This window comes from Microcoleus sp. Pol12B4, from assembly GCF_036701385.1.
Taxonomy (GTDB): domain Bacteria; phylum Cyanobacteriota; class Cyanobacteriia; order Cyanobacteriales; family Microcoleaceae; genus Microcoleus.
The window spans coordinates 1-50,510 of record NZ_JAUBQR010000015.1; the positions used below are offsets into that span (position 1 = coordinate 1).

Sequence of the window (50,510 nt, forward strand, 5' to 3'; positions counted from 1 at the left end):
CTGCTTTCTTTTGCTCCTGACTGGCGTTGGCTGCTGGATCGTGAAGACAATCCTTGGTATCCAACTGCGAGGCTTTTTCGCCAAAGTCAGCCGGAAAGTTGGCAAGAATTGTTTGACGAAGTACAGGCAGCTTTGAACTCTTTTACGCTCGCCAATACTGTTAGTTATTCAGAAGATTCAGCCAAAAAATCGCTTGACTTCGTTTCACTAGCCATGACTGCTAATAATACGCCCGGCCTCGATTCTGTGGCTCTCAAAAAGACAGGTGCAAGCTTGGTAGATGAGAGCAAACACAAAATTGTTGCTGCGAGCGAAGCATTAGGTAAGGACTCCGCAGTCCACCCATTATTGGGGAGTGAGACATCGGGGGCGATCGCAACAGGTGGGGATAACCCTGTTGTTTTAGAGGATTTATTGCGACAAGCAGAACATTTAATGGAAACAGGTGATCGGGAAGAGGCGATCGCCCTTTACGAGCAGATTATATCTATTGAGCCAAATTGCGTTCAAGCGCGGATTAATTTTGGTTTTCTCAAGCAAGAAAAGGGCGAATTAGAGGCTGCTATCCCGCATTACCAAGAAGCTTTAGCCATCGATCCAAACATTCCTCAAACAGCTTACAACTTGGCAAAAATTTTTGAGGAACAAGGTCAAGTGTCCGAGGCGATCGCACATTACGAACAAGCTCTTGTAGCTCAACCCGATTTCGTACCCGCCCTAATTAATTTAGCGGTGGCGCTGCAAGAAAAAGGCGAACTTGTAAGGGCGATCGAGCTGTACCGGCGAGCGCTGGAAATTCATCCGCATAGCTGGGAAGCTTACAACAATCTGGCAACAGTGTTGCAAGAACAGGGCAATTTAGAAGATGCGCTGGAGTATTATCACAAAGCTCTAGAATTGCTGCCGGATTTTGTGGAAGCTATCAACAATTTAGGCAGGACATTTCTGGAAAAAGGCGCGGTAGAAGATGCGATAGCCTGCTACAGACGAGCGATTCATTTAAGTCCAAATCACGCTAGCGCTCACCTGAATTTATCCTTGGCTTTGTTGTTGGTGGGAGATTTGGAAAATGGTCTGGCAGAATACGAGTGGCGCTGGCAAATTAAAGAATTTCACACTGGTCATTCCTGTTTTTTGGCGGGAGCGGATAATACTGTTTCGGCGAGAGAATATCGGCCGCTATGGGACGGTTCTGATTTGGTGGGAAAGACTATTTTGCTGCACGCCGAACAAGGTTTAGGCGATTCGCTTCAGTTTATTCGCTACGCTGCGATCGTCAAAAATAAAGGCGCTAGGGTAATTGTTGGCTGTTACCCGCAATTGCACCGTTTGTTTGCAACGGTTGACGGCATTGATTTGCTAATAGTTAAAGGCGAGCCACTGCCGGAATTTGACGTGCAAGCGCCGATGTTGAGTTTGCCCTATATTATCGGTACAAAGCTGGAAACAATACCAGCAAATACTGCTTATTTATCTCCGCCTGCGGGTGCTGAATTTACGCTTCTGCCCGATCGCACTTTGAAAGTTGGCATTGTCTGGGCGGGGAATCCAAAACACCGCAAAAACCAGCAGCGTTCTTGCAGTTTGAGTCAGTTTCTGCCGCTTTTGGACGTTTCGGGGGTAAGTTTTTACAGCTTGCAGAAAGAGGTTTCCGAGGCCGAGCGCGCGCTGTTGAATCAAACGTCGATCGTAGATTTGAGCCCGCATTTTGGCGATTTGGCCGATACTGCTGCTGCGATCGCCAAACTGGATTTAGTGATTAGTGTTGATACCGCTGTCGCCCATTTGGCGGGGGCTTTGGGCAAACCGGTGTGGATTTTGCTGGCGTTTTCGCCGGATTGGCGGTGGATGTTGCAACGCGATGATAGTCCTTGGTATCGGACGGCGCGGCTGTTCCGGCAGCATCAACGGGGCGGCTGGGAGGACGTTTTTGAGCGGGTTGCGGAAGCTCTAGGCGCGGTTGCTGCAGCATTTGTGCCGGCGGATGTGGCGGATGAAGAGTTTCGGTTGGGCGTGGATTTGCAGCAGCAAGCCGATTTTGGCGGTGCGATCGAATGTTATGAGCGAGCGATCGCAAGCGATCCTAATTACGCAGCCGCGCACAGCAATTTAGGCGTGCTTAAACAGCAAGCTGGCAGGCTAACAGAGGCGATCGCCCACTACCGACAAGCCCTCTTCATCGACGGGAATTTGGGGGAAACTGCGAGCAATTTGGGCAGCGCGCTCGCGGAAGCAGGGGAGACTGAAGAGGCGATTGCACAATATGAGCGGGCGCTTTCTTTGAACCCGAATTGCGCGGAAGCGCTGATCAATTTGGGTCTGTTGCGAGAAGAGCAAGGGGATGTGGCGGAGGCTATAAGCTGCTACGAGCAAGCAATTCAAATCAATCCTAATTGCGCGGTGGCTTATTTAAATTTGGGAATTGCTTTGGAGACACAAGGGGAGGAAGGGAAAGCGATCGCGAATTACGAACGGGCGATCGCGATCGAGCCAAATTATGTGGACGCCCTGAACCGTTTAGCATACGCCTCGATCCGACAAGGCAAAATTCCAGATGCGATCGCCTACCACGATCGAGCTTTGGCGCTGCAACCAAATTTGGCAGAAACCGAACTCGCTTTCGCGACTTCGCTGTCGAGCCCAGATAAGTTGGATGAGGATCTAGCTATTTGCCAGCAAGCGATTCAGGAATTGCCAGCCAGTGCACAGGCTTACTGCAATCTGGGAATTGTTCTGCACAAACAGGGCAAAATTGAAGATGCGATCGCCTGCTATCAGCAAGCTTTGAGCCTGAAACCCGACTTTCCAGAAGCTTTGAACAATCTCGGCAAAGCTTTTGAGGAAGCGGGAAAAATGGCAGAGGCGATCGATTGTTACCGTCGGGCGATCGAACTCAAACCCGGTTATATCCATCCCCTCACCAGTTTGGCAAGTGCTTTGCACGATCGCGGTCAACTTGCAGATGCTGTCACCTGCTACAGCCAAGCAGTAAAATTCAATGTCGCTAACCCCGAAGCTCACCTAAATTTAGGTTTAGCTTTACTGTTGTCGGGAGACTTTCAGCGCGGTTTTTCCGAGTACGAATGGCGACTCCTAGTTAAAGAAAAACAGTTCCGGCGACACAACTTTATTCAGCCACTTTGGGATGGTAAAGATTTAGATGGAAAAACTATTTTACTTTGCCCGGAACAGGGTTTAGGCGATGCAATTCAGTTTATCCGCTATGCAGATTTAGTCAAACAAAAAGGTGGTAGGGTAATTGTTTGGTGTTTGCCGGACTTGCAGCGCTTGTTTGCACAACTTTCAGGAATCGATGCGCTAATAGTAAATCCAGAGGATGCGCCAGATTTTCAAGTGCGCGCGCAGCTAATGAGTTTGCCTCACCTTCTAGGAACAACTTTAGAAACTATACCTGCCAAAGTTCCTTATTTAGCTCCGCCGCCCCATGGGGAATTCACTCTCAGTCCAACTCCTAATTTAAAAGTAGGGATTGTGTGGTCTGGAAATCCTAAAAATTCCCAAAATAAGGTGCGATCGTTACCTCTAACATTGTTGACAAAACTGTTAGATATTCCCGGAGCAGATTTTTACAGTTTGCAACAGGAAATGACAGCAGACGATCGCGCTTTCTTAGAGCCAATGCCCGTAACGGATTTAAGCTTTTATTTGCACGACTTGGCGGATACTGCTGCAGCAATCTCCGCTCTGGATTTAGTGATTTCTGTAGATACTTGTGTGGCACACTTGGCTGGTGCTTTGGGCAAACCCGTGTGGATTTTGCTCTGTTTTATTCCGGATTGGCGGTGGATGTTGCAACGCGATGATAGTCCTTGGTATCCGACGGCGCGGCTGTTTCGCCAGTCAACAGCGGGAGATTGGGAAGGAGTTTTAGAAGAAGCTGCTTTGGCGCTGAGAGAAAGAATTTGTGGGCATCAAAAATCTCGAAAACCAATAGAAACTGATACCAATATTGAACTATCTCAAAAACAGTTCACTCAGGGCAATATTCTCAAGTTGCAAGGAAGATTTTCCGAGGCAATCGCTTATTTTAAAAATGCTTTACTTTTGCAGCCAAATTCGATAGAGGTCACCACTAATTTGGCAGTGACTCTGCACCAAATAGGCAATTTAGCCGAAGCTGCCACCTATTATCACCGCGCGATCGAAATCGCCCCTAACTGCGCTCAAGCGCAGAATAACTTGGGTATTTTGCTGCAAGAGCAAGGCAATATAATGGCTGCTATATCTTGCTTTCAAAAGGCGATCGCCCTGAATCCGGTTTACGTCAAAGCTCTCAACAATCTTGGCGCGATACTCCAGCAGCAGGGCGAGTTGCCGAGTGCGATCGCGTGTTTTCATCAAGCACTTTCCGTCAATTCTAATTACGTGCCCGCGCTGGTAAATTTGGGTGTGGCGATGCAAGCAAAATCTGAGCTACCCGATGCCGAAAGCCTTTACCAGCGTGCAATTGCCGCAGAACCAAACAATCCTATAAGCCACTATCACCTGGGAACGTTATGCTTGGGTGCGGGCAAAATCGAACAGGCAATTTCTAGCTTGGAACGAGCAATATCTTTGAACCATAATTATCTAGAAGCTCTCACTAATTTAGGCAGTGCTGTAGAACAATCAGGAGACGTAAATAGAGCCATTTGGTGTTACACTAAAGCCCTCGAAATTGATTCAAATTGTGTTAAAGCTCACTTCAATTTAAGCTTAGTCTTGCTGTTGAGTGGGGACTTGCCCCGCGGTTTAGCTGAATACGAGTGGCGCTGGCAAACCGAACAGGCAAAAAAATTACCACGCTTTAATTTTGACCAACCAGTTTGGGATGGTTCAGATTTGAACGGGCAAACTATTTTACTTCGATCCGAACAAGGTTTGGGCGATGCGATTCAATTTGTGCGATACGCGGCAATTGTGCAGCAAAAAGGCGGCAAAGTAATCATTTCTTGCTATCAAGAACTGAAGCGTTTATTTAAGCAAATTCCTGGGATTGAACAAGTGGTGGTTCGGATGGAGGAATTACCCGACTTCCAAGTGCAAGCACCACTGATGAGTTTGCCGTATATTCTGGGAACAAATTTAGAAAATATACCGGCTAATGTTCCTTATTTAGCTGCGCCGCCGAATTGGCAATTTTCCCTAAACTTTGATGGCAATTTCAAAGTTGGGATTGCCTGGGCGGGAAGTTCAGAACATTTGAAGGATTTTCAGAGATCGAGCGATTTAAACTATTTCCTGACATTGTTAGATATTTCCGGTGTAAGTTTGTACAGTCTTCAGAAAGAAATATCGGTTGACAATTGTAGTTTGTTAACTCAAATTCCCGTGATAGATTTGAGCGACAATTTGAACGATTTTGCCGATACTGCGGCGGTGATATCGCAACTAGATTTAGTAATTTGCGTGGATACTGCTGTCGCGCACTTAGCTGGTGCTTTGGGTAAGCCCGTATGGATTTTGCTGTGTTTTATGCCGGATTGGCGGTGGATGTTGCAACGCGAAGATAGCCCTTGGTATCCGACGGCGCGACTGTTTCGGCAGCAAACACCGGGTGATTGGGAGGAAGTATTCGATCGCATAAAAACAGCGTTAAAATACCTAACTTCTACTCGTTCCCAAGCTGTGGCTGGTAAGGAAGATACTGAAGCCTCGCCTCGATTTTCTTTATCGCCCGCACAGGTACAATTTCACATAGCAAATGCCTTAGAAAAACAAGGTAAAAAAGCAGAGGCAGTCGCTCGTTACGAACAAGTAATTGCCGCCTCACCCAGCCACGCCGAAGCCCACAGTTATTTAGGTTATCTCAAACAGGAAAACGGGCAAATAGCCGAGGCTATTGCTCATTACCAAAAATCGCTAAAAATCAATTCTAACCATGCTGAAACTAACTTATATTTGGGTTCTGCCCTCGAAGAACAGGGACAAGTCGCAGAAGCGATCGACTTCTACAATAAAGCAATTCAACTACGTCCCAACTCACCAAATTGGCGCTTGAGACTAGCATTAGCTTTGCTTTTAACTGGGAATTTTGATGCTGGTTTTGCAGAGTACGAATCCCGTTGGCAAACTCAACAATTGGATCGGCGATCTTTTGAGCAACCACTTTGGGACGGCTCGGATTTGCAGGGAAAGACAATTTTATTGCACCCCGAACAAGGTTTTGGCGATACGATACAGTTTATCCGCTACGCTCCTTTAGTTAAGCAAAAAGGTGGCAAAGTTATTGTTGCTTGTCATGTCTTGCTGAAGCGTTTGTTTGAAGGAATTGCAGGAGTTGAGCGAGTAGGAGTCAGGCCGAGCGATTTGATAGATTTTCAAGTGCAAGCCCCGCTGCTAAGTTTGCCGCGAATTCTGGGAACGACTTTGGAAAATATACCGGCGAATATTCCTTATTTAGCCCCGCCACAGGATTTTAAATTTTCCCTACCGCCGAACAATAAACTAAAAGTAGGTATTGTGTGGGCGGGCGGCCCGCTGCACCGCAACAATCATCGGCGATCGTGTAAATTGAGCGATTTTGTGAAATTTGTAGATGTTCCGGGAGTGAGTTTTTACAGTCTTCAGAAAGATTTGTCAGGGGGCGATTCCCTACAGGATAGCTGCGCTTCACGCACTTTATTAAAGCAACACAAAATTGAAGATTTGAGCGAACATTGCGTCGATTTTGCCGACACGGCAGCAATTATTTCGCAACTCGATTTAGTAATTTCCGTAGATACTTCTGTCGCGCATTTGGCCGGTGCTTTGGGCAAACCAGTCTGGATTTTGCTGTCTTTTGTTCCCGATTGGCGCTGGATGCTGGAACGCGAAGATAGCCCTTGGTATCCGACTGCGCGGTTGTTTAGGCAGCAAAAAGCTGGTGATTGGGATGGAGTTTGCGATCGTATAAAAGCAGCCTTAGAACACTTAATCTCTACTCATACCCAGGCTCAGCCTGCTAAGGCAGATTCTTATGCTCCGCCTCAAATCCAACCCCCAGAAACTCCCCCACAAATTACAGGAATCGGCATCACTTGGCCGATCAGCATCACCAGCGGTTGGGGAATTTACGGCGTGAATTTAACTCTACAACTGCTGCAAAATCCAGCCTGGCAAGTTGCACTTTTAGCACCGCCATCCATCACCTCAGAAGCGATGAATCCGCTGCATAAATCCCTGTTATTACCTGTAATTGAAAAGCAAAAAAGTTTTCAGGAATTAGTAGCAGCAAATTCCGACAAACAAATCAGTTGTAATTTTCCCGTACTTTACGCTTTGGGGAATAATTTAGCATCCTCTGGAGTTGACAATCAAATTACCAGCGCTTGTCAAATAGGAGTCATATTTTTTGAAGACACGCGAATCACAGCAGAAGCACTAGAAACAGCCAAAAAATATAGCGCGATTGTCGCAGGTTCCAACTGGAATGCGGATGTTTTGAGAAGCTACGGCTTGACTAATGTGGCGATGGTACATCAAGGAATTGACCCAACAATTTTCCATCCTGCACCCAAATCTAATCTATTTGGCGATCGCTTCGTCATTTTCTCCGGCGGCAAACTGGAATATCGCAAAGGTCAAGATATTGTAATTGCAGCTTTCAAACTATTTCGCGCCCAACATCCAGAGGCTTTGTTACTAACAACATGGCACAACTTCTGGCCTCAGTATATGCTAGGAATCGAACAAACCGGAAACGTTGCCGGACTTCCCAATATCAACCGCGACGGAAGTTTAGGAATTTCCCAATGGTTAGTGGCTAACGGTTTGCCAGTTGACTCTTTTATCGACATCGGCTTAATTCCCAATCACCTCACCGGACAAATTATGCGAGAAGCAGACTGCGCTGTTTTCACTAACCGCTGTGAAGGCGGCACTAATTTAGTCGCAATGGAAAGTATGGCCTGCGGGATTCCGACTATTTTATCAGCAAATACTGGTCATTTAGACTTAATTTACAGCCACATTTGCTATCCTTTATGGAGCCAAGGACGAGTTAAACCGACTGCTCCTTTTTGCGGTGTTGAAGGTTGGGGAGAGTGTGAGGTTGCAGAAGTTGTCGAGGCTTTGGAACAAATTTATACTAATCGCGAAGAATCAAAAAATCGGGGTTTTGCTGCGGCTAACTTTATGCTCGATTGGACTTGGGAAAAACAAGTTAAGCGCTTTATTGATGTTATATCAAATTCGCTTTAAAAATCATCTTTTTCCGGTGAATAGAATTAGCTACTACACAAAGTTTAGTTAGCCTAAGCGTTGGCGCGCTAACTTCGCCCAGGCGAACTAAAGAATAAAGAATCCAGATTAACTTGCGATTTGTTCCAATAGCTTTTCAGCACTATTCACGCTTTCCATATCGTAAATTTCCCGGTTGTAACAAACAATTTGTGCTACCAACTTATGATGATATTGCTGAGCTTTTGCCAACATAGAACCCTGATAACGCCTATAGTTGACAACTACTTCTCTCGTTCCCAAAAAGGGAATGTTGTGTTTGTGGCAGTTAACCCAAAACTCCCAATCTTCGTAACCTTCCTTCATCTCAACTTTGTAGCCGCTGACCAAATCCAAAATAGATTTGTGATAGAGTGAAGACGGGTGAATCATGTTAGATTGCTTGATATTTTCGGGAGAATACAACTCGTAACTGGGTACGGTGCGATTTTCAGTGCCAAACATTTGATAAGAACCAAATGCTACGCAAGGTACATTTGATTTTAAACATATTTCTAAAAGGTCAGTCAAGGCGTTTTTAGCTAGGATATCATCGGCATCTAAAGGCATAATGTATTCACCATTGGCTGCTGCTATGCCCGCATTTCTAGCACTTGAAAGCCCTTGATTTGTTCGTTCTACAAGTCTAATTTGATATTGGGAATTTGCTCGTATTAAATTTTGGGCAACTATGCTAGTAGTATCTAAGCTGCCGTCATTGACAATGATAATTTCCCAATTTTTGTAAGTTTGGTTAATCACGCTAGTTACTGCTTCCACCAAAAAATGAGATTGATTGTAGCAGGGAATAATCACAGAGACCAAAGGTCGATCTGCGAATTGTGGCGATGCTGTAACTTGTTTGACACTTTCTGATTGTAAATTATGTGCCGAATTTCTCGCAGTTTGCAAGCTGTAAAAATAAATCTTGGGATGGACGATGGCTAATTGATTCAGATCGGTATTTTGATATTCATTTACTAACCTAGGATATCCCGACAAGTATTCTTGGTTAACAAAAATCAAGATATTCTGAGCGTACCAAGGCTCTACTTTGTTATTGTTCCATATTTTTTTTCTCAAACAGTCAATAACTACATAACCCTTTTTCTGAAAGTAATAAACCCAATATTGTGGCCACTGTTCGTTAACGTGTTCGACGCCTCCTTGAAATGGTATTGCAGCCGAAAACAGAATCACTGGTGCTAGTTGAGTGAGAGAATTAACAAAGTTTTCGGCACAGGTAGCCGGCAAATGTTCGGCAACTTCCAGAGAAATTGCTAAGTCAAATTTTTTGTTTATTTGCAGCGGTTGCTTTAAATCGGCGGATTGGAACTGATTTAAAGGAATTTGTAAAATAGTGCGATCGACATAATCACCATCTATTCCCAAACACTCAGCAATTCCCAACTTGTGGAACGCAGCTAACCAACTTCCCGTACCGCAGCCCACATCTACCACACTTTTAGGTAAGATGGGTTGCAGCAAGTCTAACAGCAGGGGAATAATTTCTCTAGCAGAACTGCGAGTTCCTTCTCCGATTAATTGGTAAAAATCTCTTGTATAAGATGACTTTTGGTTTTGATTAATTGGGCTGGCTGTTTGAGAAATTGTCTCTAAACTGCTAATATTGTAACCGTGCAAATGTCCGGGCAACTGCCAGGAAATATTGGGGTCTGGTTGATGTTTTACTGGCTCGACATTGCCCCGCCAAGCAGCCCCCATAATTTGCATTGTTTGATATACTACCGTTTGCCACCCCCTTTGCTTCAAGTAATCTAAACCTTTACCAACATCTGGAGCGGTTAAATCGTGAAATAAAATTATTGCATCTTCCTCCGCCAATTTTTCACACGCAATGGCATCATTTAACGGCCCATCACCTCCGTGTTCTCCGTCAATAAAAATTAACGACCATTTGCGGTTGAATTGAGCGGAAAATTCTTCTACTCTTTGGGGGCTATAGCCGGGTATTAGCTCGACTGATGTTTGAACGCCCGACGCATTTAGAGCACCTTGAATTGAATCGATTACACTTTGTCTGATATCTTCTCTTTCTAACAGCGGATCGACGACATCTAACTCAACTCCTGCGAGGACTAAGTGACAGGCAGACCAACCCAGCCAGCAACCTATTTCTAATGCTTTTTTACCTTTGAATTGCAGGGCTGTATTGTAAAGGATGTGGGCTTCGTCGCGATTCAAAAACCCGATGAATGGATAGCGCTTGTCTGCATACCAATTATGCGGAACTTCCCGGCGCAAATAAGGCCAGTTACTCGTATTTTGGTCGGCAATAATCATATGGGGGAAATAGGAGTCAGGTATAATTATTTGGAACCCTGGCGAGACATAATCCCCTGGATGTAATAAATTATTTTTGCTAATTTCAGGTTGTTGGTAAGTCATTTTCGGTTCTTGAATTATTTGTATTGCTTCCTGTTTTTTAGGTTGATAACGGACGCTAATTTCCAGTAGGTCGCCGTCAGTTGCCATCAATTGTACTCGGTCAAACTGCTGGCGTCCAGCTAAATGCAAAATGCCGATCGCCTCCTGCGGCAAGTACGGCTCCACAAAACAGCCTCGCTGCTTGTCCCAAACCGGAAAACCGTTGAATATCCAATTGCACCAAGCTGGGAGCAGTTCAGTCAGATTGAACAATTCGCCACTGTAAACAGCCAGGTTGAGGGCAAATTGGTCTGTCATGACACAGCCTGATCTCTGCAATCCTTGATGGAGTTTTTCAGCCCATATGTCCCAGTGCAAAGCATCTTTTCGGAGGGCAAAAACTCCGGCATTTAAGATCGGATAACTGTAGAATTTATTAGCAATTTCTTCACCAAAGTTAGCTTCGTATTGTTGATAAACCCACTGCCAAAACTGAGGAAGTTGCCCGTACTGCTGCAAGCTCGCCCTGTGAACTTCGGGAACAATTGCCAGCCCTCGGCGCGATGCTCCTTGAACCAACAAATTAATTGCTCTCCAGTCTTGAACCCAAGCATCCGCATCTATCCAAAGGTATATATCAAAATTGGGAAAGTATTTTCGTAAACAAGGTCTAACTAATAGTCCTTTTAAATGTTCGGGAGCTTCATTTCGGCCAGGAAAGTCAAATTCCCAATCGGGCTTTTTAATGATATTAACTTGTGTTTTTAGCCACTGCAACTGTTCGAGAGTACAGCCGAGATCGAAAAAGCCGATCGCCACATTTTCGCCCTCGGGTTTTTCCCGCACCGATAAAATAGTACCTCGCACCAATTCAAAGTAATTTGCATTGGCGGCTGTGATGATGATAATCTGCATAAATAGCGGGTGGAGGCGGGTTTATTTAACCTGTTTGCACCGTTGAGGGCAAGGGGTGAACCCGCCCCTACAGGCTGCTTGAAAAATCTGATTAAATTATAGGGTAGGGTAGGGTGCACCGAAGCACCCCAATATTCATAAAAGTATACTATCGAGACGATCGAGGAGGACTTATGAAAAACCACAAAGGGAAAGTTTATCTAGTCGGTGCAGGGCCAGGAGATTGTAACTTGATGACAGTGCGATCGCACAAACTGCTATCCCAAGCCGAAGTCTTAATCTACGATGCTCTCATCGACATCCCGCAACTAGAATTAATTCCAGCAACTTGTCGGAAAATCGAAGTCGGTAAACGTGGTGGCAAACCTTCCACTCAGCAGCAAGAAATCAACCGTTTGCTGGTAGAACATTGCAAGTTAGGCAAACAAGTCGTGAGGCTAAAAAGCGGCGATCCGTTTATTTTTGGTCGTTCTAGTTCCGAAATTCAAGCATTAATCACAGCGGGTTGCGACTTTGAAGTAATACCCGGAATTTCATCAGCCTTAGCCGCACCTTTATTAGCAGGAATTCCTCTGACTGATCCGGTAATGAGTCGCTGTTTTGCAGTGATGAGCGCCCACGAACCGGATGCTCTTGAATGGGAAGCTTTAGTGCAGATAGAAACTTTGGTAATATTGATGGGAGGGCGAAATTTAAGCGAGATCATCTGGCAATTGCAAAAGCACGGACGATCGTCCGAAACTCCGATCGCCATTATCCGAGATTGTGGCCGCCCCGAACAGCAAATTTGGCTCGGCACTCTGTCCAACATTGTACAGCAAACAGCAGGTCAATCTCTATCGCCTTGCGCGATCGTAATTGGGGAAGTAGTCAGATTGCGCGAATATCTAATCCAGCCAGAAAGCACAAATATGATCGATACACCAGTAACCACTAATAACAGCAAATTGCCACTAGCAGGAACAACCATTTTAGTCACACGATCGGTTTCTCAGTCGGCTGAATTTAGCGATCGACTCCAGCAACAAGGAGCTCGCGTTATCGAAATGCCCGCCTTGGTAATTGGGCCGCCGTCCACTTGGGAACCATTAGACAGTGCGATCGCACAATTGTCAAGCTTTCACTGGTTAATTCTCACTTCCCACAACGCTGTAGACTGCTTTTTTCAACGATTACAAGCAAAAGGCAAAGACGCCCGCAGCTTGTTTGGTATTAAAATCGCGGTTGTCGGGAAAAAAACAGCAGAAAGTTTGCGATCGCACTCTCTACAACCAGACTTTATTCCCCCCAACTTTGTCGCCGATTCCCTAGTCGAGAACTTCCCCGGCAGCTTGCAAAACTGCAAAATCCTATTTCCCAGAGTAGAAAGCGGCGGCAGAGAAGTTTTAGTTAAAGAATTCACCGCCAAAGGATCCCAAGTAATAGAAGTGCCAGCTTACCAATCTTGCTGTCCGGAAAATATTGATCCGCTCGCCCTATCCGCACTCCAAAATCAAGCCGTAAATATTATAACATTTGCAAGTTCCAAAACTGTGCATAACTTCTGCAATCTCATAGAAAAAAGCCCAGAATTGTCCCTGTCTAAAGATTGGTTGGACAGCGTTTGTATCGCATCCATCGGGCCAGAAACTTCTAAAAGCTGTCAGAATTTATTGGGTAAGTTAGATGTGGAAGCCAAAGAATACACGTTAGACGGATTGACTGAGGCGATCGTCCAATGGGTTGCCGAATATCAAAGTTCGTAAGTGCGATCGAACAGCCGTTAATTATCTAATCTGTAGGTTATAAAAGGGTTATAATACCAATTTAAAAAAATTCCGTGTAAGGACACGGCAGTGCCGTGTCCCTACAGATGGTCGCTTACAATCTCTCGGTTGCAAAACTTTTATGAATTAGGATAAAATTTTTGTAAAATAGCTAGGAGGAAATATGACCGCAAAAGACCAACTTCTTCAAGAACTAGACCAAGTACCAGAACCTATGTTGAAAGAAGTGCTTGAGTTTGTACTAGCCCTGAAGGCAAAACAGCCTGTAAAATCAGAAAAAAGTGATGTTTGGAACGCTTACCTAGCATCTAAAAAAGAACGAGAGGAGGTTTACCGTCGCCTTGCCAACTCCTAAATTTCTATGTTTAGAGGAAGTGCTAGAACTTCATGACGACCAAATTTCTAGCTTTAGCGGCACTCCCGGCGTCAGAGATGAAGGCTTGTTAGAGTCGGCTTTGGCTCAACCGCAAGCAACTTTTGGCGGTCAATTGTTGCATCCGACAATTGCCGAACAAGCTGCTGCTTATCTTTATCACATAGCGATGAATCATCCGTTTATTGATGGTAACAAGCGATCTGCTTTTGCAGTGACTGATACCTTTTTGCGTTTGAATGGTTGCGCTCTGAATTTGACGGACGATCGAGCATATGATTTAGTCATGCGAGTAGCACCGGGAACGATGACTAAGGAAGAATTAAGCACGGAGTTCGAGTCATGTATTGTTGAGTTTTAATAAGTAAGCTGGGCAGCCTGCATGGAGATTAATTAAGGTACGCAGGGCGCACCATACATTGAAATAGCGAATCGCGGAACAAAAAAGCGAGTAAAATTATCACTAAAGAACAAAGCCGAGATCCTTTGCGTCAAATCAGTAATAAAACTAAACAGAAAAAAACACAAACCGCCGATCGCCCTTTCTCCCGCAAATCCCGCTACCCAACTACTAATTAGCAATAGCCATGAATATAAATTTTTCTCGTTACGACACCTTAACCACCCTGCTAGCAGGAACTACCGCAGCCTTAACCATAGTCATCAGCCAGCCCGCGATCGCCAAAACTCCCCAAGAAGTCGCCAGCATTGCCGGGCCGCTGACTGTACAAATTAACAGTTCGCTAGGAGACGGTTCTGGCGTAATTATTGCCAAAAACGGCAAAACTTACACAGTTTTAACAGTCAATCACGTCGTAGAAAAAGCAGACGTGAAATACACCGTTCGCACGTCGATCGGCAAAAACTATCAAGCAACCTCCGTCACCCGTTTGCAAACCGCCGAAACTGACCCGGATTTAGCCGTAGTCAAATTTGAAAGCCCCGAAGAATATCCAGTCGCCACGATCGCAGATTCTGATCAAGCAGTCATTGGCACCCAAATCTTCGTTTACGGCTATCCCGCTACCGGCGGACTTTTCGGCGCTGAACGAGAACCCGAACTCTCTCCCGGACTCGTTACCAGCCGCCCCGGCAACCGCCCGGAAGGTTATACTTTGCGGTATCAGGCCGTAACTTGGAGCGGCATGAGTGGCGGCCCAGTTTTCGACTCCGAAGGCCGAGTCATCGGTTTACACGGACAAGGGGAATTCGGTTTTGCTCAAACCAGTTCCGGTGAAGTCGCCCCGATTAAAACCGGATTTAACGCAGCAGTTCCAATCAATACATTTATCGCGAAGCTAGTGGCGGCGGGAATAAACCAATCCGAGTTGAAAGTAGACAATACTCCCCCAACGAGCGGCCCGGTATCCACCGCTAATCCGCAAGACGCTCAAGCCTATTATTTTCGAGGACTTTCCCTGTTAGATCAAGGAGATGCTTGGGAGGCGATCGCCGATTTCAACAGAGCGCTCGCTTTCAAGCCCAAATATACCCCTGAATTGTATTTTAATATCGGTAATGCCCGCACTTTCATCACCGCCGGCTTGGCGCAAATCGAACCCACACGCGGTTCCAATGCTATTCAAGCATACACGCTGGCGATCGCAGCCAATCCCGGTTTTGCCGACGCTTATTACAACCGAGCTTTAGCTTACCTGGACAACAAAGACCAACCCAAAGCAATTGCCGACTTTCAGAAAGCAGCGGAACTTTACAAGCAAGGCGGAAGAACGAGTGCGTATCAAGACGCGCTCAGCAGAATCAAACAATTGCAGTAGAATTAGAAGTTAACAATTAAGAATTAAAAATGAGATTCTTCATTTTTAATTCTTAATCAACTTTATACAAACAGCAGGTTAATAATAATGACTGCTATCACCTTAAACCTCAATTCCATTATTAAACTAACTTCAGAACAGTTTTATCAACTGTGTGAAGAAAACCCGGAATTGAAACTTGAACGGAACGCCAGCGGAGAATTAATTGTCATGCCACCCACGGGAGGAGAAACGGGAAGAAGCAACTCAAAATTCAACTTACAGATTGGACTTTGGAACGAACAAACCCAACTCGGTGAAGCCTTTGATTCCTCCACAGGATTTACTCTGCCCAATAAAGCCGATCGCTCTCCCGATGCGTCTTGGGTAGAAAAATCGCGCTGGGAAGCTTTAACACCTCAACAAAGAGAAAAATTCATCCCGCTTTGTCCCGATTTTGCTGTGGAAATTCTCTCCCCAACTGACAGCTTGAAAAAGACTCAGGAAAAAATGCAAGAATATATGGAAAATGGCTGTCGTTTGGGTTGGCTGATTAACCGCAAAAAACGGGAAGTTGAAATTTATCGCCCCGGTCAAGATGTGGAAGTTTTACAATCTCCTCTCACTCTTTCTGGGGAAAATGTTTTGCCGGGATTTGTTCTCAATTTGCAAAAAATTTGGAATTAGCAGACTTTAATTTTGACTTATATCATCTTCCGTAAAATAACCGTTATAAGCTGGTAGGGATAAATCCAAGTCGAAACGAGTGAAATGATGACTCTCCGTCCTCACTACGAACCAATTTTATTATGCTCGTTCGAGGGGACATAATATTAGCTGGAAATTTAATAAAATTATAAGTAGCCATAAAATTAATAGGCTAGAATTAGGGTTCCAACAATTCCAGCTACAAATGTCACATTAGAAGTTGTCAAAGACGACCAATTTTTCCGAGAAAGGCAATACGAGTTGCCAGAAATCACCAACTTTCAAAAACGACAGCTAGATCAGATTAAAGCGGGTTACTTCAACTTGCTGTGCTATCGGCCGATGCTGGAAAAAACCATCAATTTGTCGATGTCTCTCCGCTGTTATTTGCGGGCGAGTTTTATCTGCATCATTTCTACATTAAACCCAAAAAATTCCTCGGAATTTCCGAAGAAGATGAAGGCGTTATCATCAAAGACAGCATCGACACTTTAGTGTTAAAAGAGCAGTTGTGGCTGATGGTAATAGAATCAAATTTATCCTTAAACTCGATAACTAAACTGGATTTGGGAGGAGAGGTCGAATTAACTCTATAATTTGGTCATACTTAAAGTTATTTATACAATCAATTAGCGAACTGGAAAGGGTTGATTTAGATGCGGGAATTTGTTTGATTAGCTCGTTCATGACTTCAGGATCAACATAGTAGGCAGCTTGATACATTTGTTCTAACCACTGAGATGACATCACGGCTAGATCTTCGGGAGATAAAGAATCAACAAATAGTTTTGGGGAATCTTTTCCTACAACTGTGTAGATGTACTCTACTCCCAAGTGTTGAGCGAGTTTGTCAAAGATGAGCCTTTCCTGAAAAGGCTTGCTCATAAAGTCGTCACAACCAGCCATAAGAGCTTTCTCTCGCTCTTCTTCAAAAACACTGGCAGTTAAAGCAATAATGACAGTCTCTTGTCCATGAGGGTGTTCTCTAATGCGTTTAGTAGCTGTGTAGCCATCCATAATCGGCATTCGTATATCCATCCAAATCAGGTGTGGGGACCAACTTTCCCACAGGGATAGTGCTTCAACTCCCTGTGTTGCTTGGCGTACCTCAAAACCGACGGAGGTAAGGAGTTTGACCAATAAGCGACGATTTTCCTCTACATCTTCAACAACAAGGATGCGATAAGTTGGTTGTCCTGGAGCTATACCAATCACTCTTTGTTTAGGCAATTCTGAGGCAACGCAGACTGCTTGAGGTAAATTTACCCCAATTTCAAAGTAAAAAGTGCTGCCCCGATTCAATGTGCTTTGAACCCGAATCTGACTACCCATGAGTTGGACAAATCTTTGGCTGATAGCTAGACCTAGACCAGTACCTTGATTCAATTTATTCCCAGCTTCAGCTTGCACAAACGCCTTAAATAAGCTGTCAACTTCTGTTGGAGCCATTCCCACTCCAGTATCCTCAATTTCAAAACATAGGCGACAGGACGTTTTGTCGCTCTGTTCTGATCTTACTCGTAAGGTGACGCTTCCTTGATTAGTAAACTTAATCGCATTACCGAGCAGATTGACTAAGACTTGATACAGTTTTTTCTCATCGCTATGCACAAATTGGGGCAGATTGGGTTCTCGCTCGACAATTAGTTTCAATCCTTTCGATTGGGCTTTAATTTGCAACATTTCTTCAAGAGAAATTAGCAAAAATTTTAGATCAAAGTCAGAAAGATAGAGTGTCATCCGTCCGCTCTCAATTTTGGATAAATCTAAAATGTCGTTAATCAATTCCAATAAATGTGTGCCGCTACGATTGACGATCGCCAGATCTTTTTGGAGTTCGGGAGTCAGAACAGGATCGTAACTCATCAATTGCGTAAATCCCAAAATAGCATTCAGAGGAGTACGGAGTTCGTGGCTCATATTGGACAGGAAGATACTTTTGGCTCGGTTTGCTGTTTCTGCTGCTTCTTTAGCTTGCTCAAGTTCCAACTCCGCTTGTTTGCGATCGCTAATGTCAATTAAATATCCCAACATTTCCACTGGTCTACCTGCACGATCTCGAATTAGTCTGAGTTGACATAGTATCCAGCGATAAACCCCATCTGAGCGACGAAGACGGTATTCATGTAAATAAAAATCATTGACGAATGGATTGGCTAAGCCATTAAGCACTCGTTCTACATCATCTGGGTGTAAGTTATGCACCCAAAATTCATCATCTCCTAAAAACGCCATACTTTCATAGCCAAATACGTCTTTGATATTTTCGCTGATGAACGTTGCTTCATAATTGCCATAAGGTTTACAGCTAAAAATAACGACGGGGCTGTAGTTGAGGAGAAAGTTGAGGCGATTTGTGGTAGCTTGCAAGGCTTGCTCAGCTTGTTTCAGCTCTGTCACATCCTCCTGAACGGCAACATATACGGTTCCGTATTCAGGATGCTCAAACATGGATGTATGAACCCTGCACCAAAAAAGTATTCCATCTTTTTTCTTATTGTAGACTTCATATTGTGCTTCTCCTTTCTGCTGAATTTGAGTGACAATATCTAGAACGCTGGCGTCTGGTGCAACATCTGTATCGACATAATTCAAGACACCAACGGGTTGACCTGCAAGTTCGCCATCTGTGTAGCCAAACATAGAGTCCAATTTGGGATTGGTGTAGACGATCGTGAGGTCTGAGGCTTTAATTAAACACACTCCACCTGCCATGTTCTGGATAATAACACTCTGAAGCTCTAGCGTCTTTTGAGCTTCTTTTCGAGCGGTAATTTCTTGGATTTGAGCAATAAAATGCAGTGGATTTCCCTGTTCATCTTTTACTAGCGAGCCATCAAGAAGAATCCAAACCATATGTCCTTGTTTATGGAAATACCGTTTTTCCAGTTGGTAAGTGGAAATTGTTCCTGCTAATAGCTGATGTACATAACTAAGATCCAGGTCTAAATCGTCAGGATGGGTAATGTCTTGGAAAGTTAACGCTAACAACTCTTCTGAGGAGTAGCCAATAATCTGACATAAGGCAGGATTGACTTTAACCCAGTGCCCATCAAGTGAAACGATCGCCATTCCAATTGACGCATTTTCAAACGCATTGCGAAACTGCTCTTCACTGTTTCGTAAAGCCACCTCAATTTGTTTGCGTTCGTTTTCAGCCCGCTTGCGATCGTCGATCTCCTTCTCTAAGGCTTGATTTGCTGCAATAAGTTGATCTGGACTAGGTAAAGCTAAGGCTGATGGAATTAAAAACACTAGCTCAAATGCAGTATATATAGAAATCAGAGCAGTAATAGCTTTAAGTCCTCCCGAAAGCCAATAAGTAGGAAACCAAAGCGTCCAAATTTCCATGAGATGAGTTGTACCACAGGCAATTATGAAGGCGCCAAACAGAAAAAATACTTTCTGAAATGGAGTATCTTGGCGCTGTCGCACAAAGTAGATTAGCATGATGGGGATGGAGTAGTAAGCTAAAGCAATTAAACCATCGGATAAAATATGTAATCCTACTAAATTTGTTTGCCAGAGATAGCAGTGACCATGAGGAATGAATCCTCCACTTTCAAAAAATTGTATAATCATACCTAACCTGCATTATTCATGAGTGCTGAAGTGCTTAGCGATTGAGTTCTGCCATGGCCCGCTTCATGGTCGAAGTCTTACCGGGAAAACCACTTTTGAGTAGGGAGATGTCAAATTGCCAACCCAGCAGCACGAGACATCCGATCGCAATGAGGAGTAGACTTGCCCTGTAAGAAATGTGGTTGTTCATAAACCGGCTGCTTGGGAAAAAAGGTTCTCCTGATGTTACGCGGAACGAAGAAGGGCAATCACGGAGGGATTATCCCTACCTGAACAAGTCAGATTTTGTAGGGGCTGTGCCACCGTGCCAGTCCTCGAACTCTGCGATCGCAGGACTTCTTTCTGCGTCAAGTGAGTTTATAACCTAATAATTAAACTATACTCTTATTCATAGGTTTATAGTCCTCTGGCAAGAAACTATGGAAAGCAGTAGGATTCTCGATACAACTAGCGATATAGTTAGCGATCCAGCTACCAACTACCGAGGCAATATTTTAATTGTTGACGATCTCCCTGATAACCTGCATCTTCTCAGCCGTACTTTGAAGAGACATGGTTATAAAGTTCGCAGTGTCACAACAGGCGCAATGGCGCTCCGAGCCGCCCAATCGCCATCGACGGAACTAATCTTACTTGACATTAAATTGCCTGATATTGATGGCTATGAAGTTTGTAAACAATTAAAATCTGACGAGCAAACCACAGGCATTCCGATAATTTTTTTGAGTGCTCTCAATGAAACTTTCAATAAGGTTGAGGGGCTGGCTGTGGGTGGGGTAGATTATATTTCTAAGCCGTTTCAAGCCGAAGAAGTATTAGCTCGTGTCGAAACTCACCTAACCATCCGACGGTTGCAACAAAGCCTCCAAGAGCAGAATTTACGTCTCTTGAGAGAAATGGAAGAACGCCAACGTCTCGAAGCCTCCCTCTTTGCCGAAAAAGAACTAGCTCAAGTGACTCTCCAATCGATTGGTGATGCAGTTATTACTACCAATGCTCAAGGTAATGTGCGATTTTTCAATCCTATCGCTGAGCAACTGACAGGCTGGAAGGCTCATGAGGCTAAGGGACTCCCCCTGTCTACAGTCTTTGAAATTGTCAATGAAGTAACCCGAAAGCCATTAGAGAATCCGATCGCCAAGGCTCTGTGGGAGAAGCGAATTGTGGGCTTAGCTAACCATACTATACTCATTGCGCGCGATGGGACGGAGTATGCCATTAAGGACTCAGCAGCACCGATTCGAGACCGCCAAGGTCAAATTATCGGGGCCGTTATCGTCTTTCATGATGTTACCGAATCGCGCAATCTTGCTCGTCAACTCTCTTGGCAAGCCAGTCACGATGCTCTGACGGGTTTAATCAACCGTCGAGGATTTGAGCAGAACCTAATTGAGGCGATCGCCTCTGTTAAAGATAGCAATCAGCAGCACGCTCTCTGCTATTTAGATTTAGATAAGTTCAAAGTCGTTAATGATACCGCAGGTCATTGTGCTGGCGATGAGCTACTGCGCCAAATCACTACACTTTTCTAAAAGGGAGTCCGCGCTAATGACATACTGGCTCGCTTGGGAGGTGATGAATTTGGTCTTTTGCTTACTAAGTGTCCCCTCTCTAAAGCAGCTCAGATTGCGGAAAAACTCAAAGACCTAGTGCAGCAGTTTAGGTTTATTTGGGATAGTCAAACCTTTATCATCGGGGTCAGTATTGGAGTTGTTGCCATTAACCAAGCCAGCCAAGATTTGATGGAGGTTATGGGGGCGGCTGATGCAGCTTGTTATGCTGCCAAAGGCAAAGGTCGCAACTGTGTTCATGTTTATCGTCTCGACGATGGCGAACTAATATAATTATACAATGTGGTGAGAGGCAGTAGATTTCCAACATCCGCCGTGCGTTAGAAACCAATCATTTTTGTCTCTACTCCCAAAAGATTGCCTCTATTACCTATAACCCATCATTAAAGCATTACGAAATTTTGTTAAGAATGCTGGACGAAAACGAAGAAAGCGTGGCTCCCAATGAGTTTATCCTCACCGCCGATCGTTAGGGCTTGAGAACCAAGAGCGATTGTTGTTGGGTAATCGAAACTTTTTGATTGAATTATCATAATTTATCGGGGCTAAAAGTTGTTAGTAAAGACTTGTACACGAGCAATATTTCTGGCGCTAGCAGTCGAGTTTTTTTAAATTTTTATTGTTCCATTTTATCCCGTTTTCGATGTTGAAGTCGCGGTCTCTAGTGTGAGTAACCGCACTTTCTTAGGTATGCCCATCCTCTGAGTTTTGCGACTTGTTCTCTCCCAGTTTTTTGGGCGATCGCACCCTCTTCCTTCAAAATTACCACGGCGAACCGATCATTGTAAAAGCGGCCCAATAATAAGGATGCGACAAATTTCGATCGCCCCTAGCGGTCAACTCCGACGGTAAAGGCAGAGCTTGATTTTTGCCCGATCGCACCAAATAACCATCTTGCAAGCGCACTTCTCCCCGCAGCATAGCCAATTGCGCTTGCCGCAAAGCCTCAGCCTTAATCGGCGCTGTACGCAACTGCTGGTAAAACTCAGTCATCAGCCCCAAAGTACCGACATCGCTGACATACCACAAACTCGCCAAAGCCGATTTTACCCCCGCGTGTACCGCCAACCCCGCAAACCCCAACTCAGCTTGTTCGTCTCCCACCGCCGTAGTACACGCACTCAACACCAACAACTCCACCTGTGGGTTAGATAACTTCAACTGATCCAACTGATTCAACCGCAACTTAGTATCCCAAAACTGAATGTAAGAATTTTCCGCCCCCCCAGGCTGAAAATCGCCGTGAGTAGCTAAATGAATAATTTTGTATTGCGGTTGATTGCGCTTGTGCTTCAAATTTGCCAACGTAAAAGCTTCATTGAGAAAAGACGAACCGGGCCAAATCTTGTCCACAATTGTCGATATTTCCAACGGCACCGCAGGCAAAGGATTTTGATCGTATTTGGCAGGAAAATTCGACGCACCCATCGCCAAAACTTCAGAACCCTTAACACCTGCATAGCGAGTATCAGTTAAACTCAAACTCGGAATCAGCCCCAGACTGTACTTTTCTACCAAAAACTGCTTGCCGTCGTAAAGAGCAGCCAAAGGCAAAGTTCGCAAACCTGAATCCATCGAAAACACCAAGGTGTCAATCTTGTTAGCCTCCAAGTCCGCTTGCAGCGGTGCAATTAACCACTGGTAAAGTTCCTCGGCAGGTTGCTTGTAGTCAGCAGCATTCAATCTCCTGGGAGTTCTGATAGCATTAGTGAATTCTTTAGCAACTTGCAGCACTGTCTGGCGGCTTGCAGGCACGCTTTTAAAAACACTTTTGCCGTCTGGCAATAACAACACAAGTTCTAAATGTTTGTCTTTTGCCCACACGTAAAGGATGGCGGGTTTAACCCCCGTCAACTGATTGACGCTGTTGAGAGTATCTCGAATACTTTTCTGCGTGATTGACTTTTCTGTTACCGTGCCCCCAAAGTAACGTTCAAATTCCCGGCCCTGAGTTCTATCCCTTTGCTGCACTGCGTCGATCGGACTTATTTGCGCGATCGAACTCGATCGAGAAATCTCAGGAACCCTCACATTCCCGATACTTTCTGTACTCACCGCACTCGCAGGCTTCTGTGGAGTTGTTGTCACGCTGGCGTTTTCTGTCGTCGCAGGCGTACCCAAATTGTCTTTTAACACCGACGGCGACAGCAGTACCGGGCCGCTAGCAGTCTCGTTATGCCGCGCCTCAACAGAGGTAGCAGCAGGTTCTGGCGAGACATTTGCGTTACTGCTCTCGGACACCGACGCTGCAGGGCCGAGAGTCACTTGAGTCACAATTTGTTGAGAATTGTCTGTAGTTTGCAGTTCCACGCTGGTAGTTGGTGCCGGACTCGGCACGATCGCCAGCGGCCCGATAGTAGTTGAGGAGGTGGCTGTGTTCGACTTCGAGTTTCCCGTCCCAACAGTCGCCGCCCTGCAGGTTCCCGACGGGCAAGTGCTTTGCAGCAGTGTCTGTGAACCCGATTGAGCCAGGCCGTCTGTAGAAATGCTGACCTCGGTGCGCTCAGCAGCAGTTCCTGTTCCCGGAGTCCGAAACGCTCCCCCAGCCTCGATGGCCACATCGCCGCCCGTATTGCCACGAGCTTTGATCGAAACAACTTCAACATCTTTCTGCCCAATAATTTGGCTCGAACCGGCACTTCCCGATTGCGAACTCGAGTTGATCACCCCTGTAACGATCCGGCCCGGCGCCGCAATCGAAATATCTCCCCCGCTTCTGACACCAAAAGCATCGATGTTGCCGGTTTCTACCGCACCGGCGCTGCGAATATTTATAGGACCCGCCACCCCGGAAGTTGAGCGAGATGAAACCGTACCAGCAGTCAACTTGCCTTGACTGCTAGTGATGTTAATCCCCGCTGTCGAGGTAACATCTCCGACGGCTACAGTACCGCCCATCAAAGAAATCGTAGCGTTATCAGTGCCGCCGATCGCACCCATTCCCACGATCGCGCCTGCGCCATTGGGCGATCGAATAGTCGTCGGATCTTGAAATGTCACGGCCACTGGCGTTGAATTTGGCGTTGAATTTAGCGTTCCAGAAGCAATCGATATCACACCGCTACCGTCAGCGCGCCCGATCGCGATCGAAGCAAACCCATTCCGAAAAGTGTTCAATTCAGCAGCAGTCAAGTTCAGAGCTTCTGTATCGCCAGAACCTTGAATTATAATATTTTGACTGGGCTCAGCCGGTTGCAACACCAGATTGCCGTTGCTGGCGATCGAGTTTTTGTCACCCGTCAAGTCAATTTCGTTGCCCGTCAGGATAATATCTCCCCCTGTTTGGGCGCCACCAGCTTCGATCGCCCCTGCTGTGACTCCATTGCGCCCCGTCAGCGTCACTTGCCCCGCGCGATCGCCCCTGGTGTCTATCGCTCCGGCAGTCACCGTGCCCTGTGCGTTAACACTAACATCTCCTGCCGAATTGCCTGTATCTTCGGAAGAATTGACAGAAGTGTTGATGGTGCGGGAAGTCCCAGTAAGTAGCTGACCGGTTGTGACATTGCCTGCGGTGCTGACGATGCGAATTTCCTGATTTTTAGTAGTGATATTTCCGGTTCTGATATTGCCATCAGCTTTGAGAGTAATTGAGGCATTGTCGGCCGCTGTCAGGGAATTTGTGGTAGTGATTGTTCCCAAACCCGCTGGCGACTGAATAATTAGCGGATCGTAAAATGTGAAATCGTTGGCAATCAGAATTGAACCGATACCGTTGCTGCGGCCGATCGTAATGCCAGCAAACCCATTTTCCAAACTTCCGAGGTCGCTTGCCGTCAGATTCAAATAAATATTAGTACCCACATCTCCAGAACCGCCGATCGCAATATTTTGACCGGGACTCCAAGGTTGTAGTACCAAAAAGCCCGTACCGCTGACCGAATTTTTGTCGCCTTTAAAATTAATTTCATCACCCGTCAAAGTAATGTTTCCCGATCCCCCAGCGATCGAGCTAACTCCGAGAACATTCCGAGCCGTCACAGTTACATTTCCCGTCGCTTCCCGGCCGCTGGCATCAAGTTTTTGGGCCGTTACATTCAGGCCTTCGAGCACAATATTCCCGCTGCTGCCGCTGCTGGCATTGGATGAAGAAATGTTGTTTGCAACTGTCGAACCCGGACTAATCAAACTAATATTTCCGCCGTTACTCGACAAATTGCCCGCAGTAATTTGATTTCCCGAAATGGCGATGGCACCGCCAGCCGTGCTAATTGTATCTGCCGCATTCATCGAAAAAGCACCTGCACCATTGCGATCGGCATCTGCTCTCAATGTTACCGAACCAGTAGTTGCTTGAAAGCTTAACTGATTGTCTGCCAAATCAGCAATTGTAATATCGTTTAGCGCTTCGAGAACCACATTTGAAGTCGCCGACATACTTTCTAAAGCTGTAGCCGAAATTGTCAGCGAAGGCTCAGAATTGTTTTCCTGTCCTGCTAGCGTTCCTGTTGCCAAAATATTATTGTTGGCAATGATTTCCGCATCGCCCGCACCTTCTGGGGAATCTGTAATTAAAATATTTTCCGGATCTAACAGCAAAGTTCCCAAACCGTTTGTCCCAGAAGTATCGACATTACCGTTAAAAATTAATCTTTGCTTGCCCGACACTTCCACAAACCCCCCAACCCCTGCGGTTCCCGTTGCAGAAACGCCATTTGCCCTGATGCTGCCCAAAAATGCTGTTGTGTTGTCAGCCCAGACAAAAACACTCCCGCCGTTGCCTGATTCTGTTGCGTTGGCGGCGATCGAACTTTTGGCATCCACGTAAGTCATCCTGGCATTCGGCACAGTTCCCTCGCCTCGGTAATCTCCCCCGATCCGCACCGTTCCGCCGCCGTCGGGCCCGGAAGCCTCAATCTTCGCTCCCAACAGCCCTACCTTGTCGCCCAACACGTTGACGCTTCCTCCCGCGCCCCCCGTAGCAGACACGTCCGCAGATCCCGCTACCAGCGCAGTTCCAGCACCTCCTGGCACTGTTTGGCCGCCTGTGAGCACAACTTCACCTTGAGCGTTCGTAGTTATACCCGTAGCGTTAGCCACACCGGGACCCGACAGCAGCCCTGGTAAACTCTGGGGAGAGAAGGGAACCGCTTCCGAACCCGACACTCCGGCTGCTGGAGAAACTTCTAAACTCAGCAAAAGTCCGTTTTGACTCAACCGCACCAGATTTTCGCCCGGAACAGCCGCCACAGTAATTTGACCGCCTGGGGCTAAAAGTTGCCCTGTACTGATCACCGTTCCGCCCAGCAAAGTCAAATTTTGCCCGGTTCCGACAGCCAAGTTACCCGCATTGACAATACTTCCGGGCTGTGGCCCAAAAACAAAAGCATTTGGTGTTCCGACTAGGGCGGCGTAGTCGTTCGCCCCAGTACCGTTGAACCAACGGTCGTCAAAACCGATACCGCTAGCGGTGGTAGCCAAAAAAGACCCGGACACATCGAGTCGCGCATTTGCTCCGAAGATGATGCCTGCGGGATTCATCAGCAACAAGTTAGAATTGCCGCCAGTAACTTGAATTAGACCGTTAATTAACGAAGCGTCCCCACCGACAACGCGGCCGAGGATATTTTTAACGCTTGGGTTGGAGATGAAATTGGCAGTTTCACCAGAATTCAGACCGAACCGAGTAAAACTGTGGAACAAATTTGCTCCGTCTCTGGAGGGAGTGCCGCCTTTAATATCGTAGCGAGGAGACGGCCCTGTACCTGGGACGGTGACAGTGGTTCCGGTGCCGTCTGGGGCTGGAGTAATAGATTGTGCCGCAGCAATTTGAGATTGGGGATAAATTGCCACGAGTACCCATCCGTTGCTGTTTTCTTTGAGGAAAACCAGGTTGGGGAAAAAATCTACTATCAAAAATCCAGCAAGGGGAATTGCTGCCAGAATCGACCGCACAGCACGTTGAGCATTCATAAGTTTGCCTCGGTCTAGACCTTAATTCGAGTTTAAAATTGAGATTTTAGGTAAAAAATAGTCGATCGCACCCCAATGCTGACACTTCCTAACGCGAACTCTCGATCGCAAATCTTAAATTTTAAGTCTAAATCTGATTGTGTCACCAACATAGCAAAGACTGACAGTAAGTGTCGAAACACAGGAAGTTTAAACAGAGAAAATTATGAGCGATCGAATTGTCCGTCTGATTGGTTTAACTGGGGGCATCGCCACCGGTAAAACCGCTATATCTAATTATCTGAGAGATGCCTGTGGATTTCCGATTTTAGATGCCGATATTTACGCCCGCGAAGCTGTGAACCCCGGTTCGCCAATACTTGACTCTATTGTAAAACGATACGGCGCGGGTATTTTGCTCCCGGACGGCAATTTAAATCGGCCAGAGTTGGGAAGTATTATTTTTTGTAACGCAGACGAGCGGGAGTGGTTGGAACAACAGATTCACCCTTACGTGCGCCGCCGATTAGTTGAGGAAACTCAAAGCTGCATTGCTGCATCGAGTTTGGTATCCCAAGACACACAGGATTTAGGTACAAAGACTCAAGAAACCGGGTTTTTTTACGAAAAGCGAGAACCGAGTATTGTTGAAAAAAAAACCGGTTTCTGTGCCAAGGCTGACACGTTGACTTTGGTTTTGGTAGTGCCGCTGCTGTTTGAAGCTAACATGACTGACTTGTGTACTGAAATTTGGGTAGTGTACTGTTCACCCGAAGTGCAGTTAGAACGACTAATGCAGCGAGACGGCTTGAGTTACGATCGAGCTAATGCCCGCATTAATGCCCAGTTGTCGCTGGCTCAAAAGTGTCAACAAGCTGATGTTATTTTGGACAACTCGTCAACCCTCGACTCGCTATTCCTGCAGGTAGATGTGCAAGTCAGTCGCTGTGAGATTTGATATTTGAGATTGACTCCGCGATATCAGTTTTAAAACCAGTTGTTTTTACTCCCTGCGCGCCAGTTCGATTTGAGAGTTGAGATTTGAGATTGACTCCACGATTTTGTGAACGGGCTTTTTTCCCCAACCGCTTTCGACTCCTCCTTCGGAGTGGCGCCTAAGCGCTCTTGTCACGAAGCAAGATCAAAAAAGATCAGAAAAGATCAGAAAAAATAAAAGGTTCACAATTTATTTAAAAAAACAATAGCAACCATTTATGAAGTAAATGTGAAAATTAGGCATTGCCCGCTTTAAGGAATCTCATTCACCAAGATATGTATATGTAACGTGCGGATGGCGCGCCTCGGTACTCTCCTGTTGTTTCTTTAATCCCCTGGTTGTCGCTTCACTTCAATAAATTATGCAGTTAATCATAAAAGTAGTAAAAGTTTACAATTGGCAGTTTTTGTTTCCTTGTTGGAAGAGCGTTTCCAGAGGATTCCAGAGGTCATAGCATTTTAGATTTTATATTTTATATTGGGGAATAATTTATAACTACCAGGGTTGGGAAGACGAGCATAGAAGAGTAGCATAATTTTTTTGAACATGGTCTTGAATTCTGCTGGTTGCCCGCAAATAGCAGAGAACTAGAAATTATCAGTGAACAAGCGAGCTAGATGATGTATTTCACCCGCTTTTAACCAAAACTTATAAAAATTGCAAGTGCCATTACTTACTAATTGATGATTTCACCGCAATTATTTTTTTATCCTGATAGCAGAGTACAGACTGCGTATCAAGAAGGGGAAAATACAAACACCAAAATTTTATGATGCGCGTTTACTCTTCCATCCTGATGTCAAGCCTGTTACTGAGTGCTGGCGCAGTTAATACTCAAAGCTTAGAAACTCGATCGACCTTTTTTGCTCAAGACAACTCTGCTCCCGAAAATTTAACCGCCGTAGCGGACACTCAGAGCTTGTACGATAACGATAAAGATAATACGCCACCAAGACGAGGCGAGGGAAGATAAAGCCGAAAAAAGCGATAATTGCAGGGAATTAGGGGGAGAATGGGAGAATATAAAATTGGGAGAATAAGAGAAAAATTGAAGATTTCGATTTATTAATTCGGGACTTAGGTACTGCGTACCAAAAAACCGATTTGGCAGCGGTATTTGACGACTCAAGGCATAATTGTTCGCTATTCCGGTTGTTTGGCCAAGCGTCCTCAAGATATCAGACACCACACACGACCGCGAAATGTTGCACTCAAAAATAAAGGTAAAGCGCGAGTAGGAATCTGACGCTTTACCTTTATTTTTTAAACTTTTGTAGCTTTAATCTTCTGCCGCAGCTTCACCACCAACAACGACATCGCGAATCCGCAAACTTGGGCCGCCACAGCCGACGGGCAAACCGCTTTGTCCTGCCTTGCCACAGCCGCCGGATTCATCCCAGTAGAAATCGTCGCCGATCGCCTCAATATCAGCTAAAGTGCTGAAAACATTACCCGAAAGAGTAACATCCCGCACCGGATTGTCTAGTTTTCCGTCCCGGATCATCCAAGCTTCGCCGGCACTGAAAGTAAACATTTCGCCGTTAGTCATGCCGCCTTGCCAATTGCGCGCATAAACTCCTTCTTTGATACCAGAAAATAAGTCAGCAACTGGCGTGTCACCTTGTTCGATCCAAGTATTCGTCATGCGGACGATCGGCGGATAATGATAATTCAAACAGCGAGCATTGCCAGTCGGCGTTTCTCCCAACTTGCCCGCCGTTTCCCGCGAGTGCAGCCGCCCCACTAAAGCACCGTCTTTAATTAACTGAGTAGTAGTCGCGGGAGTGCCTTCATCGTCGTAGAAATAGCTGCCACGGTGTCCCTCTGGCGCTGCACCGTCGAAAATTTGCAAGTTTTTGGGGCCGAATTGGCGACCGAGGGTCATAATTTCCAAAATGTCGGGATTTTCGTAGGCCATGTCGGCTTCGGAAAGATGCCCGAAGGCTTCGTGGACGAACAATCCGGTCAAAATTGGGTCGATGACGACGGTGTAGGTGTTGCCTTGGACAGGTGGTAAGGCTAGGGAATCTACAGCGCGCTGGGCGGCGCTGCGAACTTGAACATCGAGATCGGTTAAGTCTTCGTAAGCTTTGCGGGAACCAGTGGTTTCGCGGCCGGTTTGTACGGTTTCCCCGCTGCGGGCTGTGGCGGCAAAGCGCATTTCCATGTCTGCCCAACCTTGTTCGAGCATGGTGCCTTCGGAGGTGGCGAGGATCATCCGCTGGGTGCTGTCGCCGTAGCGCACGGAGATTGTGGCGATGCGGGGGTCAATGCTGCGGAGAATCGCCGCGTAGCGATCGCACAATTGCTTTTTGTCAATTAGGGGAACCAGACGGGGGTCTGTTCCTGTCAGCGGCAGCAAGCAAATGTCTTGTACTGGCGTAACTGGCGCCAGGATCGTTTCTTCTTCGCCGATCAGTTTTGCCGCGGCGATAGCTTCTTCGATTCTTTCGGCGAGGGTGGAAAGTCGGTTAAAACTGGCAAAGCCCCAACCGCCTTTGTGGCAAGCTCTGACTTGGCCGCCAATTGAGACTCCTTCGCTGAGGGTTTCAATTTTTTCCCCCCGCAGCAGTATGTCGGTGCCTTCGGCTTCTTCCAGTCGAATTGCCAGATAATCGACTTGGTGGCGGTAGCGTGCCATTAAGTCGGACAGCAGATTTTTCGAGTCGGCGATCGAGGTGGGCATAAGGAAAGCACGGTGTTTAACTTACTTCATTTTGCACTTTTGTCAGGGCAATCGTACAAAATACCGCCGCAAGCGCGGAGATTGCGACTTATTGGTACGGTTCTGCCAATATCGTTAGTTGACAAATGTGGATATCCTGTGGGTTAGGAGGAAGGCGCAAGAAATTATGCGGGATTTTTCGATCGTGCTGGTGCTTGACTCCTAACTCCTGAACTTTCCTATACATAAATACTTCACCCTTCATGCCTCCGAAGGTGGGTTTATAACTGTGAATACTTACTTTTTACCGACAATAAGCGAAATTTTAGCCTCCGAAGGCCAAGAAAATGACCTCAGTCTCTTTGATGCTAAGTTGGCGGGAGAAAACAACCGCCATCGGTGTCCTGCAAGCCGTGGGGCTTCTCGGCTGAAAGCTGAACAGGAATGGTACGGGGCGATCGCAGCTTTGAACCAAATGCTCGATCGGCAAAAAGCAGGACAAGAAACAAATGTCGATCGAGCAAATGGTCTATCGACAATCCCCCATTCCTGTCAAGGATTGGTGTTGTCGGGTCCGTCTTCGGTTTTGACTGACCCCGCTTTGGCCAACGGCTTTGCCAATTGGATTTTTACCAGTATTCCCGACAACGATGCAGCTTTGTGGTCTTTTCGGGCTAGACAAACTTTAGCTTTAATGCCGGCGGCTGATGTGCAAACATCAGTGCCTGCAGCGGCCCCGGCTTTGGCTTTGGCAAGTGGCGATCCCTTAGCCAACGAGCAGTTTTGTTTGGTTTTAACTGCTAGTTTTAGCCTGGTGATGGTTTTGGGTGAAAATTCTGCAGGAATTCCGGCTTTTCTATTTTCTTTCGATCCGCAAGTAGTCGCCAAAGCTTGGGAGGTTTTGCGGCGCAGGGTGACTGAAAGCGAATGTTTGCTTGCTAATTCTGACGGTAGCTTCAATTTACCAGTTAGCCAATTAACTAATAATTCTACTAAATTAGACGCGCTGTTCCAGCAGTTTTTGCCTGTGGAGCCAAATTATCAAACAGTGATGCAGTTCAGCCGCTTGCTGTTGCATAATTTGCCGGTTGGGAAAGATGAAGCAGGCAGGATAAAGGATGAAAGAATCGATGATTGTTTGAACCCGAGGCATAAAAAGTTATCGGCTACAGATATTAACTGCAAATCTCCAATTCCTCTCGCTACTAAAGAGGTGGAATTGCTACAGGCGATCGCCCACGAAGTCCGCACTCCTTTGGCTACTATCCGCACGCTGACTCGATTGCTGCTGAAACGTCCCAAACTAGATCCGGTGGTGGTCAAGCGTTTGGAAATGATTGATGCTGAGTGTACCGCTCAGATCGATCGCTTCGGTTTAATTTTCCGTGCCGTCGAATTGGAAATGTCGCAAGCTAAAAATTCGGGCGTGCAGCTAACAGCAATGTCCCTCGGTGAAGTGCTACAAAATAGCATTCCCCGCTGGCAAAAACAGGCCGCTGTGCGAAACCACACTTTGGAAGTTATTGTACCGAAAAAGTTGCCTGCGGTAGTCAGCGATCCGACGATGTTGGATCAGGTTTTAACTAATTTGATTGAGAATTTTACTCGAACTTTGCCCTCCGGTAGTCGCATTCAGGTGGAGGTGACATTGGCGGGCGATCAGTTAAAGTTGCAGTTGGAATCGGAACACTTACCTGAAGGTAATGTCGCATCGACTTTTGCAGCTAAGGCGAATGCTCCTTTGCGCTCGATCGGGCCTTTGTTGATGGTGCAGCCGGAGACGGGAAGTTTGAGTTTAAATTTGAGTGTGACTAAGAATTTATTTCGGGCTGCTGGGGGGAAGTTGGTAATTCGCCAGCGACCCCAAAAGGGCGAGGTGATGACGGTGTTTTTGCCGCTGCAATAGTGATTAGTGATTAGTCATTAGTCATTAGTTTTAATCTATTAAAATTTCAATGACAAACTCTGTTCCTTCTCCGGGCGTAGAAAAACAACTCAGCTTTCCGCCGTGTTTTTCTTCTACAATTTGACGCGCTATCGCCAGTCCTAACCCAGTTCCTTTGCCCACATCTTTAGTGGTAAATAGATGGTCGAAGATACGATTTTTCACCTCTTCTGACATTCCTTTTCCGTTATCGGCGATGGAAATTTTTACTTTTTCATTTTCTACTTTTGTCCGAATAGTGATGTGATTGGGCTGGGCTTGAATTTCGGCAAAACTCCGTCCTTGATTTGATTCTTCTAAGGCATCGATCGCATTTGCTAACAAATTCATAAAGACCTGGTTTAATTGTCCCAAATAACATTTTACTTTGGGAATTTTACCGTACTCTTTAATGATTTTAATTTCAGGATGCTTGTCGTTCGCTTTCAGGCGATGGCGTAATATCATCAAAGTGCTATTGAGGCCTTCGTGGATATTAGCCTCAACTTTATGGGCCGTATCGGCGCGAGAGAAAGTGCGGAGGGAGGTGCTGATGTTTTTGATGCGCTCGCATCCTATTTTCATGGAACTCAACATTTTGGGTAAATCTTCTACTAGATAATCTAAATCTATTTCCTCTGCTTTCTTAATCAATTCTGCTTCGGATGGAGGAAACTTTTCTTGATAGAGTCGTAAATAATCAATTAAGTCTTGGACTCCAGCATGAGCTTCATTAATGTTCCCGGCAATGAAACCAACGGGGTTGTTGATTTCATGGGCAACCCCTGCCACTAGATTGCCTAATGCTGACATCTTTTCACTTTGGATCATTTGCATCTGAGTTTGCTGAAGTTCATTCAAAGTCTGCTGCACTTGGTGATAGAGACGGGCATTCTCCAGAGCGATCGCCGCTTGACTAGAGAGAAAATTCAGCACTAGGAGGCGCTCGCGACTAAACACCCCACTGGTTATCCGATTTTCTAGATACAAAATGCCGACCAGATTCCCCTGATTTAGAATTGGCAAACCCAGCAAACTCTCTGGTTGGTGGTGCTCTAAATAATCGTCAATCACAGGCAAATCTGTTTTGGCGTGATCGATGACAACTGCTGCTAGGGTGTTTTTGACATACTGAATTAATTTAACAGGAACGGTGGGATTATCCTCTAGGGGTTCCGTTTGCAGGCTAATGTTTTCCCACGTAGCGATCGCCCGCACTTGCCATTGTTGATCTTGGCAGAGCATCAGTGCACAGCGATCGGCTCCCGAGTTTTGTAACATGGTTTGGGTCACAATTTGCAGCAACTCATCCAGGTCGATCGTGCTGGAGATCATTTGGGAGATTTCCAGCAGGGTCGTAAAATCTAGAGCATGGTTGATCGAGGTGCTTGAGGTAGTGTTATGGGTGCTCGAATGAATAGAGTAGGTGGGATTGGTGAGGGTGGATAGGGTTTCTAAAATAGTGAAGGGTTGGCCGGACTGTTGTAAGATGGGGCGCAGCAGATCGGGATAACGTTTTTCTAAGTCATCGGTTTTGGCTTTTGCTCCCCAGCGGGCGTAACAATAGTAGGCTTCCTGCATATAGCCTGCAGCGACTTTTTCTTTGCCCCAGCCGAGGTAAAATTTAGCTGCGAGTTCGTGGGCCAGGGCTTCTTCGTGGAGGAATTGGTTTTCTTTAGCGAGTTGAATGGCGCGATCGTACAACTCAGCAGCCTGCCATTTTTGTTCAGCAACACGAGCCATCTCCGCCTCTAAAAGCAGAAATTTGGACAGACAGTTTTCAGGACAGTTGTCTGCCCAGATTTGAAGTTGTTCCCGATTATTCTGAACAACTTCTTGGTAATCTTGTGGTTGTTTTTCCGGTGTTCCCCCATAAAGTTGCAATACACTCAAAGACTGATAAAAACAATGCATAACACGTTGAAATTGTCCATAAAGTGTATTAGAAAACTCGGCAGCACCTACTAACATTTCATAAGCTTTAGCATACTCACCATAGGTAAAGAACAAAAATGCTTTAGCAAAATAGTATGTACTACTGCCATAGCCATAGCCAATTTCATTGAATGTTGCTAGCGCCGACTCTTCATCAAATGTTTCAGAGCTAAGGCTATACTTCCCTATGGTTAGCCCTTGCAAATTCTCTAGGAGCTTGCACTGAAGAATTAGGGCAAATGCGGTCGTAATCTCAGTCCGTTCCGCAAAGCTGATGTACTTTTCATGTCGAGCCAGCAAACTGTGAATATCGCTTGATACGATCGCCTGCTGCCAGAAACTGAACAGAGCACTGTGATGACACCAAGAAAAATCCCCTACCTCCAGTGCCCCCTGATAAGCAGCTTGTTGCAGAACAAGATTGGAACTGACGTGCTTGCGCCAATGGTTGATAAAGTTGCCGAACGACATATAAATTTTGCCATTCAGGGTGGTGTTATTAAATTTTTCATTCACCTTTAACCCTAAAAGTCCAAACTCATAGCCCAATTCATAGTCTTGAAAGCCTTGGCAGAGAATTGTTCCATACCAAACATAAACAAAACCCGCCACATTTGTATTCCCGTATTGCAAACAGAGATTGGTCATGTGTAAAACAACCAATACTAACAACTCCTGATTAGTTAGGTAAGTGGGCGGTACCATGTTCATTAGCAGTTTGATCAGCATCTGGCGTTCTTCATCGACAATGAGGGGTGCGTCGATTAGCCCTGCAACTGGGCGCTGATTTAATGTTTTTTTAACTTCCAGAGCCATCGCTTCTAACTCTGCTTCATTTGGCATAATCGCCAGTTCTAAGCCTAACAGTTTCAGCCCTTCGATTCCTAATTGAATCGCCTTTTGATACAGAGCCTTATTTTGATAATGAGTTAGCTGAATCGCAATAATTTTTGCTCGATCGAGGCTAGAATTAGCATAAATAAATACGATTTTTATTAATTTTTCAGCCTCCTCAAAATTACCTGCTAAAAACTCAGCCTCAAGGCTTTCTAAATACACAGTAAAGGTTAATTTATAGGCGGATTCCCATTTATTGCTGGGTAGGAAATTTAAACCGAAAGCGAGATATTTTGTCGCCGATTCATAAGCGGTTGAGAGTTTGGCTCTCTGCCCTGCAAAGAGGCTAATCTTAGCAAGCTTTGTTCGTTCTTCTTGCTGAGTTATTAGATCAGATCCAATGATAAAATGATTAATAATATCGAACACTTCTTCTCCTCTTTCAACCTCAGAGAAATTCGGAAGAAGTAACTGTCCAATTTTAAGATGGGTGGCTTGCTTTTGGTCATCAGGAATTAATGAATAAGCAGCTTGCTGGACCCGATCGTGTAGAAACTTGTAGTGAGGTAATTGAGCGGCTGTATTTGGCAAACTTGGGGTGTTTTTTGCCTCTTCTTTCCCTATATAAAACTTGTAAATTTCACTGGTTGGTAAGATGAATTCTTCTTGCAATGATTTCCATAAATCGGCAGCAGTTTCTTCCGGCGACTTCTCGCTTACTACCGCCAATGTATTCAAATCAAAGTGCGCTCCTATGCACGCAGCCAACTTCAGCACATCCTGAGTTTCTCGCGGCAACTTCTGCAATTGCACCGCCATAAATTCCACTACATCATCGGTGATAGTTAGGGCTTTGACTTTGGCAATATCGCACTGCCAGCCCCCTGTTACTCCCCTTTGTCCTCTCCTGATAAGCGGGGATGAAAGGGGGGTGGGGTCAAACGCAATCAGCCCATCTTCCTGTAGCGCCTTGAGAAATTGCGTGGCAAAAAATGGATTGCCTTTAGTTTTTTGATAAACTAACTCAGTTAATGGCTGAGCAAGAATGCGATCGCACGAGAGCGTATCTGCTATCAAATAGTTAAGATCGACTTGGCTTAGAGGTTCCAAGGTAATAGTATTTACCCTTACTTGAGATTTTTCCATCTCTGCTACTGCCAACATAAATGGATGAGCCGGGGATACTTCGTTATCTCGATATGCCCCAATTACCAGCAAATTCTGACTATCTTTTTCACTCATCAACACTTGCAAAAGCTTCAGGGATGCTGAATCTGACCATTGCAAATCATCCAAAAAAATCACTAAGGGATGTTCTTGGGTGGCAAAAATAGAGATGAATTTTTGAAATAGTAAATTAAAACGATTTTCTGCGGCACTTCCCGAAAGTTCAGAGACAGGCTGTTGTTTGCCAATAATTCGCTCCAACTCAGGAATTACTTCTACAATAACTTGACCATTTTCGCCAAGAGCCTTGATAATTTTTATTTGCCATTGTTCCAGTCCAGCGTCGCTTTCTGAGAGTAATTGATCCATTAAATCTCGGAAGGCTTGCACAAAAGCACTAAATGGAATGTTGCGTTGAAATTGATCGTATTTGCCTTTGATAAAATAACCGCGCTGGCGAACTATGGGTTTGTGAATTTCATTGACTACAGCGGTTTTCCCAATGCCGGAAAATCCGGCAACTAGCATAATTTCGCTGCAGGATAAATTCGAGTCACCCCCGTCCCCCTTAATCAACGGAAGGTCTTCTTTTACATCGTTTCTATCGGTTCTAGTCTCTTCTGGGGAAGGAGATTTAGAGGGATTTGCTACTCGCTCAAATGCTGCTAATAATGCAGCGACTTCGGTTGCTCGGCCGTAGAGTTTTTCGGGTATGATAAAGCGATCGCAAAAATCTCGCCTCCCAATGACAAAACTCTCTATTTTACCTGTTTCATTGAGTTGTTGCAAACAGTTTTCTAAATCTGCTTTCAGCCCTAATGCACTCTGATAGCGAGCTTCGGCATTTTTGGCCATCAATTTTCTGACAATTTCCGAGAGGACAAAGGGAATTTCGGGATTAATTTCATGTACAGATGGCGGGTGCTGGGCAATATGACAGTGGATAAATTCCATTGGATCGCTCGATTGAAATGGCAATTTTCCTGTCAGCAATTCGTAAAAGGTTACACCTAATGAATAAAAATCTGTGCGGTAGTCAATGCCGCGATTCATTCTTCCTGTTTGTTCGGGAGATATATAGCTGAGTGTTCCTTCGATTACGTTGGGACTCATCACTATTTGAGTTTCTCGCGGCAGCAAAGATGCAATACTAAAGTCAATGAGTTTGACTTGTTTAGTATCAGAATTTATTAAAATATTGGCGGGCTTAATGTCTTTGTGAATGATGCGGTTGTGGCAAAGTATATCTAATGTATTGCTCAGGTCGATCGCAATTTGGAAAAAATCAACCAGAGATGGCACGGTTTTTCCTTTCCCCGTCCATTCCTTCAGAGAAATTCCCCCGAAGTCTTCCACAATCAGGGCATAGCCGTTGCGGTAGGGTTCCAAGCTGTAGGTTTGAATGATTCCGGGCAAATTCAGGTTTTTGGCGATCGAGTATTGATTGCGAAAATGCAAGAGCTCGCTGAAGCTGGGATACTCGTTTCGCAAGACTTTGATGGCGACAGGTTTTTGGTCGCAGAGGCGAGTTCCTCGATAAACTATGGTGCGAGTGCCTAAGTAAATTCGAGCTAGAATTTGATAGCCAGTTAGTTCTATCATAGGAATAATTATTTTTTTGTGAAGATATTTTTTCTTACTATTATAATCTCGTGCAAATCAGATTTTACCCAGGTATCAATACTGAAAACTACAACAAATTTCACAGCCCACGGACAGCTAACCGTTAACAGTTAACCGAATTCAGTTAACCGTTAACAGTTAACCAAATTCACTTAACCGAATTGATTCTGGCTTTCAAGGCATCTCGCGCTTGTTCTCGATCGTCAAAATGGACTTTTTCGGTACCCAAAATCTGATAATCTTCGTGTCCCTTACCTGCAATCAGCACGCCATCACCCGGTTTAGCCTCCATAATAGCAGTACGAATTGCTGCGGCTCGATCGCACATCACGATCGGCTTTACTGCGGCGGGAATTCCTGCTAAAACATCCTCCAAAATGCGATCGGGATTTTCAGTACGCGGATTGTCGGAAGTAACAACAGCTAAATCGGCTAATTCTGCCACGATTTTACCCATGATGGGCCGCTTAGTGCGATCGCGATCGCCGCCGCAGCCAAACACGCAAATCATCTGACCCGGAATAAACGGCCGCGACGCCTTCAACAAGTTCTCCAAACTGTCGGGAGTGTGGGCATAATCGACAATAACGCTAATATCTTGGTCGGGACTAATTTGCACCCGTTCCATCCGTCCCGGAACTCCCGAAAACTGAGATAATTTCTCCACAATGGCGGACAAATCTAAACCCAATTCTAAAACAGCGCCGACCGCCGCCAACATATTTGATAAATTGAACTGACCGACTAAAGGCAAAGAAAAAGCAGTTTCGCCCTTGGGAGTGTGCAGCATTCCCTTAACTCCGTTGGGCTGATATTGCAAATCAAAAGCATACAAATCTGCAGTTTGCAGAACAGTGCTGTAACTCCAAACACGGTCGGACTTTAAACTTTCAACTATCCGCTGTCCGTAGGGGTCGTCAATATTAATTACAGCGCGATTTGCAAGGTAATCCGAACCAAATAACAGGGATTTAGCCTCAAAATAATCTTCCATATCACGGTGATAGTCTAGATGATCTTGAGTCAAGTTTGTAAAGACAGCAACTTCAAAGCTACACCCCAAAACTCGCTGCTGCGCTAAAGCATGGGAACTGACTTCCATCACGCCGTGTTTGCATCCGGCTGCTACAGCTTCTGCTAATTGTTTTTGCAGGTCAACTGCAAAAGGTGTGGTGTAAAGTGCAGTTTGTTGGAAGCCCGGCCAGCGAGTATAAAGCGTACCGAAAATCGCCGTCGGCAACTGCATTTGATTGAGCAAAAATTCGATTAAATGAGTTGTTGTAGTTTTGCCGTTAGTCCCGGTAACCCCGACAAGTTTTAATTTGCTAGCTGGATTGCCGTAAAAAGCAGTTGCTATTTGACCGCAAACTTGAGCCATATCGGCTGCTGCGATGACGCAGGGAACCTCTTCTAGCGCCTTGCTAAGGGGGGGTTGGGCGGGTGTTTTCTCGGCTGCTTGGGTGGAAATTATGGCGGCAAGTGCACCAGATTCGATCGCACTTTGCCAAAAATCTCCCCCATCAACCCGAGTTCCCGGCATTCCCAAAAATAAATCTCCCGCCTGACAAGCGTGGGAATTAGTGGATAAACCCTTGACTTCGGCATCGAGGGCGGGATGTTTGGCATCAAAGGAAATGCTGGGAACTGCTGCTAATAATTCTCTCAATTTCATCTGAAAAACTCCTCGCTTGAATGTCTTGAATATGACTGGCAGAACACATTGTTTGAGCCACTCTCTACAGGTTTTTGCTGTGCGCCCTGCATACCCTACGGGTTTTGCTGTGCGCCCTGCATACCCTACAGGTCTAAAATAAGGTGCGCTAGGCGCACCCTGATGCCCGAATTAATACCTGAGTTTTTACGTAAATCGTTTTATTGTGACGGATCGATTTGCAAATATTTCTGTAACATTTGCTCCAATTGGGCGACACTACAGCGGGGAGAAGGACGGGGTAACAGTTCTTCAGCAGAGAATGCAGCCTCGCCAGTAGAATTTTTTGGCTGAGGCTGCACTTTAAACAAAACTGGAACTTCGTACTGATAAGCTTGAAACCAGTCCTCGCGTTCAGTAATATCTCTGACTTCGAGTTGAAACTTGACGCTTTCAATCTGTTCTAGTTTTTCTTGCAACCCTTCGCACAAGTGGCATCCGGGTTTGCTGTACAAAATCAATCGCATCATAACAGTAAGATTAAACTCAATCTTAAATTCTCAAACCTGCGATCGCAAGTTGGCGAACCAAACGCGAGTAAGACGCAACTCATGGCTTTATTGGTCGCAATGCGCGATCGAAGTTATCTTAGCATTGGCAGCGAACAGATTACCGCGCTTGACAATCAAAACACTACAACCCCATCCCTCTTTTTCTTCTCTTCCTCTGTGCCCTCTGCGCCTCTGCGGTAAAAAAATAAATCTAGTTCACAAATGAAAGAATTAAATTTATTCACACCACCTAATTGTCAAATTAAACTTGACTAATAAATCAATATTTAGTAGAGTATATAAATAGCCCTACATAAAGGAGGCAGTATGGACTGCACCGAATACGCAAAAGCCAAGCGAAAAGCAGCTAAAAAAATTAGCGCCGACATTCGAGAACGCTGGAACAATCGCATCGTGACGCGAGGATTGCATTTGATGGGAGAAGCGGGGGCAGTGCAGTATTTGGCTGATTACGGGCGCGGAATTGGTACGGCAAAAGTTATTGGTTTTGCACTGTGTGCCGAGTCGGAAGGATACCCGGAAATGGCGATCGGCTTTTGGAAAAGAGCCTTTGAATTGGAAACCGGAGAAAAGGCGATCGCCCTCAATACTCGAAACAATTCTACCGCCGATATCGAGCCTGCTAAACAATCAACTTCTGACCCAAAAATAGAAACTGTCTACCATCCGATTATTCCCGAATTGCCGGCGCACTTGCAGCCGGGAAGAATTGTAACCATGCAGCCAGTTGACGCACCCAGTGAACGTTCTTATTACATAGAAAACCCCGATTATTGGGGGCAGCCCAAGCGCGACGGCAATCGAGTTGTTGTCATTGCGACGCCAGATAAAGTATACTACCAATCGCGATCGACTAACCTGCGGCAACAAGCATCGATTGAGATCGATCGCATATTAATCGACACAGCCGCTAAAATTGGCACCTTTGTTTTAGACGGCGAACTGTATTACAAAAGCTGTACGGGCAGCGAACACCGCACCGGGGCGCAAGCTGCTACAGTTAATATTGAAAGCGGTTTTCCGACTACTCAGCCTAACGCAATTTATGCTATTTTTAAAAGTTTGTTTTTCAAAGGCAATGATTTAACTACCGTGGCAGAATCCGAACGAATTGCAGCGGGAGTTGAAGTTGGCGAAATGCTGGCGATTTTATCCCCAGCCTTTGAAGTTGTACCGACATTTCGCACCACCCCCGAAAAACTCGTCCTGGCAAATCAGCAGGAATCTGAAAATAAAGAAGGCGAAGTTTGGGTATTGCACAACTGCCAGTATGTCGGCGGCAAAGATGTTAAAAAATATCCGATGGTGAGAACTAAATACTATCAAGAACACGATTTGTTTATTGTGGGTTTGACGGCGACAAAAGTTGCGGGGCGGCCGTTTAGCGCCCTCAAAGTAGCGCAAGAAATTGATGGCAAATTAGTCCCAGTAGGAACCGTGGGAACCGGATTTAGCGGGGAGGAAATGCAGGAAATTGCCCGACTCTACGAGGCTAACCCCAAAAGTGTCAAAATTAAAGTGCGATCGCAGGGTTTGACAGAAAGTGGCAAACTGTGGCACGCCCGATTTTTGGAGTTTTGTTAAATCGGTAGGGAAACTGCACTGCCGTTTCCTTCCCCAAATATGCGAGTTTTAACACATAGGATCGGATTAAATCAGCGGAGTAAAAATCAATGGTTATCAGCAAAAACAATTTCTATATTTCTCCAGAAGAGTACCTAGAAGGCGAACGAGTAAGCCCCATCAAACACGAATACAGACGCGGACACGTTTATGCAATGACGGGGGCAAAAAAACCTCATATTATTATTGGCAGTAATTTAGTTCGGCTGCTGGAAAATCATCTTTTGAATACGCCATGCTTAGTTTTATCATCAGATATAAAAGTCCGACTGGAAGAGGCAAATTGCTATTACTATCCTGATGTAGCGGTGACTTGCGACGAAAGGGATACCTTAACTACTGAAGATTTCATTTTATATCCATCTTTAGTAGTTGAGGTATTGTCGCCCTCCACAGCAGCTTTCGACAGAGGCGATAAATTTGCTGATTATCAAACTTCTCCGTTTTTGCAAGAATACGTACTCATCACTCAATCTGAGATTAAAATTGAGTGTTTTCGACTCAATACTGAGGGAAATTGGGTTTCTCAGATTTACCGACAAGCAGATGAGTTAGAGTTAATGAGTAGAGATTTTCGCTGCCCGATCGCACAAGTTTATCAAAAAGTCTCCGGCATGGTCTTGTGATGTATAAAACACAATTTTTAGTAGTAATCTCCTCTCGTCTGTACTTTGACAAAAACCTTAAACCTAGTTCTTAGTAAAGACTTTAGTTTTTCTGCCGAAGCTAAAGGAGGGCTGAAGTCCCCACTACTAACCCAAAAGATAATTTACTAGGCAGACAGGCAACAAATTGAAGCAAAAGGATAAGAAATAAGTTCGCCATGTCGTACTCCTACTCGATGCAGGGTTTATCAGTAAGCCCTATTGACCTGACTGGGTTGTACCCCAACATTCGGTAATAGAACCCCTGCTGGGTAAGGAGTTCCGCGTGAGTGCCAGACTCCTTAATCTCGCCCTCTTGCATCACAAAAATCAGATCGCAGTCTACAGCAGTTTCGAGTCGGTGCGTGACCAAGATAATGGTTCTTTTGCGACGTAGACGTTGCAGAGTCTCTAGTACCCACTGCTCGTGCTTCAAGTCCAGCGCATTCGTGGGTTCGTCGAGGATGAGTATGGGAGCCTTAGTGACGAGTGCCCGCGCGATAGCTAGGCGCTGTCGCTGTCCGCCGGAAAGGTTTTGACCGCCCTCAGCGATTAAAGTATCATACTGCTCCGGCAATGTTTCGATGAACTCGGCTGCCCCAGATTCGATCGCCGCTTCCCGAATATCGGAGAGCAGAGCGTCCGGGCGGCCGTAGGCGATATTCTCTGCGATCGTTCCGGGGAAAAGCGGGCTGCCTTGCGAGACGAGCGCCATGTGTTTGCGGACATCGGCAATCTTAAGGGTGCGGAGGTCAAAGCCGTCGAGAAGGACGCTGCCCGATGTCGGGTCATAGAAGCGCGGCAAAAGATTGAGCAGCGTACTCTTTCCCGTTCCGCTAGGACCCAAAAACGCCACCATCTGACCAGGCTCGATACTAGCGCTGATGTTCCGTAAAACTGGTTGCCCAGCGTTGTACTCGAAGCTCACGTCGGCAAGTGCTAGTGTGCGGGGATAAACGGGAAGCGAGCGCGCATCAGGCTCATCTTTTATGGCAGGTGGCTCGTCAATGACCGCAAAGACGCGATCGCATGAAGCTACAAAAGTCTGGATCTTGGTCGTGAATCCCAACACCCAACCTATCGGGTCCCAGAACTGCCCCAAATACGCCATGAATACGAGCAAATCGCCGATGCTCACGCCGTTTGGCACCGGACGCAAGAACTGGTCGCGATAAACTAGGTATCCGCCGTAGCCTAAGATTACCCCGCTTCCCAGGGCGAAGACTACCTGAACCGCTAGCGGATAGAGGTTCTCTTGCCAATTGAGTCGCATGGAGGCCTTGACGCTGCGTTCGACCACCTGCCCGAAGCGCCGTGACTCCGTTGCCTCTCGACCGAAAGATTGGATTAGCCCGATCAACTCTATAGCTTGCTGCATGGTTGATGTCATCACCGCATCCGTCTGCTTTGATTCGAGGGCTCGACTTCTAATCCTTCCCTCGAAGTACCAATTCGCCAGTATTAGAAGCGGAGTGAACGAAAGCGCAAACACGGTGAGAAGGACGTGGCGCGACAGCATGATCCAGATCATCGCCGTCAGCGTCACCGATGCGGCGGTGGAGCCGATGAGCGTATCGATCACCCCCCAGGGTCCGAGGCTGTCGTAGCTCAACCGATAGATTGCGTCACCCTGCGATCGGGAGCCGTGCCAGCCGAGACTAAGCGCCTGCATTTTGTCGTAGAGTTCGGTGCGAACCCGCAAGGTTCCGTTGTATTGGATGCGGTAGTTCAACATCCTACGAAGCATCGAGACGGTATCGCTCAGGATTCTGATCATCATCGCGACGAACGCCATTCCGAAAATTCGGTTCAGCGTGCTTTCACCGAACGGAGCAAGAAACAGCGTATGAATCCAGTTGGATTTCGGAGTTGGTGACAAAACCGTATCGACTAGAATCGCTATGGGCCAAGCGTTGAGAAGGTTGAAAAGCACCGATGCTCCGATCAAAAGCAAGAGCGTAACGATCAGCCATAAGTCTTTGCGGAAGTAGGAAATGGAGCGCAGGACGATCCGCACCAACCAATGTTGGTTAATTAACGGCATCACCATTTTTGGTGAATTCTTCTGGCTCTTCAAACGTGCTTTGAATGGAAAATTCATGGATGTGCTGAATGCCTATAAGTAAGACAATGCACCAATTAGGAAGTTTCACCCCAGTCAGAGAAGCCAGAAATTAACTTTGGGTTTTAACCTTTGTTGTCAAGCAGGGCAGATGGAATGTGAGATTATTCGACTCGTGCAAGATTTAAATAGAATTTCGTTGTTTAAGGGTAGCTAGATAGAAAGCGAGAGCGCGCGTGCTTCCTGGTGTGATGCGTCAGCGTTGCTTTCCCGAAAACGGTTGCCAAGTTGAGAAAATCTCAACTGTTCTAGCAGAACTTCCCCCCTGTGGTCGATCGCATCCAAGCAAAAACCCCATCAGTCAGGCAATAGGGCTAACGCCCTCGCCCAATAGATAACTACAATATTAGGAAACCTTCAGTAAATCCAAAGTTCTCTAAGTTGCAAAGTAGCTGGCATTGTCAGCTTGTCGAAACTAACTGAAACCAGGCGCAATTTAGGCTACACTCGATTTTTAGCGATTGTCGATTAATTTGTTATTAACGTCTAAAAACTGGGAAATGGAAAACTCTCAAAAGTACATTTTGTTAAAGCTTTCCGTTTTGCGGGAGTGGATGACTGAACCGGAACAACCATCGACCCTGAATCAGAAGCATCCAACCACTCCTCATCCTCGAACAACGACGGACGGTAATCGTTGACACATATGCCTTTCTAAGTAATAAGCTAACACACATAAAAACAGGTGTGCAAGTACCACCGTTCGTTGTATAGTTCGCAACAATACCCACAGCATCACTCATAGGGGAAACACCACCCACACAACAAACACAGGAAACTATATTGCCAACTGCAACAGCACCGGGGCCGGAAGCATTAGCACCAGAACCAGTTTCCATTCAATCAAAGGAGCCTAGCCTGATGAGCAAGCTGCAAGCACCGGATAAAGAAGCGACAATTAGGTTTACGGTGGATATGTCCGTCGGGAGAGCACCGTAAACTGTCGATGTTGGCAGCCAGAAGGGGGCGCAAGAAAGTTGACCAGAGTGCGCGTGGGTAGTGCCAAAGATGTAAGGATAGAAAAGTAGAGTTTCTTGTTGGTGTTTTCTCATCATGCCTGCTTGCCCAACCTGTACGTCATGCCAAACGGTCAATCGATTTTAGATTTTAGATTTTAGATTTTAGATTGAAGCATTGAAGCATTGACTCCACGGATAAATTCAGGGGGCAAGTTTCATCGGATACAGGTTTTTTATTTCTGGACGGATGAATACGGGGGCTTGCATCCTGGATGCTTTCGGTCAAAAATGGTCGCATCCACAACGCTAAACAACGGTTTAAATGCCATGAATGTGGGCGACAGTTGGCCGGGAGCATCCGCAGAAAAAAGTAATTGATTCAGCTTGCGCGTGAACTGATTGATAGATTGTTGCTAAAACGGATTTCCCTAGCTGGAATTGCTCGTGCCACGCAGGTGTCTGAGCAGTGGTTGCTTTCGCTACGTCAATCAGAAATATGCCTTGGTGTCTGGCAAAGTTCAGGTGGTACAAAAAAAAGGGGAGACTAACGATGCAATATGACGAGTTGTGGTCGTTCGTGGACAACTTGGGCAATAAACAATGGGTGTGGATCGCCCTTAATGCAGACAAATAGTGAAATTGTGGGTGTCTACATTGGCGCACGTAACTTCGTCGCTGCTGGTGGGTTGTGGAATTCCTTACCCCCACTCTATCGCCAATGCGCCGTTGCCTACACCGATTTTTCGGCAACTTACGCCGCACGCAGTGCTGCCGGCAGCAAACGACATCGAGCAGTCGGCAAGGAAACGGACTCTCACCACTTACATTGAACGATTCAACAACACCCTTAGACAACGGGTGTCTCGGTTAGTGCAAAAAACCTTATCCTTTTCTCAGTCCTGGAAAAATCACATTGGTGCCATTTGGTATTTCATCCATCACTACAACCCATCATTACTTGTTTACCACTACCTAAAAAACAATGATTAAAATCTTACACCTTTCAGACATTCACATGGGCAGCGGCTTTTCCCACGGCCGGATTAATCCAGAAACCGGTTTAAATACGCGGCTGGAAGACTTCGCTGCGACGCTGAGCAAATGTATGGACAGAGCAATTTCTGAACCCGTAGATTTAGTCATATTCGGCGGCGATGCTTTCCCAGATTCAACGCCTCCACCGTTTGTCAAAGAGGCTTTTGCTCGCCAATTCAGCCGCTTGGTGGACGCGCAAATTCCGACTGTTTTGCTAGTAGGAAATCACGACCAACATTCTCAGGGACAAGGCGGCGCGAGTTTGGGGATATATCGGACTTTGGGAATACCTAAGTTTATTGTAGGCGATCGCCTGGACACTCACCTTATTCAAACCCGCAGCGGGCCCGTACAGGTGGTAACATTACCTTGGTTGACTCGATCGACCTTAATGACACGTTCCGAGACTGAAAGCCTGTCTATGGGCGATGTTAACCAATTATTAACCGAAAAACTGACGATCGCAATGGAAGGCGAAATTCGCCGCCTCAAGCCCGACATACCAACCGTACTTTTAGCGCACTTAATGGCAGATAAAGCAAGTCTGGGCGCAGAACGTTTTTTAGCAGTTGGCAAAGGTTTTAACATTCCCGTCTCCATGCTAACTCGTCCTTGTTTTGATTACGTTGCTCTCGGTCACGTTCACAAACACCAAAATCTCAATGCTTCCAACAATCCGCCCGTAATTTATCCCGGAAGTATCGAACGAGTTGATTTTAGCGAAGAGAAAGAAGATAAAGGTTTTGTGTTAGTTAATTTGGAACGGGGGAAAGCAGATTGGGAATTTTGCACTTTGCCCGTGCGGGTGTTTCAGACGATTAAAGTGAACGTTTCCGAATCGGAAAACCCGCAAGCAGAGTTAGTTAAAGCTATTGGCAAGAAGGAAATCCAAGATGCGGTTGTGAGATTAATTTACCAATTGCGATCCGAACAATTAGATTTAATCGACAACGCAGAATTGCACGCACTTCTGGGCGAAGCACACAGCTACACAATCCAACCGGAATTAGTCAGTCAGTTAGCAAGGCCGCGTTTACCCGAATTGAATGCTAATAATAGTATAGAACCATTAGAAGCTTTAAAAACTTATCTGGCAAGTCGCGAAGATTTGAAAGATGTTGCTGAGAGTATGTTAGAGGCGGCGCAGGGTTTGTTGGGCGATACCGAGGAAGTTTTGGTCGAATTTTAGGTCAACTGTCGCGCATCTAATTACAAGATGATTTTGCTGTCAAATATTGTAGGGTGGGCATCTTGCCCGCCCTAAATATACTATCTAACTCCCCAAAATCTCACCCACCGCCAACCGAGTTCCGTTCGCAAAATCCACCCCAGACTGCACCTTTTTCCCCGCCAACTGCACCTCCCGCAACAATAATAAACCATCACCAGTTTGGACGATCGCCCCCAAGCCCTTCACAACCTTAACAACTTCCCCATTTGCGCCCGATAACTGGGACAAAACAGGCCATTCGCGTTCCAAAACTCTCAAATCCGCTGGCATTTGCAGCCAATATTCCGGCCCGACGGGCACAGTACCTATCACTTTCAGAGAATTGCCACGAAAAGTCGTCGTGCAATCCGGGAAAAAGCCCCTAACTTGATTGTGAAGGTCGATCGCACTTTTCGACCAATCCACCACATAATCTGCACTTTTAATCATCGGTGCATAAGTCGCCTCAGCATCATCTTGAATAACAGCTTTAACTTCTCCATCCCTCAATCTCACCAAAGTTTCTATCAACAAATCCGCCCCAACTTCCGCCAACCTATCTGCCAAAGAATCAGCATTATCCAACAGTGAAATACCAGCAAAAGCCTTCAATAGCATCGCCCCAGTATCCATGCCAGCATCCATCAGCATAGTAGTAATTCCTGTTGTCTTTTCCCCGTCATAAAGACAGCGCTGAATCGGTGCCGCACCGCGATACTTCGGCAAAATTGAACCGTGAACGTTAACGCAAGCCAAATTAGGAATATCCAGTATTTCTTGAGAAAGAATTTGGCCATACGCCACAACCACAAAAAAATCAGCTTCTGCTTCCCGCAATTTGGCAATTGTTGCCGCATCCTTCTTAATTCGGCGTGGCTGCCAAACCGGGATACTATGATTTAAAGCCACATCTTTTACAGGTGAAGGCATCAATTGATTGCCCCTTCCCCGGCGTTTGTCCGGCTGAGTCACCACACCCACAACCTCAAATTCTGGATGACTTAGCAAACTGGATAAAGTAGGAACAGCAAAATCGGGAGTGCCAAAAAAGACAATTTTCATAGATTCTTAGTTATTAGTAAGTAGTCCTCAGTCATTACTGATTAGTTATCAAGTAGGTAATGGCAAAAACCAAAGTATATTGTAGAGACTCTTAAACACGTAGGAGCTATGACACAAGCTAGTTTATGAGTGTTTTTACCCACCGAGTTCATGTAAATTTTATTTTTCAGCTCGAATAATAGTAGTTTGCTCCTAGATTATACACTTCGAGAATAGTTCCGACTTGTGCGATCGGCAAAAAGGATTTCGATTGATACTCAGGTGCAGCCCGACTCCAAGGCTCCAAAGCAATGGGTTTGATAGACGCAACTACATTTGCATCCGTTCTTCCCAAGTTAACTATAACTGTTCTACACTAAGAATTATCATCTAATCTATCTTTGTCACTGCTAATCTCAATCTTATCATATCTCTCCAAACAACAAAAAACAGTCTAATCTCCTGCTTAAACTCAGCCGCAGCTTATTTGCCGACACCGCCGAATAAGAAAAGTTTATTCATGCAGTCACCAATCTCCAAGCTTTTAATCCTGCTATCTTGTGAGTGCAGCCAAAATCAACAGAAAACCCATTTACTGTCGAAATTCCCGTTTCTTTGTTACCGCAATTTATAGATAGATTAGCCTGAAAATCACAGTCGGGAAAACATTCCTTACATCAAGCAGGACATTACTACTGTCTCGACTTTTTCTCAATTTTCGCCGCCTCAAAATTGTTAACAATATCCCCGTCAATCAAACTAATCTTAGATATGTGGACCGCCCCCGAAGGAAAAAGGATATTTGCTTGGAAACCCTTAAAGCCAGAATTGCTTTTGTGCAACAAAGTCATAAGCAAACGCATGGGAATGCTGCTCTCGAATTTAAAACCCTGTTAAATTCAACCATCCGTCGCCAGGCGTTGCTGAGTCAAGGTATGATAAAGAGAGAGAGAAATGAATCAAAGTAACTAACCGCAAGTTAAAATCTATGGAATGTATTGAAGGTAAGTCAACTTACGTCAATAAAAATGGACATAAAAAAGGCAAACAGAAATATATTTGTGTCGATGGTGGTCGGCAATTCCTAGACTGCTATCAAACCCATCAAGGTTATGCTCCTGAAATCAAACAAGAATGCCTTAAAATGTATGTCAATGGTATGGAATTTCGAGCCATAGAGAGAATCAAAGGTGTTCATCCTACAACAATTATTAATTGGGTTAAGTAGGTGGGAGCATTACTGCCAACGGCTTACGACCCAGAGATAATTCCAGAGGTAGGAGAACTAGATGAATTAGAAATATTTATTGGCTCAAAAAAAACAAAATGTGGTTGTCCACAGCAGTAAACCACTTCA

24 protein-coding genes and 3 pseudogenes are annotated in these 50,510 nt (G+C 45.6%); 17 read left to right on the forward strand and 10 right to left on the reverse strand.

The window, feature by feature from the left end; translation table 11 throughout:
- Positions 1-108 precede the first annotated feature (108 nt).
- Positions 109-8,181, forward strand: a complete 8,073-nt coding sequence (locus QUA38_RS03935) for a tetratricopeptide repeat protein (protein ID WP_333159393.1) — start codon at positions 109-111, stop codon at positions 8,179-8,181.
- A 108-nt stretch (positions 8,182-8,289) separates the two neighbouring features.
- On the opposite strand, the gene QUA38_RS03940 is transcribed toward QUA38_RS03935, so the two are convergent.
- Positions 8,290-11,502, reverse strand: a complete 3,213-nt coding sequence (locus tag QUA38_RS03940; RefSeq protein WP_333159395.1) for a glycosyltransferase — start codon at positions 11,500-11,502, stop codon at positions 8,290-8,292.
- A gap of 173 nt (positions 11,503-11,675) precedes the next feature.
- Here QUA38_RS03940 and cobA point away from each other — a divergent pair, with 173 nt between their 5' ends.
- From cobA to QUA38_RS03970, 6 genes are all read left to right on the forward strand, one after another.
- The gene (gene cobA / locus QUA38_RS03945; RefSeq protein WP_333159397.1) at positions 11,676-13,247 is read left to right on the forward strand and encodes a uroporphyrinogen-III C-methyltransferase; all 1,572 of its coding nucleotides are present in this window, start codon (positions 11,676-11,678) and stop codon (positions 13,245-13,247) included.
- A gap of 184 nt (positions 13,248-13,431) precedes the next feature.
- Complete coding sequence (locus tag QUA38_RS03950) at positions 13,432-13,623, forward strand: DUF2281 domain-containing protein (RefSeq protein WP_333152845.1); 192 nt, start codon at positions 13,432-13,434, stop codon at positions 13,621-13,623.
- A complete protein-coding gene (locus QUA38_RS03955) occupies positions 13,610-14,002 on the forward strand; it encodes a type II toxin-antitoxin system death-on-curing family toxin (protein ID WP_333159399.1) in 393 nt (130 codons plus the stop codon). The genes QUA38_RS03950 and QUA38_RS03955 overlap by 14 nt, the downstream gene beginning before the upstream one ends.
- 226 nt (positions 14,003-14,228) lie before the next feature.
- Positions 14,229-15,419 carry a tetratricopeptide repeat-containing serine protease family protein gene (locus QUA38_RS03960; RefSeq protein ID WP_333159401.1) on the forward strand — a complete coding sequence of 397 codons (1,191 nt, stop codon included), beginning with the start codon at positions 14,229-14,231 and terminating at the stop codon, positions 15,417-15,419.
- Positions 15,420-15,506: 87 nt separating this feature from the next.
- Complete coding sequence (locus tag QUA38_RS03965; RefSeq protein ID WP_333159403.1) at positions 15,507-16,085, forward strand: Uma2 family endonuclease; 579 nt, start codon at positions 15,507-15,509, stop codon at positions 16,083-16,085.
- A 350-nt stretch (positions 16,086-16,435) separates the two neighbouring features.
- Positions 16,436-16,702 (forward strand): hypothetical protein, encoded by a 267-nt coding sequence (locus QUA38_RS03970; protein ID WP_333159405.1) that lies wholly within the window; start codon positions 16,436-16,438, stop codon positions 16,700-16,702.
- Here the strand turns inward: QUA38_RS03970 and QUA38_RS03975 are convergent.
- Both QUA38_RS03975 and QUA38_RS03980 read right to left on the reverse strand, forming a co-directional pair.
- A complete protein-coding gene (locus tag QUA38_RS03975) occupies positions 16,662-19,688 on the reverse strand; it encodes a PAS domain S-box protein (protein WP_333159407.1) in 3,027 nt (1,008 codons plus the stop codon). The two genes, QUA38_RS03970 and QUA38_RS03975, sit on opposite strands and share 41 nt — an antisense overlap.
- A 34-nt stretch (positions 19,689-19,722) precedes the next feature.
- A complete protein-coding gene (locus QUA38_RS03980; protein ID WP_333159409.1) occupies positions 19,723-19,878 on the reverse strand; it encodes a hypothetical protein in 156 nt (51 codons plus the stop codon).
- A 229-nt stretch (positions 19,879-20,107) separates the two neighbouring features.
- On the opposite strand from QUA38_RS03980, the pseudogene QUA38_RS03985 reads away from it, so the two are divergent.
- Positions 20,108-21,532, forward strand: a pseudogene (locus QUA38_RS03985) (diguanylate cyclase domain-containing protein).
- Between the two features lie 489 nt (positions 21,533-22,021).
- Here the strand turns inward: QUA38_RS03985 and QUA38_RS03990 are convergent.
- Entirely contained in the window at positions 22,022-27,169 is a 5,148-nt protein-coding gene (locus tag QUA38_RS03990; RefSeq protein ID WP_333159411.1) for a CHAT domain-containing protein, read from the reverse strand.
- Between the two features lie 205 nt (positions 27,170-27,374).
- On the opposite strand from QUA38_RS03990, the gene coaE reads away from it, so the two are divergent.
- Positions 27,375-28,106, forward strand: coding sequence for a dephospho-CoA kinase (gene coaE, locus QUA38_RS03995; protein ID WP_333159413.1), 732 nt, complete (start codon positions 27,375-27,377; stop codon positions 28,104-28,106).
- 808 nt (positions 28,107-28,914) lie between these two features.
- Positions 28,915-29,118: a heterocyst-inhibiting protein PatX gene (gene patX, locus QUA38_RS04000; protein WP_333159415.1), complete on the forward strand. Its 204-nt coding sequence runs from the start codon at positions 28,915-28,917 to the stop codon at positions 29,116-29,118.
- Positions 29,119-29,424: 306 nt separating this feature from the next.
- Here patX and QUA38_RS04005 read toward each other — a convergent pair whose 3' ends face one another.
- On the reverse strand, positions 29,425-30,831 hold the full coding sequence (locus QUA38_RS04005) for a TldD/PmbA family protein (protein WP_333159417.1): 1,407 nt from the start codon (positions 30,829-30,831) through the stop codon (positions 29,425-29,427).
- 268 nt (positions 30,832-31,099) lie between these two features.
- Between QUA38_RS04005 and QUA38_RS04010 the strand changes: the two genes are divergently transcribed.
- Entirely contained in the window at positions 31,100-32,716 is a 1,617-nt protein-coding gene (locus tag QUA38_RS04010) for a HAMP domain-containing sensor histidine kinase (RefSeq protein ID WP_333159419.1), read from the forward strand.
- A 30-nt stretch (positions 32,717-32,746) separates the two neighbouring features.
- Here QUA38_RS04010 and QUA38_RS04015 read toward each other — a convergent pair whose 3' ends face one another.
- The 3 genes from QUA38_RS04015 to QUA38_RS04025 form a co-directional block, all read right to left on the reverse strand.
- Positions 32,747-38,275 (reverse strand): AAA family ATPase, encoded by a 5,529-nt coding sequence (locus QUA38_RS04015; protein WP_333159421.1) that lies wholly within the window; start codon positions 38,273-38,275, stop codon positions 32,747-32,749.
- A 169-nt stretch (positions 38,276-38,444) separates the two neighbouring features.
- Positions 38,445-39,968, reverse strand: a complete 1,524-nt coding sequence (locus QUA38_RS04020) for a UDP-N-acetylmuramoyl-L-alanyl-D-glutamate--2,6-diaminopimelate ligase (protein WP_333159423.1) — start codon at positions 39,966-39,968, stop codon at positions 38,445-38,447.
- Positions 39,969-40,168: 200 nt separating this feature from the next.
- Positions 40,169-40,474: a glutaredoxin family protein gene (locus QUA38_RS04025; protein WP_333159437.1), complete on the reverse strand. Its 306-nt coding sequence runs from the start codon at positions 40,472-40,474 to the stop codon at positions 40,169-40,171.
- A 351-nt stretch (positions 40,475-40,825) separates the two neighbouring features.
- Between QUA38_RS04025 and QUA38_RS04030 the strand changes: the two genes are divergently transcribed.
- On the forward strand, positions 40,826-42,103 hold the full coding sequence (locus QUA38_RS04030; RefSeq protein ID WP_333159425.1) for an ATP-dependent DNA ligase: 1,278 nt from the start codon (positions 40,826-40,828) through the stop codon (positions 42,101-42,103).
- A gap of 89 nt (positions 42,104-42,192) precedes the next feature.
- Positions 42,193-42,768 carry a Uma2 family endonuclease gene (locus QUA38_RS04035; RefSeq protein ID WP_333159427.1) on the forward strand — a complete coding sequence of 192 codons (576 nt, stop codon included), beginning with the start codon at positions 42,193-42,195 and terminating at the stop codon, positions 42,766-42,768.
- A gap of 208 nt (positions 42,769-42,976) precedes the next feature.
- On the opposite strand, the gene QUA38_RS04040 is transcribed toward QUA38_RS04035, so the two are convergent.
- Positions 42,977-44,887 (reverse strand): ABC transporter ATP-binding protein, encoded by a 1,911-nt coding sequence (locus QUA38_RS04040; RefSeq protein ID WP_333159429.1) that lies wholly within the window; start codon positions 44,885-44,887, stop codon positions 42,977-42,979.
- Between the two features lie 804 nt (positions 44,888-45,691).
- On the opposite strand from QUA38_RS04040, the gene QUA38_RS04045 reads away from it, so the two are divergent.
- The 3 genes and pseudogenes from QUA38_RS04045 to QUA38_RS04055 all read left to right on the forward strand — a co-directional run bounded on the left by QUA38_RS04045 (position 45,692) and on the right by QUA38_RS04055 (position 48,091).
- Positions 45,692-45,847 (forward strand): hypothetical protein, encoded by a 156-nt coding sequence (locus tag QUA38_RS04045; RefSeq protein ID WP_333159431.1) that lies wholly within the window; start codon positions 45,692-45,694, stop codon positions 45,845-45,847.
- A 292-nt stretch (positions 45,848-46,139) separates the two neighbouring features.
- Positions 46,140-46,857, forward strand: a pseudogene (locus QUA38_RS04050) (IS1 family transposase).
- Positions 46,850-48,091 (forward strand): exonuclease SbcCD subunit D, encoded by a 1,242-nt coding sequence (locus QUA38_RS04055; RefSeq protein ID WP_333159433.1) that lies wholly within the window; start codon positions 46,850-46,852, stop codon positions 48,089-48,091. Before QUA38_RS04050 ends, QUA38_RS04055 begins: the two are co-directional and overlap by 8 nt.
- A gap of 84 nt (positions 48,092-48,175) precedes the next feature.
- Here QUA38_RS04055 and fmt read toward each other — a convergent pair whose 3' ends face one another.
- A complete protein-coding gene (gene fmt, locus QUA38_RS04060; protein WP_333159435.1) occupies positions 48,176-49,174 on the reverse strand; it encodes a methionyl-tRNA formyltransferase in 999 nt (332 codons plus the stop codon).
- A gap of 967 nt (positions 49,175-50,141) precedes the next feature.
- On the opposite strand from fmt, the pseudogene QUA38_RS04065 reads away from it, so the two are divergent.
- A pseudogene (locus QUA38_RS04065) lies at positions 50,142-50,510 on the forward strand (IS1 family transposase); the annotation flags it as partial.

Excerpts from the sequence above, each read along its gene's own strand:
- QUA38_RS03940 (WP_333159395.1), bottom strand. The coding sequence starts at position 11,502 with ATGCAGATTATCATCATCACAGCCGCCAATGCAAATTACTTTGAATTG.
- cobA (WP_333159397.1), top strand. The coding sequence starts at position 11,676 with ATGAAAAACCACAAAGGGAAAGTTTATCTAGTCGGTGCAGGGCCAGGA.
- QUA38_RS03950 (WP_333152845.1), top strand. The coding sequence starts at position 13,432 with ATGACCGCAAAAGACCAACTTCTTCAAGAACTAGACCAAGTACCAGAA.
- QUA38_RS03960 (WP_333159401.1), top strand. The coding sequence starts at position 14,229 with ATGAATATAAATTTTTCTCGTTACGACACCTTAACCACCCTGCTAGCA.
- QUA38_RS03965 (WP_333159403.1), top strand. The coding sequence starts at position 15,507 with ATGACTGCTATCACCTTAAACCTCAATTCCATTATTAAACTAACTTCA.
- QUA38_RS03975 (WP_333159407.1), bottom strand. The coding sequence starts at position 19,688 with ATGATTATACAATTTTTTGAAAGTGGAGGATTCATTCCTCATGGTCAC.
- QUA38_RS03980 (WP_333159409.1), bottom strand. The coding sequence starts at position 19,878 with ATGAACAACCACATTTCTTACAGGGCAAGTCTACTCCTCATTGCGATC.
- QUA38_RS03990 (WP_333159411.1), bottom strand. The coding sequence starts at position 27,169 with ATGAATGCTCAACGTGCTGTGCGGTCGATTCTGGCAGCAATTCCCCTT.
- coaE (WP_333159413.1), top strand. The coding sequence starts at position 27,375 with ATGAGCGATCGAATTGTCCGTCTGATTGGTTTAACTGGGGGCATCGCC.
- patX (WP_333159415.1), top strand. The coding sequence starts at position 28,915 with ATGATGCGCGTTTACTCTTCCATCCTGATGTCAAGCCTGTTACTGAGT.
- QUA38_RS04005 (WP_333159417.1), bottom strand. The coding sequence starts at position 30,831 with ATGCCCACCTCGATCGCCGACTCGAAAAATCTGCTGTCCGACTTAATG.
- QUA38_RS04015 (WP_333159421.1), bottom strand. The coding sequence starts at position 38,275 with ATGATAGAACTAACTGGCTATCAAATTCTAGCTCGAATTTACTTAGGC.
- QUA38_RS04020 (WP_333159423.1), bottom strand. The coding sequence starts at position 39,968 with ATGAAATTGAGAGAATTATTAGCAGCAGTTCCCAGCATTTCCTTTGAT.
- QUA38_RS04025 (WP_333159437.1), bottom strand. The coding sequence starts at position 40,474 with ATGCGATTGATTTTGTACAGCAAACCCGGATGCCACTTGTGCGAAGGG.
- QUA38_RS04030 (WP_333159425.1), top strand. The coding sequence starts at position 40,826 with ATGGACTGCACCGAATACGCAAAAGCCAAGCGAAAAGCAGCTAAAAAA.
- QUA38_RS04035 (WP_333159427.1), top strand. The coding sequence starts at position 42,193 with ATGGTTATCAGCAAAAACAATTTCTATATTTCTCCAGAAGAGTACCTA.
- QUA38_RS04040 (WP_333159429.1), bottom strand. The coding sequence starts at position 44,887 with ATGAATTTTCCATTCAAAGCACGTTTGAAGAGCCAGAAGAATTCACCA.
- QUA38_RS04055 (WP_333159433.1), top strand. The coding sequence starts at position 46,850 with ATGATTAAAATCTTACACCTTTCAGACATTCACATGGGCAGCGGCTTT.
- fmt (WP_333159435.1), bottom strand. The coding sequence starts at position 49,174 with ATGAAAATTGTCTTTTTTGGCACTCCCGATTTTGCTGTTCCTACTTTA.